Here is a 57,671-nt window from a genome sequence, read left to right on the forward strand (position 1 = left end):
CCATCTCATATTGTTTAAATTCATCCCTGCTGAAAATAATTACTTTCTTAGGCTTATATTTCTTGAATACTACCTCTGTGAACTTCTTCCCAAAAGAACCTGTCCCTCCGGTAATTAAAATTGTTTTGTCAGAAAAATTCATCATTCCTCCCGTGAAGATATAGATACTATATTAAATCTATACATCTCCCAATATTTTTTTACTTAACATTTTTTCAATTTATATTATATTCTTAAATTGCATCTAAGCTACTTTCTTAAAAGTTTTTGTCAATTCTTTTATACCTTATATTTTATCATTGTTTTTTACCTGCTAAATTATTTTATTTTCTATTTTAACATAATTATTATGTGTAATTAAGCTTCTTATTAAATCTAATTCAATACCCATTCTTTCTTCCCAACTTTTAAAATGTTTTTCCGCATAAAATCTAGCATTATCGCCTAATTTTTTTCTTAAGTTTTCATCCTTTAAAATATCTATAATTGTTTTAGATAAATCCGTAATAATACTTTTCTGATTCTTTACTGATATTAATTTTCCCGTCTCATTATCTCTTATCAATCTTTTCGTATCTCCGACATCTAAAGTAACAATACATTTCCCGCACACCATAGCTTCAAGCAAACCGTTACTAACATTCGAGACATCATTTACCGATACAAATATATCTGCTAAATTCATATAATTTGAAGTTTCTTTTATATTAACAGAACCAGTAAATTTAACATATTTTTCCATATCTAAAATTTGACTTATTTTTTCTAATTTTTTTCTCTCCGGACCATCGCCTACTATCAACAAGACAACATTTTTAAATTCCGATACAATATATGGCATAGCATTTATAATCCTTTCTAAATGTTTCCAGTTAACAAGACGACTAAGCGTTAAAATAATTCTAACAGAATTATCTAAACCCAGTTCTTTCTTAAATTCATCACTATTAAAAATTGGATTATATATTTGTTTATCCACACCATCATACCAGAACTTCAGTCTTTCATGAGGAACTCCCACCATCTTAGCAATCTTATCTCCCTGAGTTCCATCATTCAAAACAATTAAATATCTGCATGGCATCTTAAACGCTATTATTTCCTGCCATTTTGTTAACAATCGTAATTTGAAATCGCGAGGAGTAATATATGTCCCAAATAATCTGGTAATATTGGGAACAGAATAATGTCTACTTAATATATATGCCGGCAAGACATCATAAGCACTATATGCATAAATAAGAGAAGGGCCTTTCTTGCTGAAATTCAATATTCTTTTTACTACTGAAATAACATATAATAAAACAAATAAAAATTGTAAAATTTGATTTCCAATAAATCCAAAAATCTTTAAGCGCATACTTTTTATCTGTAACTGCCTGATTACTCTTTGTAATGGCACTCTAAACCGATGGATATATATGCCTTCACAAAGTTCATCGTTTTTGAAATCGCTATCGTTCAAACAAAATAAATGGGTCTCGTATCCGGCGTTCACAAAAGCTTTTAAAATATAATAATATCCTCTGTAGCCTTTTTTTTCACCCATACTCCACATAGTAGACCAGGGACTAATCCCCCAAATAACTTTTTTATTTTGTATTTTTAATACCATTTTATTCTTCTTTTTTTATAATTCCACGTTGCCAATCAATAGTTTTTAATAAACCTTCTCTTAGAGACATTTTGGGGGCAAACTTTAATAAATTTCCAGCTTTTGTTATATCAGGGGTACGTTTTTTAATGTCTTCATATTTTTTATTTGAAAAACTGGAATACGGAACAAATTTTATCTTAGGCATATCAACGCTTCCTGATAAATCTTTAATCAAATAAACAAGATCCAATATACTTATCTCTTCCTTAGTTCCAAGATTAAAAATTTCACCGGATAGTTTATCTTTTTCTATAATACTTATTATCCCATCAACCAAATCACTAATATAAATAAAACATCTTGTTTGTTTACCGTCATTATGAATTTCCACTTCCTTATTGCTTAGTATTGCAGAAATAAAAACAGGTATTGGACCACCCCACCATGAAAGGTGATAGCGTGGTCCATAACACTCAAAAATCCTTATTATATTTACCGGTATATTATACGCATCTTGATAAGCATAAGCTAAATGCTCTTCAAATAACTTTGATACAGCATAACTCCATCTTGGAATATAACTTGGTCCCATTATTAAATTCCCATCTTCCTGAAAAAATGATTCTTCGCTTTTCCCATACACATCTGATGTAGAAGCTAACACAACTTTACAATTAAATTCTTTTGCAACTTTAAAAACATTAACGCCGCCTTCTCCATTTACCAATAAAGTCTCTACTGCATTACCATATCTCGGAATTTTATAAGCCGCTAAATGAACTATTATATTTGCGTCTTTGCACACTTTTTTTAATGACTCAATATCTCTGATGTCAACTTTTTCAAAATGAAAATCAGGATTCGCTGAATTGTGTTTAATGTTTTCTATTTTCCCCATCGATAAATTATCCACTGCGACAACTTCGTATCCGCTACTAAGCAAAGCATCTCCTAAATGAGAGCCAATAAATCCGGCGCCACCGGTTATTACGATTTTATTTTTCATAGTTTTTTAATTAAAATTTTTACTATTCTATCTGCTGTTTTTCCATCCCATAATCTTGGAGACTTTACCCCTTTTTTATTAACATATTCTTTATTGACCATTTTCATCGCCTGTTTTATTAATTCTTTGCCATATTCCTTAACTAAAATATTCGTTCCCTCTTTATGAGTAACAACCCAAAGAGGTTTATCAAGAATGGTAAGACAAGGAATTCCTAAAATAGTTGCTTCTACTTGTATTCCCCCTGAATCCGTAATAATAAATTTTGCGTTCATTTCTAAATTTAAACAATCAATATAACTCAAAGGCTCTATAAGCTTTATACCAGTATTTTTCCCAAGCTTTCCCGCTTTAAACTCTGTGAAAAATTTATTTAGCCCAAAATTATTTATATTTTTTCTGGTTCTTGGATGAACAGGGCATATAATAGACATACTTTTTGATATTTCCGATAAAGCACGGATAATATTCTTAAATTTGTCTTTATCGTCTACATTTTCCACCCTATGAAGTGTACATAGAACATATTTTTTTCTTTCTAAAAGTAATTTTTCAGTAATCTGTCTTTTAATCGCTACCTCTTTGTATTTCAATAGACTGTCTATCATTATATTACCTACACAGAATATTTTATTTACAGATATCCCTTCTTTCCATAGGTTTTCATCTTCATATTTAGAAGTAGTAAAAAGATAATCGGAAATATGATCTGTAAGAAGGCGATTGGTTTCTTCCGGCATATTATTATAACTACGAACACCAGCTTCAATATGAGCAACTGGAATATTCAATTTAGAAGCCACAAGTGCACCAGCCAGAGTAGAATTTACATCTCCGAACACTACGACTAAATTAGGTTTTTCTTTTAAATAAATTTTTTCTAATCCAATCATTATCCTACCGGTTTGTTCAGCGTGTCCACAAGATCCAATTCCAAGATTTACATCCGGCGCAGGAATATTTAAATCCTCAAAAAACACTTTAGACATAGCGTAATCATAATGTTGACCAGTATGTATTAAAACAGATTTAATATCGGGACACTTTTTTAATTTTTCTAAAATAGGAGCTGCTTTCATAAAATTAGGTCTTGCTCCTACAATAAGAAAAATTTTCTTCATTATTTATTTTACTCCTAATTTTACAATCTTTTCAATCGTTTTTATCTTATTTCCGGACTGGTTAATAATATTTTGCAAAACACGTTGTTCCTCTTTATCAAGGAATTCCATACCTCCTTTTAATAGAAATTTAATTTTTTTCCTTAAATCGTTAAATTCCCTGTTTCCTTTTTCAGTTATCTCGTCTACAACCTCTCGAGCTGATAGCTGACTTCTATAACTTTTTACAAACCCCATAGACACCAGGTTTCTAATTCTTCTTGAAATTATTTTCTTCTCTACATTAAGTTCTTTCAAAAGCTCTTTTCTCACAAGCTTACCATCGGCCATTCTTAAAATATGCAGAATAGCAATTTCATCAGGATGATAATTTTCGAAAATCTGCCGAAACAGGGGATATACCTTCGCCCCCAAAATCATTATCTTATCTGAAATATCATCAACATTTCCCATGACTTTTCTCTCTATAGTCTACGTTTTGCGACAATCGCAGAAACAGGATAATATATAAAAGTGGATTGTCAAGAAAAATATCAAGTCATCTTTATTGAGTTGTTTTTTTTATTAATTAAAACTTGCATTTTTATTTAATAAATATTATGTTATGAATATGGTTAATATAGGGATTTTTGGAGGCGCTTTTGACCCGCCTCATATTGGACATCTTATCATTGCCGAGCAAGCAAGACAAAAATTCAAGCTAAATAAAATAGTATGGATACCACTAAATACCCCCGTTCATAAATCTCCTACTTATGCTTCCGCAGCACATAGATTTAATTTAGTTAGGCTTGCGATATCCGATAGTCCATATTTTGAAATCTCTGATATTGAAATAAAAAGAAAGGGATTATCTTTTATGATAGATACACTCATAGAATTCAGTAAAAAAAACTATCCTTCAAACATATTCTTAATCATAGGTATAGACGAGGCAAAAAACTTTCATAAATGGAAAGATTATAAAAAAATCTCTGAATTCGTTAATATTATAGCAGTTGGAAGACCTGGGATAAAGCATGAAGTTTCCAAAAATATGAAGTTTTTGCCATTAATGCTTGATGTTTCATCTACAAAAATAAGAAAAATGCTAAAACAAAAAATATCAATTAAACATCTTGTCCCTGATAATGTTGAAAAATACATAAAAGATAAAAAACTTTATATAAATTAAATGTTACTCGTCTATTTATTAAGTTTTATAATTAATGTCCCTCTTCAAACAAATAATCATAACGTAATTCCCCCATATAGAGAATACTTGAGAAAAGGAGAGCTTGAAAAAATAGATATTAATACAATTAAAGATACTTTTTTATTGGCAGAACTTATGTATTTTAATTATGATTTTGAAAATGCTTTAAAATTCTATAAAAATATTCCGTCATTTTCTCCCGATTGTAATGATGCTCTTTATAGAATAGAACTCTTAAACGGAAATACAAAAGAAGATTTAACAAATTTTGCTAACGCCGAACTTCTATATAGAAATGGAACATCTCGCCCCGGCGGTGAAGATAAATTTGACAAATCTATTGAAATCCTAAAAAAGCTTAAATTACGACACTCCTCGATTAATTTATTTTCCTATATCCTTTTGATAGATATCCTTGAATCCAAGAAAAACCAAAAAGAAGCGATTAATGAATGCAAAGAATTTTTAATCAAATTCGAAGATGCCCCTAAAACGCCTGAAATTCTGATGAAAGAGGGGACTCTGTATGAAAAAACAGGCAATAAAAAAGAAGCAGTAAAAATATATAATCAGATTCTTGTAAAGTACCCTAAATCTCCTGTTTCTGCCCTGGCAAGATTAGCATTAGAGGAATAATGAAAAAAATATCGTTATCCGTTTTCTTTTTTCTGATTTTATTTATATGTGAAAACACATTATTCTCACAAACAAAATGGACAAAATATGCAAATAATCCTGTTATGGTAAAAACAAATTTTATCTGGGAATTTTTTGCAATAGGACAACCCACCTGTATTATGGAAAATGATACTTTTAAAATGTGGTATTGTGCGGCAGGTATTGACCATAAAGGAAGAGTGTTTTACGCACATTCTACAGATGCTATTAATTGGGTAAAACACAATAATGGAACTCCCGTTCTGGATGTCGGGAAACAGGGGGAATGGGATATGCGCTGGCTTGACACACCTGAAATCGTAAGAGATTCTATGGGATATAAACTTTATTATTTTGGTGCACCCACAGACAGTTCCCCGCCAATACACTCTGCAATTGGTCTGGCAACTTCGTCCGATGGAATAAACTGGCAAAGAGATTCTAACAATCCGGTTCTGGAAAAAGGTGACTCTACTCAATGGGATGGTTTTTGGATTGAATCACCTGCAGTATTATATGACGAAAATATTTATAAAATGTGGTACACCGGAGTTGCAAAAGACTGGAAAATCAGAATCGGATATGCAACATCTCCGGATGGAAAAGTGTGGACAAAATACCCATTGAATCCTGTATTAGAAGTCGGGACTGCAGGCTCATGGGAAGATTTGTGGGCAGCGGTTCCGGCTGTAATAAAAACTGATACGCTTTATGAAATGTGGTATAGCGGGATTTCGGTTGCCGATAAAATGGATGCTGTGATAGATACCGTTCGTGCGGGGTATGCCACATCTACGGATGGAATAAATTGGAATAAATACTTTGACAATCCAATTTTATCCAGTTTTGACTTGCCTTATGATAGTGCCGGTCCTTGGGCACCAGATGTAGTACGGGATAAAAATGAATATAAAATGGTGTATGAAACCCAAAGTGGGTTCTGTCTTGCAACCTCACCAATACAAACAATCGAAGAAAATTCTAGTTCCACCCCTATCATCGAGTATCTACAATTAAGAATTTATCCTAACCCGGCTATTACAAACATTATCTTTTCTTTACAACTAAACAAATCTGCAAATAAGCTTAATGGGTTAACTATTAAAATCTACAATATAAGTGGAAAATTAGTTAAAACTTTTCCCACATTACAAAAAAATAAAATTCTATGGGATAGAAAAAACAACTCAAATCAAAAATTAACATCCGGAGTTTACTTTTGTAATTTAGAAACAGAAAATAAAATTATTCAAACTCGAAAACTATTACTGCTAAATTAATACACGATCTAGAGTTTTATTATCTTGCTAAATAATAAAGGTTTGTCTGATAATTGGATAAAATATGTTCCGCTAGGTAACTTCTCTCCATTATTATCGTCCCCATACCATACTTTGCTGTGATTTATAATTTTTACAACTTTGCCACTTTTATCCAATATTTTAATTCTATTCCCCATTCCCTTGAATACAACATACTCTAAAAAAGGGTTGGGAACAATTTCTACATAATTGGTTTTTGATAAAATACTTTCCTCTGTAAACATAAATTGAGGGATATACCCATAGATGTCTTCATTTGAAGTTCCTTGTCTCCAATCTTCCCAAACAATAAGAAAACAATTTGTAGAAGAAGCAATGCTTGTTTCTCTTTTTTCGAAATTATTATTATTCGTAATTTGAGTTTCCGAAGGATTGTCGGATGGGCTCACTTTTGCAATATATATATTAGCTTTATTTATTATCGGGACTCTATAATCATTCCATCCTACAATGAATTTTCCATCTTTCCCAGACCAACAAACAGAAGGAGCTCTTTGATCCCATGGGGCATCACAAATAACACTGTCCTTGTAAAGATAGTTCATATCATTATCAATAATGGAAGCATGAATGTCCCACCCGATAAAAAGACCATAATCTTCTTCCCAAACAATCATACTAATTGCGTCATTACTTGCAAGCTTAGCTCTTTGCTCCGAGACTGATTTTTGAGAAATAGGGAAGTTATTCCCTAGAAACGTCCCGTCATAAGCTATTCTTTGACCAAATATATCCCAATTACCATTTCTTTTATCTGACCATGCAACAAGATAGTTAGAATCTATGGAAGTTACTTCCGGGTATAACTGAGTATCTGGAGCATTCGAAATAAAAAAAGAGGATACCACAGTGGTACCGATTTTAGATACAATAGATCCACAAATATTCGCATTGGAAGAAATAGAATCATTAACCCAAACAATTAAATAATTCTTTCCATTGCTCCATAATGAAGCTTGTGATATCGGGCCATTTACAATTAAAAAATTAGTGTCAATAATGGTACCGTTTTTATCTATAAACTGCCCATATACTCCACCACCATCATTTATCCATATTACAAGATAATTATTACCATCATAAGCCGCTCTGGGTAAAAACTGATTTTGACTTGAGTTACATACAGGAAAACTGTCATTTTTAGTTCCGTTTTCCAGAACAATACGTCCCCATATATCCAGCCCTGTAGTTGAATAATTTACTTTGTCCTGCCACACAATAAGATAATTTTCTTTATTTGAAACAACATAAGGATATGTCTGACTAAAAGAAGACGTACAAATTGCAATATCATTCCCTATTAGTTTCCTTGGGAGGATAGACCCAAAAACAAAAATATAAAACAGCAAACTATATTTCTTCATAATAGCAATAACAATACCTATAATACCTAATCTAGTTAAGTGTTGCTTAAAATGTAATTTGTCAAGCGGAAAAAGAAAATTCTTTCAAACGATTTAGAGAGGGGAATATAGCTATATTTTTTTATTACAACTGCATTTTTGACTTTATAGTTGACATTTTATAAAATTAATAATAAAATCTCCAAGCTTTTTGATAGATTTTTTTAAAATGGAGAGGTGTCTGAGCGGCTTAAAGAGCATGACTGGAAATCATGTGCCTCAAGCGATTGGGGTCGCGGGTTCAAATCCCGCCCTCTCCGTTGCAATATGCTTCAACTAATTACAAATGAATAAGATTATTTGTTTTTTATATTTCCTCTCGCTAGTGATGCAAATATCCCACAAAAACAAATAACAGCAAAAATTATAAATGCTGTCTTCATACTGTTCAAAAAAAGCAAGTGACATTCAGGTGTAATTTGAATTTTCCCCATATTTACAGCAAACAATAACATTGCAACACCCATACTTAGCATCTGTCCTATAATCCGCATAGTCCCAAGTGTCGCAGAAGCTACCCCATAGCATTTTTTTTCAACAGAACTCATAACTGCATTGGTATTCGGAGACGAGAAAAAAGCAAAACCGAAACCAAGAATACTCAAACTAAATATAATAAACCCCAGCGATGTTTCTTTCCCCAAAAAAACAAACAATAAAAGTCCGAAACACGTTAATCCCATACCTATTGAAGAAAGAATTCTCGGCTCAATTCTATCTGATAACTTGCCGGTAAATGGAGAAAAGACAGTCATAATAATTGGCTGCGCAATTAAAACAAGACCGGTATTTTGGGGACCTATCCCTTTTACATATTGTAAATAAAGGCTTAATAAAAAGCCTGAAGCAGAAGTAGCACTGTAATTAATTAGAGCCGCTAAATTAGAAAAAGCAAAAACCGGGTTACCCTTAAAAAGCCTCATACTCAAAATAGGAACTTTATTCTTCATTTCCCATTGTATAAAACTCCATCCCCCCAGAACACTGCATAAAATTAATATTAAACCTATTTTTGATGGCAATTGTGAAAATCCATACATAAGCATAATAAGAGAAATAGCGTAAATTATAGAACCCGTAAAATCAAAACGTTCTCCTCTTGCCTCTGCCCATTCTCCCTTTAATTTCCAGATAATAAAAATAAATGCCACTACCCCCAGCAACACATTAACCCAAAAAAGACTTCGCCAGCCAAAGTGTTCCACTAAAAAGCCCCCAACAAACGGGCCGATAGATAACCCCAAGTAAACTGAAGCTGTGTTTATTCCTAGAACTTTACCTCGTTCTCCGACAGGGAACACAGATATCAAAATTGCTACCCCTGTCCCAAAAATCATTGCTCCGCCCACTCCCTGTAACACCCTGCAATAGATAAGCAAATACCCTGTTTTACAGATCGCAGAAAAAAAAGACGCTATGGAATAAATCAACACCCCATAACTAAAAATCCTTTTTCTACCATATATATCCGCAATTCTCCCAAACGGGACAAGAAATATAGCCGCAGATAAAAGATACGCAGTTGTAACCCAGCTTAACAATATTGCATCCATACCAAATTCTTTGCCAATAGAAGGTAGCGCAACGTTTACGGAGGACCCCATAAAAGGCGTAAGAAAAGAACACAATGTGGAAACAAATAAAGCAACACTTTTATTTAATTTATTTCCCATACATTTAAAAAATTACTGTTTATCTAACTATCCTGTTTTAACAATAGAGTCAATTAAAATTTTATATGCTATTGCATTCTTTTATAAAATATTTTTAATTTTCATACGATAATTTTAATCTTCTATTTGAAATTAATTCAATTTTTTAGTTGACTTTAACACTTATTTATATCATATATAAAATAAAGAAATAAGTATAATTATATTAATAGGGGGAAATAATGCATAATTTACTATTTATTATATTATTAGTTTTGAATAATAATTTCGGTTCGGGGGATCAATCTCAAACATTATGGAATAGAGGTTCTGATGCTCCAATAAATACTTCAAATATAGAATTTGTTGGTTCTATGTTCGAAACAAGTGTTTTTAAAGACATATTTTTAAAAAACAACCTTCTTTATTGTGCTACGGGAAGAGGTATTGAAATTATCGATTTTTCAGATTATAATAATCCCCTTTCTATTGGTTCTTGTCCCACACCAGGTCAAGCGGAGGCTATTAAAATTCTGGATAATTATGCTTATATAGCTGATGGAGAACGTGGATTAAGGATACTAGATATCTCTAACCCACATAATCCTGTTGAAACAGGAAATATTGATACAAAAGGATATGCTATAGACCTTACGAATAAAAATAATTATCTCTATGTAGCAGATTGTAAATCAGGTATGATAATAATAGATATATCTCATCCCGAATTTCCATTAAAAATTGCAGAATACTCTACACCAGGTTCAGTATATGACATAGCAATCTCCGGAAAATATGCATACCTTACTGATTATACTCAAGGTCTATTGATACTTGATATATCTAATCCCTATAAGCCACTAAAAATAGGGCATTGTCCTGTAGCAGGCGTATGTCTAAAAATTGCCCTTTATGATTCTTTTGCCATTATAGCATCTGGTACGGGGGGACTTAACATAATAAATGTCTCCAATCCATCTAACCCTACTCTTACCTCTTATTTTTCTGAATTAACCGCTACCTATGGACCTACAATAAATGTTGATATTTCCGGCAAGTATGCATACCTTACGAACCCTGATTTTGGAATAATCGTCACAGACTTAACAAATCCCGCGAAACCAATAATGGTTGGAAATATAAAAATCCCTTCCCATATATATTCTGTTTCCTTGAATCATTTTTTAGCTTTTGTAGGAAAATTACGCTATGGATTGGATATTCTTGACATCACAAACCCCTCTAATCCAGAATTAATTAGCAGGTATGAATCGCCGGGACAAACTTATGCACTAAACATAAAAAGCAATACTCTTTTCTCAACTAATTATAGAGATGGTGTAAAAATATTAGATATAACCAACATAGAGGAACCTACAACTATCGGTATTTATGATACTCCTGGTGCTGCATGGGCATTAGATGTAATACCAATCAATACCGTAGAATTTTATGTCTGCATTGCGGATGATGTAGCTGGGGTATGGGTTATAGACGTAAAAAAAGACTCCTCTTGTCCTCCTGATAGTAAAAAAATCACAAAATCTACCCTTCTCGGAGGCATTAAACCAGACGGATATTCAAGAGGCGTTAAAATTGTAGGAAATTACGCTTACATAGCTGCACACATTGGTGGACTTGCTATCGTTGATATTTCTAATCCCTCTAATCCCATAAAAATATCTCAATATGTCACCAATACACCCACCTGGGATGTATGTGTATCAGGAAACTACTGTTACCTTGCCACAGGTAAAGGAGGGATAAGAGTTATAAACATAACTAATCCAAATGCTCCAAGGGAAGTTGGGAGTTTTATCACTGACGGATATGCATGGGGACTCGATATTTTCGGTGATTATTGTTATGTAGCAGATGGAGAAAATGGCATAAGCGTATTAAATATATCTAACACTCCCAACATTACAAAGATAGGGAAATTATCTGTTTCAGGATGTATTATGAATGTATCCGTAGTTGAACCTTATTTATATATTGCCTGTGGAAATCAAGGAGTAAGGGTAGCAGATATAACAAAACCGGCTAATCCTATCGAAATAGGATGGTATGATACTCCGGGATATACAAGAGATATTGTTATCAAAAATAACTATATGTTATGCGCAGACAGCGAAGGTGGCTTAATTATACTTAAATTTCTACAGGAATTAACTGCCAAATACACCAAATAAAATGATTAATCGCTTTTTGTTAATGTTGTTACTCAGTTCACCTCATTTGATATACGCTAATGAATTTATTGTTTCGAACGCACAGAATAAACAATCTGTACCGGATATATCACAAGGAATCAACAATATTCTTATAGTTTGGGAAGATTATCGTAATTCTAATGCAGATATATGGGCTCAACTCGTAGATTTTTCAGGCAACCTTGTAGGTAGCAATTTCCCTATATATAATAACCCTAATGACCAACGTTCACCGGTAGTTCAATGGGGAGAAACATCATATCTTGTAGTATGGGAACAGGGCATAGGAGGTGGAAATTTTCATATTTATGGACAGTTAATAGATAGTAACGGGAACCTGACAGGCTCTGAAATACCTATATCCACAGTAAATAATAAAAGTCAACAACCAGCCATAAGCTTTGGAAACAACAAATGGTTTGTAGTATGGGCTGATTCCAGAAATAATAATGATCTTAACATTTATGGACAAATGATAGATTTGAATGGAGTGCTTATAGATAGCGCCATTCCAATAGCTGTAACTACAAAAGAACAGTTGGCGCCTGCTTTAGCATGGTCGGAAACTAAAAAAAAATTTTTGGTTATATGGGAAGATAAACGCTCCGACACTTCAGATATTTGGGGACAAATTGTAGATACATCAGGAATAGTTGTAAATAGTAATTTCCCAATTTGTCAGGCAACTAAAAATCAGCTTTACCCAGACATCGCTTCAAATGGAACAGAATGGTTAACGGTATGGTCCGACTATCGAAACGGTAGCTCTTACAACAGCATTTACGCTCAATTCTTGGATACATCAAACTCTATTAAGGGAACTAATTTTTTATTTGCAGAAACCTTAGGTTATAGTTTATATTCCCCAAAAGTAGTTTGGAACGGAAATAGATGGGTTATTGTATATGTAGAAAATAATAAAATAATTCATGACAATATCTCAATTTCTAATTCCTCACAAGATGCATTCTTCCCTGAACTGACCACAATAGGAAACAACTGTCTTGCTGTATGGCAAGACAACAGAAATAATAGCTGGGATGATTATGATATTTATGCAAACTTATTTACACCAGCAGGAATAGAAGAAAAGTGGAGCGAAACAACATCCCGCTATGGCGGAATCAACTTAACTGTTTCACCGAATCCATTCCATAATAAAACCATTATTCAATACTCAGGGATAGTTAATCGAAAAAACATATCGGATAACGAATATACGGATCAACAAATAGCAATTTACAATATAGGTGGTAAATTGGTTAAGTCCTTCCCTTTAATTGCTTTTGAATCGGAACGTAACCCGATAACTTGGGATGGCAAAGACAATTTGGGACAACCAGTGCCACCGGGGATATATTTTTGTAAATTTAACTTAAATTCTATAAAAAAACTTAATATCACTAAAAAAATAATTCGCATGGCTTTTGACAAGGCATACAAATAACATTAATATAATAACAGGAGGAATATGAAAAAATATTTAATCTCCGGAATAACAATTGTTTTTGTTTTATTTATTACTTTTCTAGCCAAAGCTATAATTTCAGAACAAATCACATTCTCACATCTTAATGTTGTTCCTCAGGAAAAGACTAGCCAGTTATCAAATATTAAGAATGATTTCCTCGTTAATAATGATACGAGTGGCGGTTGCAAACAAGCCAACCCAACAGTCGCAATGTCTTATTCCGGTAACATACTAGTAGCATGGGAAGATATGAGAAATGGGAATGACTATGACATCTATGCGTGTAAATATGCCTTAAATGGAATACCGCTAACTTCTATATTTCGAGTGAATAATGATTCCGGCGGTTCAGCACAAAATACTCCATCTATATCGGCAGACAGCATAGGTAATTTTGTAATCGTATGGAATGATACTAGAGATGGGGAACCCAATATCTATGGTCAATTATATAACAACCAGGCTATCCCCCAAGGGAATAATTTCATCGTAAACGATGATAACAGCGGGGAAACACAGGATGAGCCGGCCGTAGCATTCCTAGCAGACAATAAATTTGCAGTAGTATGGACAGACCAACGCAATAGAACTACAAGAGATAGAGATATTTATTGTCAGATATACAACTTAAATGGAACTAAAGTCGGGAATAACTTCTTCGTTAACAATGATGGTTCAAGGGTAGGACAAAGAACTCCTCATATATCTCCTGATGGACCAAATACTTTTTCCGTAGTATGGGGCGATTCCAGACAAAATGAATTAGATATATTTTGCCAAAGATATACATCATCAGGAACTCCAATTAATACTAATTTTAAAGTTAATGATGATACAACAAATAATTTTTTTGGATGGTATCCTTTTATAAATAGCAATCTTAATAACCAAAATGTAATAGTATGGAGAGATAACCGCATAAAACTTTCCGATCCAAGAATATGGGGACAAAAATATCAACCAAGTACGGGTTTAATAGGAACAAATTTTTGTGTTAATCTGACAGGTAAGTGTTGCTGGCATTCATTAACAAAACTTACCTCAGTAGGAGTAGATAGTGCAGGAAATTTCAACATAGTATGGACGGATAATAGACGAACACAAAACGCCACAGATACCTATATCCAAAAATATGACTCAAATGGAAATCCCATTGGCAATAATACACTAGTTAATAACTCCCCGTCAGATGACCCAAACACTGAATTATTATCTTCCGCCCCCATGATTGTTACTCAAAAACATAACACCCAAATTCAATCGACAGTTGTATGGCAAGATAAACCGGACAGCGAAGATATTAATATTATGTTACAAACTTATGATAACGCAAATAATCCGATTGGGAATAATATAAATATAGTCCCGGAAGCCGGTACGCGCCCGCAAACACAGCCTCAAATTGCAATAAATGAAAATGGTAATTTTGTGATTGTCTGGGAAGATAGACGGGAATGGTATCATTGTGATATATTTGCTCAAAGATATGATAAAACCGGAAACCCCATCGGCACTAATATAAAAGTAAATGATAGCACGCATTACGACAATAACGCAATGCCTGCAGTAGCAATAGATACAAATGGTGCATTTATAGTAGTATGGAGAGAATCGGATATGTTTATATCTGCTAGGAAATATGACACAAATGGAAATCCAACAAGTCTCCCGTTTCAGGTAATTTGTTTAACTGCAGGCTTTGCAATGGCATCCAGTGAACCTAAAATCGCAGTAGATGTAAAAGGTAATTTCGTAGTAGTGTGGGAAGACCTCCGGTTAGATAATAAATTTCCGGATATATTCGGGCAAAAATATTCTGCAGATTGTACACCCATAGACACTTTGTTTAAAGTTAATGAAGTAACCGGAAACCAAAGCATATTACCAAATATAAGTATGAAAAAAAATGGAGAATTCATAGTTGTATGGCAAGAAGAAGAATATTTACAGGATAAAGTCCATTTTGATGTAGAAGGACAAAGATTTGATTCGCTTGGACAAAAAATAGGAACAAATTTCATAATAAATGATGACGCAGCATTCGCCGTTCAACAATACAATCCAACTGTAGTTTTAAAAGAAAATGGTGAATTTATAGTTGTGTGGGAAGATTATAGAAACGGTAATGCAGATATTTATTGCCAGAGACTTGATTCAAGTGCCTTGCCAATAGGTTCTAATTTTAGAATAAACCAGGATTTCGATTCTTCTCTACAACGATTTCCTGCCGTAACGGTAATTCCGGAATCCGGAAATTTCATAGTTAGCTGGACAAGTTCAAAAAATGTAAACATGCAAATAATGGCACAAATACTGGATAGCACAAGTAACTTTATAGATAACAATTTCGTAGTCAATGAAACTCCTTTTCACGCTTCTAATCAACGTTGGGGGAAAAGCGGAAGAAATATTGCTGCTAATAATGAACTTATAGCATTCACATGGATGGATAACCGGAGACTTCAGGGCTGGGACATCTACGCAAAACTTATTGGGAAAAAATCAGCGATTGAAGACAATTCTCAAACTAAAATTATTATATCTCCTAATCCAGTGTATAAAAAACTTACCGTACGATATACCGTCCCCAAAACAGGAAATTATTCAATATCTTTATATGATATAGCAGGAAGACAAGTAATTAAACAATCTCAAGGAAAAAAGACAAAAGGAACTCATTCTGCAGAGTTTGATGTTTCAAAATATAGTTCTGGAATTTATTTTACTAAAGTTGACGGGAATTTAACGCCACAAAGCAATGTAAATAAAGTTGTCATTTTCAAAGATTCGAAATGAAAACAATAATGAAACATCCCGCCCCGACAGTGAAAATAATTAGCAAAATCTCTGAAATGCAAGAAATATCTAAAGAGATTCGCAAGAAAAATATCTCTATAGGATTCGTGCCTACTATGGGAGCCTTACATAAAGGTCATATTTCACTCATAGATATTGCTAAAAAACATAGTCGATTTGTAGTAGTAAGTATATTCGTTAATCCAACACAATTTGGGCCAAAAGAAGATTTTAATAAATATCCCAGAACTTTTAACAAAGATATCGAACTCTTATCTGAAAAAAAAATAGATATACTATTTGCACCAACAAACAACGAAGTGTATCCCGAAGGATACCGAACATACATTGATATCCCTAGTTTCTCAAACAAACTATGCGGAAAATCAAGGCCTACTCATTTTAAAGGCGTTTGCACAATCGTAGCTAAATTATTTAATATTGTTAATCCGGATATTGCGGTGTTTGGCGAAAAAGATGCACAACAAGTAATTATTCTAAAGAAAATGACAAAAGATCTTAATTTCCCAACAAAAATTATAACAGGAAAGATAATAAGGGAACCAAATGGGCTTGCTATGAGTTCCAGAAATAAGTATCTCACTAATAAGCAAAAACAAAATGCCTCAATTATCTATAAGACTCTTAGAGAAACAGCAAATAAAATTAATAAAGGAGAACGCAATATTCCAAAACTAAAAAAATTTATAAAAGATGGAATATTAACAAAAATGACATATTCCTCCCCGTCAGAGAATAGTTTAAAAATAGATTACATAGAAATTATAAACAAAAATAATCTACAACAACCCAAAACACTTAAAGGCGAATGTTTAATTGCAATAGCTGTATGGTACGGGAAAACAAGGCTTATAGATAACATAACCGTTAACTGTTGAAAAGATTTACAATCTATCCATATTCAAGATAGCTTTTAAATGTTTTTATAATTTTATTTTAGAAATTGACAAAAATCATTTGTAGGTTATAAGTATCACATTAATTTTAATTAGGAGGTAAAAAAATGGGTGCACCAAGACGGAGAGTCACTAAAACAAGAGGCAGAGACAGAAGAACAAACTGGAAAAGTAAACCAACTCAGCTTATAGCTTGCTCAAAATGTGGAACTCTAATATTACCACATAGAAGATGTCAGAAATGCGGTAATTATAAAGATAAAGAAGTTCTTATATAAACAACCTTTTTTCTTTATTGAAACCAAAAATTTAGATATCTGTTTTAGAATATATAAAAAGATAAGGTTAATGGCTGGTAAATCAATTAACGCTTTCAACAAAGAACGCAAAGAACTTAATACCACTGTAATGGAATACAGCGGGTTAAGTATGAAAAGATTTTTTAGCCTTGATTCTCAGGTATATCGTAAAGGTAAACTTTCCGAGAAAACTAAAGAACTTATTGGACTTGTATCTTCACTTGTATTGAGATGCGATGATTGTATTAAATATCATACAATTCAATGCTACGAAAAAGGTATCACCGATAATGAACTTGAAGAAGCCATTTCTATAGGACTAATAGTCGGCGGCTCAATCACTATCCCCCACATAAGAAAAATATTCAAACTCTGGAAAGAATTAAAAAGAAATGCAAAACTTTAGTCACCTTATTGATAAAATAACAGTAATTGTTGACAACAATTTAGAAAGAGACGGAAAACTCAAAGATATTTGTAAATTACTTAAAGATAATATTCCTCATTATAATTGGGTCGGATTTTATATTGCGGAAAACTCAAAACCGGAACTCATTCTTGGCCCTTATATAGGAACCCCAACCGAACATACAAAAATACCATTTGGAAAAGGTATATGCGGACAAGCAGCAGAAAGAAAAGAAACTTTTGTCGTTCAGGATGTCTCGAAAGAAACTAATTATCTCTCCTGTAACATAAACGTAAAGTCCGAAATAGTAGTTCCTATTTTCAAAGATAATAAAATAGTAGGCGAACTCGATATTGACTCACACGCCACTTCCCCCTTTACAAAGGAAGATAAAGATTTTCTAGAAAATATATGCAAAATAATCTCTAAAGTCTTTTAATCTCCCCCTTAATCCCTATAAAAATTTGACACAATGTTTGTATCACTTTTGATACAGAAGAACTAAAAAAACCTCTTTAGTTATATTTGTTTTCTCCTCAATTCCATTTATTCTCAGCCATTAACAGACACCCCTCAATTATTGACACAATGTTTGCTATATACCCTCTTTGAAAGGAGAAAATATAAAATGAAAAAGATTATAATGATTGTCGCAATAAACTTCTTTCTAACAAATCTCCTTTTGGGAGATAATCCTACATTAACAAATATACCGCTAAAACAGGAAGATTTGATTAAAATTGCAACAAATTCCACCGATAAGGAAGTCCACACATCTTCAAAAGAGCCTTTAACTGCAGGATTACTTTCTTTGAACTGCCCGGGACTCGGACAAATTTATTGCAGACAATATAAAAGAGGTATCCTTTATCTTTCTTCGGAAATAGGATGCCTTATGTTAGCAGTTTCACTGTCCGGGATAGAATTACAAAAATATAGCTGGATAATAAATAGTGAATTCAGTAGTAAAAAACTACAATTTATTCAAGATAAAGCATCAAACACATCCGTTATAAAAACAACAGGAACAATAGCTTTATTTGCAACCGCAATAGGCTTGCATATCTGGAATATGGCAGATGCGTATTCTATTGCGCAGGAAAACAATAAAAAACTATCCTGGATAAAGGATGTAGACATACAAATAGGTTTTAAAAATGATAACCCGTTTTTAAAATTTACCGCTCTTAAAAAATTCTAATTAAAACTATTTCCAACTCAAACATCCATACCATAAAAACATTTGACATTGAATTATTTGTAAAGTATGGTTACTATAATAAATAATCCATTAAAAAGGAATAAAGGAGGAACCTATGAACATTAAATTAAAATTTATGATTAATTCCTTTCTGCTTTTATCCTCAATCACTGCATTTTCTACGCCATTTTCCTTGGTCAAAGAACAATCCGGCTTAACTTTATACTTTCCACAACCCCTGCTGAAAGAACCAATTGGTTGTATCTACCTGAATAATGAATTTTTAACTGCTTTATCAGAAAAGAATATCTCTGATGGAAATATTCCCCTAAATCCTTCACTATCCGACAAAATAATCCAATCCGATAAATTTACGATTTCCATACTAATACAAGGCGCGTTCAATAAAAATATTATAGAAATAACGAACTCTGCCGTTTTTTCTTATAAAAACTCTAAAACGCAATACATAAGCGAAACAACTACCGATAATGAACTGAAACTTTTGGCATTTAAAAGATTTGATGAACTTAGAAACATTCGTAAAGCCATAATAGATAACAACGCTCACTGGACCGCAGGTTTAAACAAAATATTTATGCTCCCTGATGAAAAACGCAATAACCTATTTCAGGGAATGCACCAACCAACCGATTCTACAACCCAAAAATCTTTCGTCTCCCCTCTTGCGTTACCCGATTCCTTCGATTGGCACACTAAAGACGGGAAAGATTGGATGTCTCCTGTGAAAGACCAGGGGAGTGTTTGTGGAAGCTGCTGGGCTTTTGGAGCTGTCGGGGTAGCAGAAGCGGCTACAAATATAGGGGAAAACAATCCGGATATCGACCTTGACCTTGCGGAACAAACTCTTGTTACCGACTGTTGCACTAGCTGTGGAGATTGCGCCGGTGGTAATGATGAGACTTCTCTTCTTTTTATAAAATCCACCGGGATTCCTCTTGAATCCTGTGACCCATACACTGCCTGTAACGGTGTCTGCGACAGATGCACGGATTGGTTATCCCAAACAAGAAAAATTACAACATATGCTAAAGGACAGGCTGGAAGCGGAGCAAGTAATATAAACATATCTAAACTTCAAACTGCCCTCTCATCTGGTCCAATAAGTTCTTATATGAACATCTATGAAGATTTTCTTTCTTACGCATCAGGCGTTTATAAACACTTAACAGGTCTGGTTTTAGGAGCACACATTGTCGTCCTGACCGGATGGAACAACAAAGATTCCTGCTTTAATGTAAAAAACTCATGGAGCCCTACATGGGGTGAAAATGGGTATTTTAGAATAAAATACGGACAGTGCAGTCTTGGATATTTTTATTGCCAGGCTACTTATACCGCATTATCAGTAAATGCCGGAAAAGATACTTCAATATTGTCGGGAGATTCTATCACTCTTAGCCCAACAATTACAGGCGGCGCTCCCAATTACTCAAAAACGGCTCCTAATAATTATACATATAACTGGACGCCCTCGCTAGGTCTATCCAATCCAACAATAAAAACTCCAAAAGCATCCCCCGCAGTGATTACTAATTACATATTAACGGTAACCGACCTTAATGTATCAAAATCCGACACTGTTAAAATAACCGTATCCCCGGAAATGCCCACTTTAATAGCCCCGGATTCAGGGCATACAACAAATGACTCTACTCCGTCTTTTGTATGGCATAAATCAACGGGAGCAACAAAATACAGGATTAAAATAGATTCTGACAGCACAGAAATTTCTGATACAGCCTTTACTTCCACTGCTCTATCAAAAACTACTCATCTTTGGCGGGTAAAAGCAGGTAATAATACGGGAAGATGGTCACCCTACTCGACAATATGGCAAATTATTATAAATTCTGTAGAGATTCAGGACACTTCTATTGCTACACCAAAAACGTTTTTCATTTCCAATAATTACCCAAACCCTTTTACAAATTCAACGACAATAGAATACGGGCTACCTATTAATGCTAATGTAACTATCAATATCTACAACTCATCCGGCCAAAAAATAATAACCCTCCTGAATAAATCACAGAATGCAGGTTATTATACTCTTGTATGGGATGGAAAAGATAATTCAGGTAAAAAAGCAGCTGCAGGGATTTATTTCTATATATTAAAAACTATGGAATTTACATCTACAAAAAAAATAATGTACCTAATAAAATGAGTATCGTATACAATGAAATCATTCTCAGCGAATCGGCTTTTTTCCATATGGTCACTTCCGCTATGGAAGTATATAGAAAAGAAGTAATCGGAATATTGATAAGCACAAGTAGCGCGGAAGGAAATACTTGCCACGTAAAATATGCAATCCCCCAGCAAGAAGCCGTCCGTAAGTTTACATGGGCAATAATTACAAATACCGAACAGAAATTAAAAGATACTATAGAAAATATGAATGCTGCTCTTTCAACAAAAAATAAAATAGTAGGCTACTTCCATTCCCATACTGATTTTGCAGATGTAAGAGCAATTCCGGAACCAAGTAAATTAGACTTAAAATCCTTTTCTGAACCTAATATACATATAATTATTGCAATAAATCACGCCTCTAAAACCTATCAATGGTTAGAAAATACGGACGGAACACTCTCCGGCACAGTAGGAAAATACCACATAAAATTACAGGGATATCTGTTTTCTAATAAAAAATCAAAACACTTACCCATAAAATTATCTTGATTCAATGTATTTCTTAAAAAAACTCCAACTCTCCCTGTTTGGCATTTTTATCACCGCCACGGCGGGATGTTTCATTTTTACTTCTCCCCTGTTTGGCAGGACTAATTGGGAAACCATTAAAACCGGAAATTTCACAATCATATATAAAAATGGTTATAAAGACTACGCTTTCGAGATTCTAAAGACTCTTGAATTTTATCGTCCTAAAATACAACGTCTCACCGGGAATTATGGAACTAACACCCCAATAGTAATCGAAGATGTCGGGACATTAACAAACGGGATAACAAATCCCGTATTTATTAATATTCATTTATTTACTTATCCCCCATCCATCAGCTCTCTTGGATATACGGAAAACTGGTGGGCTGATGTCGGAGTTCACGAATACACTCATATGCTTCACCTTACTAACACCTCAGGAATTCCGAATTTCTTAACTTCTTTTTATGGAACTTTTTTGGCGCCAAATATTTTCTCCCCGGAATGGATAGATGAAGGAATTGCCGTATACAGCGAATCCCAATTTTCCGAACACAACGGACGCCTTAACGATGGTTTTTTTGATGCTTACATCGGGGCAACTATAAAAGATAATAACTTTCCCTCCATAATCAAAGCAACATACTCCCCCTCGGAATTTCCGGGCGGCGAAGCCCCTTACCTTTATGGAAGCGAATTTTTTAATTACTTATCAAAAACCTATGGAGAAGATAAATTTGCTAAATTCTTTAATTCCTACGGGTCTTCTTTGCTCTCTTATGCTTCCCCCATCTTACCGTCATTAGGGTTAGACTTGACATCTAAAAGAATATACGGGAAATCACTAACAACTTTATGGAATAATTGGTACGAGTATGAAAAAGAAAAGTCAAAAAACTTCTCAATGGAAGGGGAAAAACTAACCAACTTCGGGTGGTATATTAATTACCCTGTAATATATAATAATAAACTCTTTTATCAAAAAAAATATGCCACAAAAACTGCACCCTTTAACGAACACTGGTCAAATAAAATTATAGAAATAGATTTAAACACCGGCAAAGAAAAAACGATTATTTCCTCGGTTCCCCCCTTCTCAATGCCAATAAGAATTCATAACGGAAATTTGTTTTATGCGCTTAATGAAATCAAAAAAGGATACGCTAACTCAAGCTATTCAACTTATGGACTTTATTCCATCATTTATAAAAAAAATATTTCTACGGGAAAAACTACAACCATTATCGGCGATGAAATAAGAGCTTTTGATGTTCTTCCAGATAATAATATTCTATATTCCAAAGATATAAAAGGAAAATTCGGTTCAGAAATATACCTTTATAACACACGTACCAAAACCAAAAAACTACTTTTCAATACGGAATTTTTAGTTGATGAAATACTTGCGCCAAATAGACAAACCACCGACAGTAGTCGGATATTTGTATCCGCCCGTAAAGACTGGCAGAACTTTAATGTTTATAACCTGAACATAGAAACTCGGGAATTTACTCCTTTAATTCATACTCCTTATTGTCAGGGCTCGCTTTCCGCTTATGATAATAAACTCTTTTTTACCTCGAATTATGAAAAAATATATTCTATCTATTGTTATGACTTGTCTAATAAAAAAACATACAGGCTTACTCAAAATGGATTCGCTTCTTCTTCCGCATATAACGAAAAAGATAGTTCTCTTTTCTTTGTTGGGTTAAATTCTTATGGAAATGATATTTACCGCAAAAAAGTAGAACTTAAAGAATTTGCAATGTCGGACTCACAATTTACTACCCCACCCGTATTTACCTTGAATGATAATGAAATCTATAGAGGCAACTACTTCGACAATCTGAAAACTTTGTTTCCTAAAATACACATACCTCTGGTCTTTTCAGATACACAGACAACCGAATTAGGAATGATGTTATACGGAAATGATGCGGTTGGAGACTTTTCCTATTTTACAAACATATTTTATGACCTCGGGAAAGAAAAAACTACTTGCTATTTTAATTTTACAAATAATTTCTTTGCTCCGCTCGTTTCTTACATTAATTTTGATAATTTTAACGCCGCCAAATTGCAACTCGGAACGGAATACCCATTCGTTAATAAACTTTCTTCCAAATTATTATTCGGCTTAGCAGGTAATTTATACAACGATTTTTCCCGCAAAGAAATTGAGCCGTATATGACAACAACTTTAGAAACACCTAACATCCATCAACAACTACTAATTGATATTCCCATAGAAAGTAAAAAAATAAATTCTGAAATTAATAGGACGGGAATCTATGCAGGCTGGAAGTTAATACATTATTTATCAAATAACCAATATTCAGTTAATATTAAAGGTATTTATGACCCTGATAATCCTGCCACTGTATTACCAAAAATATATGGGTTTCAAGAACCGATACCTGCAAGAACAGGAGTAATACTAAAATTTGAATACTCGCAACCAATTTTTAAAATAAGAAAAGGCTTATGGAATCCTAATATTTTCTTTGAAGATATGTGGGGAGTAATATTCTTAAATCAAGCAATCGCTCCAAGAGAAGCCACGCAATTTTCTAAAGGACTGGAACTTCATCTTGAAACTAAAATATTCTTTACACTGCCCGTTGATATAGGAATCAGGGCATCATTTCTACAAGGAACAATTTACTTAGAACCGTTTATACGAAGCCCTTGAGTCCGTCTGGGGCGGACGATTAGTAAAAAAAATGTAGGCACAATTTCAAATTGTGCTCTCCGGTATGTTAGTAGTTTACGGTGTTTTTAGTGGGAACTGCAACTGCTACAATTTGAACTTCCACAACTACTGCAGGATGAAGCCTTTGAACTTCCGGAAGAAATATCTTTAACGCCGCACAAATAGAACCCGCCTAATATTTGCTCAAGCGCTTTCCCTTTACACTTTGGACAAACAGTCTTATCCTTATCGCTTATACTCGTAAAAACTTCAAATTTTTTATTACACTTCTTGCACCTAAATTCATAAGTCGGCATATTATTACTCTGTTATAGGACCAACTATTGTTCCCTTTTCTCTTTTCCATGCATCAAATCCACCCCATAAATTCAGCATGCTTCTATATCCTGCTTGGACAAGTTCATCTGCAGCTTTTCCACTCTCTTCAGTAGTTTTGGAATAAACCACTACTTTTTTACATTTACACCCAATATTTCCTGCTTTATTTTTTAAATCAATAAAGGGTATACTTATTGCCTTAACAATATGACCTTTATTATAATCTTCTGTCGGGCGAACATCTACAAGTACAAAACTTTCATTTTTATCAATCATTTCTTTTAATTGCTCTACGAGAATATCTTGATACTTCTGTCCTTCTATAATTTCCAGTTTTGCTTTGCCTGATACATTCGTAGATGGTGCAACAGAAGTTGAATCTGCACTTTTAGATTCTTTTAAAGATACAGAACGCGAAGCACAACCACAAAATAATAATCCGCCTACTATCAAAATAAAATAGAAGTTTTTCATAATAGTGCTCTTATATATCTAAACAAAATTTTGTCAAGAATAAGAATTTTTGGAGTTTATTCATCGCCCTAATTCCAAAATTTCAAACAGAATTATTGACAATAAGCTGATTTTTATTAAATATTAGGACTTATATGGATACAATTGCTGCAATATCTACTCCCTCAGGAGAAGGTGGAATTGGAATTATAAGAGTTTCCGGGACAAAAGCATTAAAAATTGCAGATAAAATCTTTAAAGGCAAGATTAAACCAAGTCTTGTTAAAACACATACTATTCATTATGGCAAAATAGTAGATGTTTCCGGCAAAAAAATAGATGAATGCTTACTGATGATAATGCTTAAACCAAACACATACACAACAGAAGATACGATTGAAATAAATGTCCACAGTGGAGTTGTTTCCTTAAGAAAAATACTCGAGACTGCACTCAAAAATGGCGCCAGATTAGCAGAACCCGGAGAATTCACAAAACGTGCTTTTATGGCAGGTAAAATAGACCTTATTCAGGCAGAAGCAGTCTTAGATATAATACAAGCAAAATCAGAAAAGGCATTAACAATGGCTATAAACCAACTTGAAGGGAAACTTTCCAACCATATTAAAAAATTAAAAGATACACTATTGAAAATAATAACTAACCTTGAAACAGATATAGAGTTCTCAGAAGAAGAAATAAAAATTCAAAATATTGCTCCTATGTTAAAAGAAGTCCATCAATCAATTAATAACCTTTTAATTTCAAGCAGACAAGGAAAATTCTTAAAAGAAGGCATAACTTTTACAATCATAGGAAAAGCAAATGTCGGAAAATCAAGCATATTTAACTCCTTATTAGGAAAAGAACAGGCAATCGTTACAAAATACCCCGGAACAACTAGAGATACAATAGAAGCATGGTTAGATGTTAAAGGATTACCCTTAAAACTTATTGATACCGCAGGTTTGATGACAACTAACAATCCTATGGATATAGCAGGTCAGCAAAGAACCCAAAAAGCAATAAGCGAATCTGATGGAGTTTTATTTGTTTTTGATGTAACAAAAGGAGTGACAAAAGAAGATATTAACCTTTTGAAACATATTAAAAACAAAAAAGTAATCGGTATCTTTAATAAATGCGATTTACCTCATCAAAAAATTGTAGCAAAAAATTTCGATTTTCCTGTTTTATCGGTTTCTGCTTTAAACGGGACCAATATAGATTTAATCTTAAAATCTATATCTAAATTAGTAATTTTAGACAATATTCCACCACTGGTATCAAAAATGAGACACATTGAAACACTGGAAAAAGCAAATTTATCTATTAAAAAAGCTATATCGGGAATGAGAAAATTAACTCCAGAATGTTTAGCTTATGAGATAAAAGAAGCATCAACCTGTTTATCTGAACTTACAGGTGAAATAACTAATGAAATTATTTTGAATCAAATTTTTTCAGAATTTTGTATCGGTAAATAAGAAAACATTTGACAAAAAAATATAGTTAAAATAGTCTTGTATGAATAAAGTTCGTTAAGTTTGTTTTTATAAATAAATCTTATGCAAGAGTCGGTTGTAGATATAATGCTTGAACTTGGGCTTTTAAGTCAGGAACAATTAAACAATGCAATTAATCATCAATGGGAAAATGGCGGGGAATTAGAAGAAAACCTTATAAAGTCAGGTTATTTTAATGAAAATATTTTGTTTACAATTCTTACGCGTAAATTTGAATATTACCCATTTGATTTATCTAGCTTTACCCCTGAACAAGAATTGTTGAAAATTATACCGTCCTGGATTGTAAAACATTTTTTAGTCATTCCTATTGTAAGTTCCGGCACAAGTTTAGCTGTAACAATGATGAATCCTCTTGACAGAGAAGCAATGGACAATCTAAAGAAAGCTACTTATCTCGACATTTTACCTTTTGTTGCACCTAAAAGTGAAATAGAACAATTTATCTTTAAATATTATGGCGTTGATATGCCTGAAAAAGAAATGGAAGAAGTAGTAGAAGAAAGTTCCGTTGATTTTACCCCGCTCAGAAAATATAATTTCGATAATTTTATAACAGGAAAATGTAACGATTTTGCATATTCTATGTCCCTTTCTGTAGCCCGTAGTTACTCCGAAGAATGCAATCCCTTATTTATATTTTCAGATTGCGGAATGGGAAAAACTCATTTGCTGGTAGCTATCTGGAATTATATAATTGAAAGACAAAGCCAGAGAAAAGCGCTTTATTACTCATCGGACAGATTTGCCACAGAACTTAAACAAGCAGTGGAAACAAGACAATTAGAAAATTTCAGAACAAGATTTAGCAAAATAGACGTTCTGCTTATCGATGATATAGGGCTTATTGCGGGAGATGAAGTCACGCAACAGCATTTTTTTAATATCTTTAACGATTTATTTTTAAGTTCCAAACAAATCGTTGTAACTTCTGACCGTCCACCAAAAGAATTACCAACTCTTTCCGCAAGACTCAAGTCAAGATTTGAAGGTGGTCTTATTGCAAGAATAGACCCCCCGGATCTTGAAACACGAATAAGTATCTTAAAATTCAAAGCAAGGGCTGCGAAAATCTCCGATTCTATCGTTACGGCAATAGCAGAAAAAGTAATGAGTAATGTGCGGGAACTCGAGGGTATTTTTAAAGAAATAGTAGCCTACTCAAAATATAAGAATGAAACGCCTTCAGATAAAATAGTAGAAGAAATATTGCTCAGGAGGGCAATGCTTAAACCTTATATACAATGAAAAATAATAAGATATTCCAATACCTAAAAAAATCTCTAACGGGAGAGCCTTACGCAATTGGTCTTGATATAGGGACCCGTTATATAAAAGTTGCTCAAATAAAGAAAAAATCGGGCAAATATATTCTTGAGAAATATGGAGTCATAAAATTACTTCCTGAAATAATCGTTGACCGCGAAATTATGGATAGAGAAGTACTAGTAGAAAGCTTCAAAAACCTAATAAAAGAAACCGGTCTGGATAAGAAAAATATCTCCATAATTGTATCTGGTAAAAACGTAATTATTAAAAAGGTAAGTATTAAATCTCCCAAACCTCGCGAACTCAATGACACTATTCAAAAATTGGCAATAGAAAATATTCCTTTTAACTTAAAAGAAGTCGTTATGGACTCCAAAAGGTTACAGGATAAACAAGGACAGTTCGAATTATTATTAACTGCCGTAAAAAATGAAAGCGTCTACCCATGGATAGATGTATTAAAAGAATCAGGACTTAACCCGGTAAATATTGATATCGCACCTATAGTTTTACACGCTATTTATAAGGCAAATGACTATGTGAAAAAGGAAGGTACTTATTTAATTATAAATGTAGGTTTTGAACATACATTAATCACAATCGTTAAAGATAATTTTTATCTTATGGATGATGAAATTCCCCTTGGAGTTCGATCTTTTGTCGAAGAGCTTCAAAGAGTATGTGGAATTAGAGCCGAAGAAGCCAGTAGAGTTATAAGGGGCGAAAAAATAGAAAATGTAAATGAAGAGCTTGCATCCAACACAATAAATAGCACAGCAAAAAGACTATTAAATAGAATAGAAAGAGTATTGCCGGAAATTTCCGAGTGGAATGGCATAATCATTGGGGGTGGAGGCACTACAATAAAGGAAATCAAGGAAGTATTTACTGAACATTTTAAAATAGAATGCGCAATTGGTAATCCATTAAAAACAATAGAATGCGCAATAACTCCCCCTGAAGTACCAACCGCTTTTGATATAGCTATTGGTCTTGCTATCTCAAGATTGGAAAAAGTAAATATTAACCTATTACCGCTGGAAGAAAGAGCAGTTGAGAAAAACAAATTAAGAGACTTTTTAAGAACAGGATTTTTAATTTATATTCCGCTTATTGCTGTTTTAATTCTTGGGCTTATAGGTCTTGGGCTGTCAAGGAAAGAAGCTCGTATAAAAAAAGAAATTGCCACTAAGGAAACAGAATTAAAAGAATTAGCTCCTAAAGTAGCAGAAGTACAAGCGCTAATACAAAAAGAAAAAGCAATAGCAGATAAGATTAATATTATAAAAAAATTGAGTAATCCAAAGTATGCAAGGATTAAATTTTTTGATGAAATCAATCGCTTGTTGCCCGAATATACGTGGCTCACCGCAATAGCTGAGGATAATGTAGATTCTCTGGGGTATATTGGTTTCTTAGTACACGGTGTAACTACCTCTAATTTTGCAGTTTCTAATTTTATGCAGAAATTGGAAAGCTCTCAATATTTTACTGATGTAAAACTTTCCTATACCCAAAGAAACGAAATTGCAGGAACTGAAACTACAGAATTTGAAATAAAAGTAAAATTTGTAGAAGATAAAACAAAATACCCACCTAAAGAAGATTCTACTAAAGGGAAAAATGAAAAAAAGAAAACCGATATTAAGGAGGACAAATGATTAAAAGTAAAAATTTAGTAATCGTTGGTTTAGTATGTTTTCTGGTTTCTATTTTTCTGGTATTTGGATGCAAGAAAAAATCTCTCGTTTCACTAACAAAAGATGTCTTTATAACTATTACTTCTGAAAAAGATAGCTTACTGGCAGATGGAACCAGCACAAGCACAATAACAGCGCTGATAAGACTGGAAGACGATAGCACTTGCGTTAACGGAACGGTAGTAAGTTTTAAAACATCGCTTGGGTCAATAACGGCATCCGATACAACAGATTCAGATGGCGTTGCAACAACTACTCTCACAAGTTTAGCAACCACAGGTTTAGCAAGAATAACCGTTACCGCAGAAGGGACATCAAAAGTAGCTCAACTCAAATTTTATTCTACAAGTGGGAATACCACCATCTATATAAGTTCCATAACTGCAAGTCCTCAAACAATCTCTGTCGGAGGCGAAAATAATTCTACAATAACCGCCTTCCTAAAATACACAAACAATATCTCGGCTATAAATATCCCTGTATTTTTCACGACTACTATGGGAACTATATCCCCGTTCTCCGATACCACAGATTCTTCAGGCAAAGTAACAACAAATTTAGTCAGCGGCGATAGCACAGGAATAGCTACTGTAAAGGTTACATATGGTTCCATAACTGACAGTACAAATGTATTATTTACGACGACACTAGGAGACACGACCCCGGCAGGTATAGTTTTATATGCACTAGATAATCTTTACCTTGGAGTTCAGGGGACCGGACAGAATGAAACGTCAATGTTAACTTTCCAGGTTAGAGATAAGGAAGGCAAACCCATTAGTGGGACAAAAAACGTAACATTTGAGATTACAGGTGGACCAAATGGAGGAGAGTATATATATCCAACCTCGGGAGTTACTTCAATGGATTTAGCTTTAGTTAGCACATACTTAAATAGCGGCACAAAACCCGGAACGATAAGAATAGACGCCCTTGTCCAGGGAACTTCACTTACAGCATCCATTGGTCAAATTGTCATTCGTAGCGGACCGCCCGATTCTTCCCATTTTTCAATAGCTGTGAAAACCGTTAATACTTATGCTTTATACATAGCAGGCGTAACAAACACAATAACGGCTTATGTGGGAGATAAGTATACCAATAATGTCGAAAATAACACGGGAGTCTGGTTTACTGCACAATGTGGTTTAGTTCAAACAGGTATGGGAAGCACAGTAACAGGTCTTACAAGTAATACACTTTTGACTTGTGCCCCATGGCCAAATACTACAAATGGATTCTTCTATGTGTTTGGAGAGACAAAAGATGGAAATGGTAATACATTAAGAGATTCAACAAGATTGTTATGGAGTGGCCCCACTAAATTAACGCTTACACCACTAACTTTCAACATATCAAATGGCGGGAGCCAAGCTTTTGCAATTAGCGTAAATGATTTCAATGGTAATCCTTTAACAAAAGGCACAAACATTTCTGTTTCTGCTAATGCAGGTGAGTTACGAGGGCAAACAAATATTACTCTTGATGACACTCAAGACCCATACTGGACAAGCTTTTCCTTTACGCTTATGGATGATAAGCCCGATACGGTAGAAGCACGAAACTGTAAATTATCCGTAACCGTAACAAGTCCAAATGGTAACGAATTAAAAAATGCTTATGGAGTTATTTATTAAAAAAATATAAAATAAGGAGGAATTATGAAAAGAGGATTTCTAATCTTAGTTTCAGTAATGTTCTTTTTTATAGGTTGCAAAAAAAATATGGACGATGATAAAAATGCAATCATCAAAGGGAAAGTATACAAATACGCAATTCCAATCGATTCTAGTCTCGATAATTCAGGGCACTATGTATATATCTGGGATTTTTTAGAGCCGGTTGAAGGCGTTCAAGTATGGGTAGAAAGTGATCCGGAATCTAAAGTTCCCTACAAGGGAGCCGATATACAAACCTATACGAACTCAAAAGGAGAATTTGCTGATACCATATTTCTTGGGCAAGAGGCTGACGCAAATAACATTACAGGATATAAATACACAGAATATGCAGATGTTAGACTCTTTATGCTATATAAAAATGCCGCAGGTTACACTATATTCGATGTCGGCGGAGGATTAACACTTGGAATGGGAAAAACACTTGAATTGCCACCTGTCGCTCTTACATGGTTTATAGCAGACACTTCCAGCTACTAACCTGCCGTAAGGAATTTTGCCTTATCTGCGTATGTAGTTTTTAATGCCTTTGCAATGGGTTCGTTTTGAGGATTCTTCAGTAAAGGGTCTTTCTCTATAATACTAAAAGCAATATCCTTAACCTCTGATATAAATCTTACATTCGTAAGATTCGCAAACTTAAATTCGGGAAAACCATGCTGCATCGTTCCTAAAAAATCTCCCGGTCCACGAAGCGCAAGGTCTTTCTCCGATAATTTGAACCCGTCGCTTTCCTGCTCAATTGTCGTCAACCTCTCTCTTGATAACTCGGATATGTTTTCCGGAGATACAAGGATACAATATGATTTCTTAGAACCACGATTAAGCCTGCCTCGCAACTGATGTAACTGCGCAAGTCCAAATCGCTCCGAATGCTCTATTACCATACAACTTGCATTCGGCACGTCAATCCCGACTTCAATTATAGTCGTTGCAACAAGAACCTGTATTGCGCCTTTTCTGAAATCTTCCATTACTCTTGCCTTCTCATCACTCTTCATCCGACCGTGAAGTAATCCTACTTTAAAATCCTTAAAAGCCGTTTCTTTTAACATTTCATACGCTTCCTGTGCCGCTTTCAAATCCAATTTCTCGGATTCTTCAATAATAGGATAAACAATATACGCCTGGTGCCCTATCAAAAGTTCCGAAATCACAAATTTCCACACTTCCTCGATTTCGTTCTCATACTTCCACTTTGTAGTAATCGGCTTAACTCCCGGCGGCAATTCATCAATAATTGAAATGTCAAGATTACCATAAAATATTAAAGACAACGAACGCGGAATCGGTGTAGCCGTCAACACAAGAGTATCCGGAAGCGTCCCCTTTTCCATAAGCTTTGACCGCTGGGCAACACCAAATTTATGTTGCTCGTCTATTACTATCAATCCGGGATTCTTGAACTCAACTTTCCCCTCAATCAATGCATGCGTCCCTATAATTATCTGGCTTTTCCCGCTCTTTATGTCTTCTAATATTTTATCCCTTGCCTTTTTAGGCGTCTTCCCCATCAATAAACTGCTCTCTACACCTATTTTCGATAAATATTGATTTAAACAAAAATAATGCTGCTCCGCAAGAATTTCTGTCGGAGCCATGAGAATTGCCTGATAACCGGATTCAATGGCTTTCAACATCGCAAGTATCGCAACAATAGTTTTCCCCGAACCAACGTCGCCTTGCAACAACCTGTTCATTTTCTTATCACTCTCCATATCCGTAAATATTTCCCAACAAACCCGTGTCTGTGCCTTAGTTAAGTTGAATCCGGGTTTTTCCAATGTCAACAGATTGAAAAACTTTCTCGCAAGAACACTTCCTTTCTGAAATTTAATCCCGTTGTTCTGTATCTCTCTCTTCCTCAAAGCAACCATAATTTCAAGCAAAAACAACTCTTCAAATTCCAACCTTTCGCGGACTGATTTTACGTATTCTATGTTTGGCGGGAAATGTAAATTACGAATGGCAGTTTCCCTGCTCAAAAGATGCCTCTCTTCTATTAAATACGCAGGAAGCGTTTCCGGGATTTCAATCTTCGTATCCAAAATTGCTCTTATTATTTTCCTGATACGCGAATGCGTTAACCAGCCCGTCAATGGGTAAACAGGTAAGTATTTATCTTTTTCATCGCTGACGGCTAAACTTATATCCGGGTTAATAAGCTGTAAATCCCAGCCCCAGTTGGATACCGTCCCTTCTGCCGAAACCGTTAAACCCCACTTAAACCTTTCTCTCATCTTGGGCGAATAATGAAAAAATACACAACTGATAACGCCCGTCCCGTCTGATATTTTAACGACAAATAATTTTCCTGAACCCGTATACTTCATACCCGTTTCTATAATCCTTCCGCTTATACGCACTTCCTTGCCCGATTGCAAGTCGGAAAGATTTTCGGGCTTTATATCCTGTATATCTTTTATATCCTGTATGTTTTGTATGTTCTGGATATCCTTTATAAATACTTTTTCTGCATACCTTCTGGGAGACAATGTAAGCAAATCTTCCACAACCTTTATGCCGAGATTTTTAAAAAGCTTCGCTACTTCAGGACCTACCCCTTTTACATATTGAATCTCGCTGCCGAGCGAAAGTCCCTTTTTGCCACCCTTATTAAATTCTACTTTTTCCATCTGTGACTAAAATCTCTTTAAATTACCACTTCCTTAATGGCAAACTCATAAAACTAAACTAATCTTCTGCCCCCTCTGACAGAAGCTCAAAATGCCAATCTACCTTTCTGTTGGGTAGATCCCCCTTCCAATTGTTTTTTATCCGTTTTTATCCGTGACAATTTTATCTGTTTTTCTTTTCTTGGGTTAATCGTGTATAATCTTGTAGTTACTTTTCTGTTTTTTTTGAATTTTGGATTTTGTCATTTGCCCTTACTCTTTTTCAAACATTTCTTCGTCTCTTTTATCAGTAACTCGTATATTTCCGCTACCGCCGGTGCCGATTCTTTTACAACATTTAATTCCTCTCCAACTATCCTTTTATCCTCTCTCGCTATCGGCCCCGTAAAAGAATTCTTAATGCCGAACTGCTTCGCATTCGCTAGAACAGACTCCGCAAGCGATAAAATTACCTTTTCTGACTCCTTAAACCCGCTTAATTCAAGTAATTCTTTTCCTATGCTCAAAAGTGTAACAAAATAAGCCGCACCAAAATTCAACCCTGAATGATATAACGCTTTCTTTAATTTCGGAGAAATCACAATCGGTATTCCACCTATTGAACAAACAAGTTTTTTCCCAATTTTTATATTTCCCTCTATTGAAAAATACGTACCGAGCAATAACTTTCCACCCACAAACGCCGATATCGGATGCATTGCTATTCCATTTTTTATTCCTAAAACACTCGCAGATAAACTGCCGGAAGTATGAACAAGAATGGTATCTGATTTTATTGCACTTCTTATATTCGACACTACTTTTTTTATCTCAGAATCCGGGACTGTAATCAAAACTAAATCTGCCTTTTTTACTAAGTCTCTCGGGTTATCCGACCAAGTCTTACATCCCGTCAACTTTATACACCTTTGAAGCTCTTTTAATTTTTTCTGTTCCCTTTCTGTTATTTTTATATTTTTACAAGCCCTTGGACGATAGTCCTTAGGGATCATTATCCCGCTCTGCGGGAGATTTTTAATGTTTGATTCCTTTTCTGATACTATTCCTACAATTTCATATCCTGCTTTTTGGAAGGCTTCTCCAAGCGCGGTTCCTACTTTCCCGGGTCCAATTATGCAGATTTTCATTTCTGTTTCTCAAGTTTTACAAAAAGAAACGCAACTGCACCCAAAAAACTGGCTATTACACCAATAAACCAGAATACTAATGATAACGTAATTGCCTGCTCCCCTGAAAGACCATTGAAATGAAAGAAAACTTTATATCCCCATTCCCTTAATCCCAATCCATTTATTGTAATCGGCAAAGCCGTAATTACACCTATTATTGCAGGATATACCATATAACACATAAAGGGTATTTTAAATCCAAGTGCTAATCCTATAAAAAAATTCATAACCCCAAGAAGCGATTGCATCCCAAAAGAAATTATAATAACTTTAATTATTGACCCTTTTTTTGTTTTATAAAAATACATCTCGTTATAAAGTTCTTTTAACTGTTCCCCTAAATTAAGTACTTTTATCTTTTCTACAATAACCCGGAACTTCCCCATAAACCTACGTTCAAAAAACAAGAATATAGCAATAGTTGCTCCGATAAAAATAACAAGTATGGATAAAATTATCTTTCGGTGCCCGCTTAACCACAATACAGCCATAACTATAGAATAAAGGATTAATGTCCACCCACCGATAATCGTTTCCACAAGCATAGACGAAAATGCTTGTTTTGTTTTATTATTTCTCTTTCCGGCATAGAATGCACGAACCAATCCACCACCAATTACTGTAGGAAGAAAATTGTTATAAAAAAATCCTATAAGATAATATAATAATGTGTGAATATAATTAACTTTTATATCGTGGTCTAAAAGAAGATAATGCCATCGCATAGCACATAAGAGAAACAACAAAATGTTACCCGAAAATACTGCCCACAAAAATCCCATATCCGCATTTTTGAGAATATGCAATATTTTGTCGAAATCTACCTTATGCAATACTAAAAAAAGTAGTAGCGCAGTTATTCCTATCCTCAATAATATCTTAAATACTGCTTTCATTTATTTCGGTGAACACCTACAATCTGCCTCATTCAAATTTTTACCGCATAGGGGACAAATCCCCTTGCAAGAAGCTCCGCAAAGTGGCTTAATCGGAATCGCAAGAAGAATTATGTCTCTGATTAGTTGTACTATGTTTATTGTCTTGCCTGTATAAAAATTGACATCTGGATCTTCCGTTTCTTCCTCTGTTTTTAAACCGGAAGGATTATTCGGAAGAAAAACACTGTTTATACTTTCGGCAAAATTAAGTACGTATTTCTCCAGACATCTTGCGCATTCCAACTCTAAATTAAAAATTATTTTTCCTCTAACGATAAGCCTTTTACCTATCTTTGTTACTTTTAGCTGAATTTCTATCCCTTTCTGCAGTTCACTTATCTCCAAATACAAACCATCCGTAGTATATTTGAACTCATTTCCCCCTTCACGCAAACCCTCAACATTAATAAAATACTCTTTCGGTATTTTTATTTCTTCCATAGTAATCCTCTTTTTTTATATTTCGCTAAAAATATACTTATATAATCACTTGTCAACTTTAATTAGATTTCCCCCCTCTTTACTCTCCCTGTATCTACCCTATTAAATTTCTCTGCGTCCTTTGCGTCTCTGCGGTGAATATCTCTTTTTTTCGTGTTCATTCGTGGTTTCATTTTTTATTCCACTCTTCTCCTTTTTTTCAATTTATATCTTGACATTCTCACAATAAAGTATAAATTGCAAAAACTATGGTTAAAATTAGATTATTTAGAACGGGAAAAACTAATAGCCCGTATTATAGAATCGTTGTTATGGACGCAAGAAGTCCAAGAAATGGTAAATATATAGATAATCTCGGTACGTATGACCCGCGCGGGGGGAAATTAGAACTGGACTCGATTAAAGCTCAGGAGTGGATTAAAAAAGGAGCCCAGCCTACTGTGATAGTATCTAAATTGCTTAAGCGCAAGGAGGCGAATTAAATGAAAAATCTAATAGAAGCAATGGCTAAAAGCCTTGTGGATGCACCAGATGAAGTAAAAGTTACGGAAATTGAAGGTGAACGCACAGTCGTTTATGAACTGAGGGTTGAAAAAACTGACCTCGGTAAGGTTATCGGCAAAGAAGGTAAAACCGCGAGAGCTATGAGGACAATATTGACTGCCGCATCTATGAAAAGTGGAAGACGCGCAGTATTGGAGATTCTTGAGTAATGCAGATTGATATTTTTACCATTTTTCCAAAAATGTTCGAAAGTCCCTTTGATTGGGGAACAATTAGAATTGCTAAGTCTAAAAAAATTGTCTCCATTAATGTCTGGGACTTGAGAAATTTCACTAATGATATTCATCGTAAAGTTGATGATTATCCTTATGGAGGTAGTTCTGGAATGGTTTTAAAAGCAGAACCCATTCTTAAAGCTGTTCGCTCAGTTATGACTCCCGATGCCAGAGTTGTTCTACTTACCCCCGCAGGTAAATTGTACAATCAATCATTGGCACAGGAACTTTCGGAAGAATCTCATTTGATATTTATTTGTGGCAGATACCAGGGCGTTGATGAAAGAGTCAAAGATATAATTAATATGGAATACCCCGATAAAACTTTGATGGAGCTCTCTGTAGGAAATTATGTCCTCTCTGGTGGCGAACTCGCCTGTATGTCTATCGTTGAATCTATAACCAGACTTATCCCGGGCGTTCTTAAAAACCCCGAGTCTATGTTCGCTGACTCTCTCGGTGAACTCGACCCACCTTTATACACAAAACCCGCTGAAGTTGAAGGCGTTAAAGTCCCGGAAATATTAACCTCAGGTCATCATACAAAAATTAATCAGTGGAACTCCACTAATAGGAAACAATGGACACATTAACTACTACTTTGCCTAAACTTAATATAGGCGATGTCGTTAGAGTACAAACAAAATTAATGGAAGGCGAACATATACGCAAACAAAAATTCGAAGGTATCGTAATAGCTCGCAACAATAGCGGTATAGCAAGCACTTTTACCGTACGAGCTATCATTGAAGGCTTCGGAGTTGAACGTATATACCCATTACATTCTCCCTCAATAGAAAAAATTTCTGTCCTCGGACACGAAAAGGTTCGTAGAGGTAAACTTTATTACCTGCGCAAGAAAAAGAGATGAAGACAGGTGCTGCCGGTGAAAACCTTGCAGTAAAGTACCTTGAAAATAGAGGCTATATAACACTTGAAAGGAATTATCGCTTCCATCATAAAGAAGTAGATATTATATGCGAGAAAAAAGGTGTTATAGTTTTCGTAGAAGTTAAATCCAATATAAACAATGATTTCGGTGAACCTATTGAAAAAGTTGACCGCAATAAGGCCAGTAATATCATTGATGTTGCCCAAGCTTATCTCCTTAAACGTAAATTATTCGGAAAATGTAACGTCAGATTTGATGTTATAGGGGTGAAAAATGAAAAAATTCAACATATTGAAGATGCTTTTAGGGAATAGAATTATTAAAAAAATCGCCGTTTTTACATTGCTCACGCTCGTTAACACCAACGCCATAGCTGAACCTATAGTTGGCTCTACGCCCACAACAATGCCATCTCTGGGACTTATGTTTAGAGAACATTTTATGTATATAAATTATACTTCCCAACGTTTAAACGATACAACTTATATAAAAATCGGTGCAGATTCCTCTTTTACAAGAATGGTTAATGTATTACAGATTGATTACGGGTTTGAAAAAAATTGGACACTCCGATTAACAATACCTGTGACTTTTGAAAATATGAAGCTTGATACTACTTATTCGAAATTTGCACCCGGGGGTATCACACTAGATACTAAATATAATCTTTTCAATCCAACGAAAGAAATGGGTTTTGTAGGTACTTATTATCTTGAATTCTCTCCATTTCTGGGTATAAGATTCCCTACAGGTGATAAATCAGCTTTCTTTTCCCCAACTAAAAGTTCTACGGATCTTGAATTAGGTATTCTGGGAAGATTTGGAGACAGCAAAGGCGCCGCTTACCTGACTTTTGGATATTGGTCTAATGGACTGCTCTCAAAAGATGAAAATATAACTGATGAGATATTTTATAATTTTACTATCGAATCCCCTTTCATATTCAATAAAGTTATGATACTATGCGAACTTGACGGGTTAGCTTCCACAGCAGGAGATACATATTATTATTCTTTACGATGTTATCCCGGACTTAAATACCGACTCATGCAAACGGTAAGCGAAGGCGGATCTCTTTACCAGAAAACTTTACACGAACTGCTTTTAGAAGCAACTTGCGCTATTCCTCTTGTTGAAATGGGTGACTTCAAATACGACTACGCTCCCTACATAGGCTTAAATTGGAAATTCTAACTATTGTGCTCTCTACTAATCAGCCTGTCGTTTGTCATTCCGCACTTGATGCGGAATCCATTCCTTTCCTCTTTGTCTGTCAGTGGTAGAATAGACATTTGGAACATCCCGCCTTGGCGGTGACTTGTCTGTCTATGTAGATTGTAGTGTTTTATGACTGTTAGAATAAAATCTCTTTCAATCCATGTTATAAAGAATTTATTATTTGACATTTTAATATTTGATTTTTAATATTTGGTTTATTGTTATGTCTCTCTCAAATAAAATAACTAACTGGCTTAAACTTCGAGTAAAAAAAGCCAACTCAAAAGGCCTGGTAATCGGATTATCAGGCGGTGTAGACTCCGCTGTAGTTTCGGTATTGGCACAAAAAGCCTTCAAAAACAACATTCTGTCCATTATAATCCCTTGCCACAGCTCTGAAAAAGACCTTAAAGACGCCAGGATCTTAGCTGAAAAATTTAACATAAAAACAAAAGAAGTAAAAATAGATTCTATCTATTACGAACTTACAAAGATTTTACCCGACGCAAACCGCCTTGCTTACGCTAACTTAAAGCCAAGACTACGAATGCTTATTCTTTATTACTTCGCCAACAAACTAAACTATCTTGTCGCCGGAACTGGAAATAAAAGCGAATTAACCATCGGATACTTCACAAAGCATGGAGACGGAGGAGTTGATTTGCTACCACTTGGCGGACTCTTAAAAACAGAAGTCTGGCAGCTCGCAAAAGAATTAAAAATTCCCGCTTCTATCATAAAAAAAGCACCTTCTGCAGGACTATGGAAAGGTCAAACGGATGAAAACGAAATGGGAATTACTTATAAAGAACTCGACAAAGCCATTACCGCAATAGAAACAGGCAATTATAAAGGAATAGAAAAATCCATTCTATCAAAAGTTAATAAATTTATTCAATGCTCTGCCCATAAAAAATCCCCCATCCCCATCTTTAAGCCCTAAAAAAACTATTAGCTTAAATGTTATGAAAATAAAATAATCTCTGACAAGGGTCCAAACTCTACGCCGCTTCCTTCTTACTTTTTGTTGCTTTCTTCAATCACAAAAGAATCATCTTTTTTGTAAGTTTAAAATTCTTACTCTCCAATCTGTAAAAATACACCCCTGCAGACAATTTATTTTTTGTACTCCATAGGATTTTATGAGCCCCCGGCAATTGTTCCTCGTCTACGATTGTCTCTACTACTCGACCACACAAGTCATATACCTTAAGCGAAACCCTTCCCTTTGATATTGACTGGTAACTAATCATAGTTTTTCCATGAAAAGGATTAGGCAAATTCTGGCATAATATAACCTTAGAAAGCGATGTTATTTCTTCAACAGAAATAATAGGCATATTATCATACTTGCTCTGGGCACTGTCAGCATTTTTCTTAATATCCGATAATGTGCCTCCCCCAATAACTGCAATTACAAATTTGAATAAACTATCGGGCTGAAGCGTAAAAGGTCCCGCAGAAGCAATAAGCGACCAATCACTATTTTGAGAGGTTGAAGGGACCCTGATACCCCCATCGAGAAAGCTGAATTTGTCGGAATCAAGTATGTATCCATCCGGAAACACATAATTTCCATTAATAAATGATAAATTTCTCGCACTTTTGGGCTCAAGTATTTTTACCCCTGAATATGGCAAGCCAGAACCCCACATATAAACAAGTCTGCGGGTAGAATCAATGTCTCCACTATTTCCTCCACTCCCAATGTCAAAATCCATAAATTGCCCGGCATATAGTCCGTTTATTCCACTATCCGACTTATTACGGATAATATATTCCATTATTATAAAATCCTTATAGGAACTGTCACTCCATGCCCAGGAATTTTGTTTAACTCTAATTCCTGTAGTAGTATCTTCATACATACCCCATATATCCTGATCAGAAATATGAGTACTGTCTATATGTATTCCACCATCAGGGTTGACCGTTGTTTCCCATTCTTTGTTGGGATCAGCGTCATAATCACGGTTCGCAACCCAATCCTCTGAATTCCCAACCCATAAACTTCCGACAGATAGACTGTTTTGTCCACCAACTTTGGGGTATATGAAACCCGAGCCTTCCCCGCCAAACTCTGTAAATCCACATATCCCCTTACAGGTTACAGTAAATATGCTATTTCCTGTGTCATGATTTGCCCATTCAAGTCCTACTTTTATATGGAAATTTGACGACCCACCAGAATCTTTGTTATCCTTGCACAACAAATTAAAGTTTATCCGATGACTATTGTAGCAATTGGAAGCTACCAAGAATTTATACTCTGCAAAGCTTGAATCCCCTTTTAGTACGTCTCCAAAGGATTTCATGGAATCTTGTGTGCTCACATAAGGGTCATTTGAAGTTAAGATTCCTGTTACACCGTAAACAGTAGTATCTCCGGAGTTTTTAACATATAATAAAAGATTTATTGATTCGCCCGGGTCTGCAATTCCATTGTTATTACCAAGAGAATCAATGATTGTATAGCTTCTATAGAGAACACCGGTATTTTTCCACACTGAATTTCTGGCAAATCTAAGCAGGTAAAGATTCATAGGTAAACACTCCTGTATATTTGTAGATATGGCAGCTTCATCCCAAAAACTATTGCCATTTACCTCTGGAGACAAAGTTAGTATCTTGGGCTTTGTTGATTGTTCACCATAAAACCAATCTAGTGATACACCGTTACAAGTATATAGAATATCTGGAACAGTCCCATAAATATAACCGTTCTGTGCAGTCATATCTCCACTCATTTGCCTGAGAAGTAAGTCATCATCAGTATAGTATTTCCTATAGCCCCATGGGAAAATCAAAATCCCTGCATATGAATGATAAGTTAATGCCGCCATAAATTTATGCTGGTTGCAAAAGTCCCTTATATGCTGAGTTTCAAGCTCTGAAAATGGAGCCGTACCGCGGTAAGCTTCACTTGTAGAATCAGGAGAAGACCCTATGTTATCACAGCCCCATTGATACCCATAATTTCTATTTATGTCAACCCCGAGACCGTGTCTGTTTTTTCTCCACATCCCGCCACCGGAAGGGTAATTCGCTTCATTATAAAGATACCCGTCCGGGTTTACCATAGGAACAACCCATATTTGCAAGTTGTTTACCAAATCCGTTATTTCTGAATCTACGGCATAGTTTTTGCATAGATATCTTACAAATTCAACCACTATGTTTACGCCAACAGGCTCCCTTGCATGATGAAGCGCATCAAAGTAAACCTCTTTCTCGTTTTCCTGTGAGTCAGGATTGTCCGAGATTTTCATTGCCCATATATCGTTGTTCCCCCATGTCTTGCCAATACTGATACGAGCAGTTGTTATATTTGGATACAAAGTGTGCAGGGAGTCAAGTATGTTATTGGCTTCCGAGTAAGTGTAAAAATTCCCAAAATTAGCTCCTTTTTTGCTCATTCGTGCCGAATAATATTTCTCCATATCTTCAATCAGGATATCAACCGTCACTCCTCTCGCCTTGATTTGAGATAATTGTGCGGGATGTATAACAAACTCCACCCGGTTATCTTTATGCACTTTTACCACATCTAAACCTAAGTCTTCTATCTTACCTATATCTACAATATCTACTTTTGCTAAGATATAAGGTTGTTGCTCCGCATAAACAAAAGAAAAAAATAAAATCCCTGCCGCTATAAATATAATTTTTTTCATTTTTCTCCTCTCTTTAGGAAATTGGAAAAAAGCATTCTTTATCTTATCTTTTATCCTTATACGCATTTATACGTATCTATATGTTTTCAATTGTTTGTTTTGTCAATCACTAATTTTAAGAATACGATTACTACAACAAACACCTTTCCTCCTCAGTTCTGTTACAACTATAGTCCCAAATCTTTTACTGGATGCCTTTTATCTGCTTGACAAAAAATTTCAATAAAGTAGGTTAAAGGTTAATAATTGTTTTTTTATAAACTCTTTAGAAACGAAACTGAAACTGCCAAAAATAGGAGGTTTGTAATGTTTGCAAAACACCTTAAATCCACCATTCTTTATTTAATGTTTATTATGAGCCCTGTCATCCTTGTTGCTCAAGATGATATCTCAGAATTTACTCTGGATAATGGAATGACGGTTCTGATTAAAGAAAATCATACGGCAAAAATAACCGCTTTACGCGCTTACGTTAAAGCAGGTAGTCTTTATGAAGGCAAACATCTCGGTTCCGGATTATCGCATTACTTTGAACATGTTCTGGCAGGGGGAACTACAAAAAATCATACGGAAGAGTATTTTAATCAATTAAGGCAGGAAATTGGAGCCGATTATAATGCATATACCTCCTTTGAGTGTACTTGTTATAAGATAACAGTGAATAGCAAATACTTTGACGAGGCTCTGGGAATGTTGGCTGACTGGTTGACAAATTGCGCTTTTGACTCTACCGCAATTGCAAGGGAAAAAGGTGTGATTCTCAAAGAAATATTAATGCGTGAAGTTCCCGAGCGAAAAGCTAATCAGATTTTTAATAATACCCTTTATAAAATTCATCCCGTTCAATACCCAATAATTGGTTATGCTGAACTTTTCAAAAAACTCACTCGTGATGATATCCTGGCGTATTATAAAAAATTTTATGTTCCTAATAATATGCTTTTTGTTGTAGTAGGAGACTTTAATAAAGACACGGTACTTCTGAAAATAAAAGAAGCATTCAAGAATTTCGAGAAAAAACCAATAGATTTACCAATATTACCTGTAGAAACTCAACAAGTAAATAAACGAGTTGTGGAAACTGAATTAGATGTTAGTGCTACGAATCTTACAATAGGTTATCATACCGTTGATATCTTTGACGAAGATATGTACCCTCTTGATATACTTGCAGATGTTTTAGGCGGAGACAAAAATTCCAGATTTAATAAGATTTTAAAAGAAGAAAAACAACTGGTTAATTATATTTACGCTTATTCTAATGTGCCTTCCTTTGTAAAAGGAGCCTTTATAATTGGTACGGAAATATCTGACCTCCAAAATATAGAAAAAACAAAACATATTATTTCTACGCAAATTAAAAATGTCCGCCAAAATGGAATTTCTGACTATGAACTTAAAAAAACTAAAAAAAGAATTATGGCTAGAAAATTTCTTTATTCACAAGATATAGAAACTCAAGCATCCAATATTGGTGAAAATTGGATTGCTACTTATGACCCAAGCTTTTATGATGATACCTATATCCAAAAAATCCAAAAAGTAACTAACGAAGATATAAAGAGAGTAGCTAATAAATATTTTTATGACGGAAATATGGTCGTTGTAGCAGTAAAACCAACCGGCTCGGAAAAACTTGCGACTAAAGACACCCTCTCTGAAAAACAAATAAAAGAAGAAATTCAAAAAATCAAACTGGATAATGGGATTACTTTATTATTAAAAAGAAATCCTAATTTTCCAACAGCTTCTATTGAAGTAGATTTTAAGGACGGCACCAGATATGAGACAGAAGAAAATAATGGGATTACTAATTTTACAGCAAAAATGTTGCTTAGAGGAACAAAAAAACGAACTGCTGAAGAAATAGCTGAAGAGTTTGAAAAAATAGGAAGTTCTATTAGTGTTGCAGCAAGTAAAGACATATCCTGTCTGACAACCGATATTTTAAAGAATGATATAGATCAGGTTATGGATGTCATAGCAGATGTTCTCGCTAACTCAACTTTCCCGGAAAAGGAAATTGAGAAACTACGAAAAGAAATTATAGCTGATATTAATAGACAGAAAGAAAACCCCGAGACTATGGCCGAACAATTTTTTTCCCAACAGTTATATACTAAACATCCTTATAGATTAACCTTAATGGGCACAGAAAAAAGTGTTTCAAAACTTACTAGAAATGATATAAAATCGTATTATGAAAAATTTGTGGTTCCAAACAATATGGTTATAGGTATTTTTGGTGATTTTGATAAAAAAGAGATTGTAACAACGGTTGAAAAAGCATTTAAGGAATTCAAATCCAAAGAAATATTTATACCTGAAATTCCTCCTGAACCTGAATTGTCTGAGTGCAAGGAAGTCTTTAACTATTATTCTCACCCACAAGTAATGATTTTATGGGGCTTTCCAACAGTAAAGGGTGCAGAGGAAGATATCTATGCTCTGAGTGTAATCGCTAACATTTTTGGAGGCAATTGTTCCAGATTATATAAAGCTTTACGGGGTGAAAAAGATCTAGTATATTATGCTTATGGCTATCAACCTATTAGCATAGACCGCTCTGCATTTGTAATCACTGCCCAAACTTCTCAGGAAAAATACAAAGAAGTGGTATCCATCTTAAAAAAAGAAGTTGAAAAGTTGAAAAATGAACCCCTGACTGATAAAGAAGTGGAAGATTTTAAAAAAGAACTGATAAACTTATACCCTATCTACAATCAAACTAACGCTCAACAAATATCAAAAGCAGTCTCGCGGGAAACACTTGGTTTTGGCTATCAATTTTTTGACAAGTTTTTAGATAATATTCATAAAGTTACAGCTAAAGATATTCAAAGAGTGGCAAATAAATATTTCGCCAAATCGGTCCTTACAGTATCTATGCCAAAAGAAAAATAAAAAAATTCTTTGTCCTTTTTTTATTCTCTGCGCCCTCTGCGTCTTTTCGTTCTGTGCCAATCTTGTGAAATCTCGCCTGACTACAGGTCTTTTAGGTAGGTAGTTTCAATCTGTATTTTTTATCCGTTTCAAGCGGTTTGCTATAATCAACCCCACACTGCTAATCTTTAAAACCGCTACCGCTACACAAGTCCCCGAAAGCCCCATTACCGGTAACATAATTATTCCCGTTATAAGCCCCGCAAACCACCCTCCCAATAAATCAAACCAGTAAAGCACCCCGACACTCTTCTCAATGCCCAAGAAATTCTCTAAATATATCTTGTTCGCAAGCGGAAACTCCGCACTAACCAATAACCCAATCACAAAACATAAAACCACAAAAATCAAACTCCACGGCACTATAATGAACCGGAACGCTAGCGCAAATAATACCAAACATAATTCAAAAAATATTAAACTCTTGTAATTCTTTTTCTCTTCTCGTAAAAACACCGTAGTAATTAACCCTCCAACCAGCCCTCCTCCCATAAAAGCCGCCGTTAATATCCCTATCTCCTTGAAAACATACCCGTACACCGACTGGAAAGCAAAGATTATCGCCAGGCTGAATACCATTCCCGTAAAACCTGTCGTGAAAATACAAAAAGGTATAATAACCTGACTGCCTTTATTCTTAAGCTTAATGTGAATAATTAAAAAACATAAACTAATTATCCCCACAAGCAAAACAAAAAACCACAAATTAAATCTTAAAAATAAATTAAATACTTTATCCATACCCGGGTTGAAAAGTGCGCCCCAGTAAGCAAGACTGTAAAATACACCGATAGGACGAAAATCCTTGTTTGTCCTTGTTCTCTCCTTTGAAATGGAACTCAAAAATTTCTTTTCTTTATAATTGTCTAACCTGTATTTTATATACCCCTCCGTAAAAACACTGGATTCAACCCCTCTTTCGGTTAAATGCTTTAGTATTGTATCAGGTATTACCGACATATCCGAGCTACTGCACAAAAACATATTAAAATCACCCGGGATTACTTTTACATACGGATAAACTTTTTTTATAGTTGTATAAATACATAAATTCAAATCCGCCAGCTCCTTTCCCATATACTCTAACGACCCCGGTAAAGTTATGGTTAATATACCCCCCTGTCTTAACCTGCGCCCGGCTAATTCAAAAAACTCCTCCGTGAAAAACCTGTTCGATTGAAGACTGACAGGCTCGGATACCCCGACAAAAATTAAGTCATACTTTCCCTGCTCCTTTTCCCTCAAAAATAACCTGCCATCCTCATATTTAATATGAACTCTTTCCGAACTAAGCTCATTAGAAGTCATCGGTGTCGGAAACCTTTTAATTGTAAATATCAACAACGGGTCAAGCTCAAGATAATCAATGGATTTAACGTTATACTTTAATATTTTGTCTATTACACCACCCGCTCCTCCTCCAATGATTAAGACCGATTCTGGCGCAGGATGCGACAATAATGGAAAATTTACGAAATCTTCAATAAACGAAACAGCCGGAACAGGCACGTTTATATTTGGAACTCCGTTATATAAAAAACTGTATTGTTCCTCGCTCTTGATGACTGCAACATTCCCGTATATGGAATTTTTATAGAATACTACATTTTTTGATGCGAATTGTCGGGAAATAGAAAATTGCCGTATTGTGTCCGTCTTGAAAATAAAGTAAATACCGCTTATAAACAAGATAATTGCTATGCCGTTCAAAACCCTTGAAAACAAGCTCTTATACCCCCATTGCAATAACATTACCATCAAAACATTCAAAACCATTACTCCCAAAACTATATAGAAAGAATCAAAATACCTTACAAGTAAAATCGAGAATAACAAACTCCCGATAATTGAACCTGCAGTCTCATATACATAAGCAATACCTATAGACTTACTGCTGGTTTTAGGAACCCCATTATCGTATAACTTACAGGAAAGTGTAAACAACGCTCCATGACAGATACTTGCAGGCAATAAAAAAAGAAACGATGAATAAAAAATAGGCAGCAATCCTAAAGTCTCTGCCGACATTATTCCAAAAATGGCTTTCAGGTTGCGGATTAACAAAACGGCAATCGGTAAATAAACAGAAAAAATAAGCTGCAACAGGACAAAAACAGAACTAACCGTATTTTTATTTTTAAAAATCTTTGTCCTGCTTATTAATAAAGCCCCCACCCCTTCCAAAAATAGCCAGTTAGCCAACACAATTCCGATAGAAAATTCATTTCCGTGAAAAACTATAAGCAGTTCCCTGATAAAAAGCAATTGCCCTATAATACCCGATAACCCGGTTATTATTATGGCAAAAATAATTCTATCCTTCACGATTAATGTATAAATGATTTCTTTAATCTGTCAATTATGTTTATTATTATATAAAGAGAGAAAATAACAAATAAGAGTTAGGGACAACTCCAGCAAAAATAATGCTTGACTTTTAATAGAATATCTCTAATTATAGGCTATTAAATATATAAAAGTATCAAACTATAAAACAATAGTTTTTTCTGGTTATTCAAGGAGGCAAAATGGTTGCATTTTTACTCATTTCAGGGCTTTTATCTGCTACGCCCAATGATAGCAATAAGGTAATTGCTAAAATAGGCAGCGAAGTTATTACTATGACTGAATTTAATAAAGTATATCAACCCGGCGCTGGCACTAATGTGGATTCTCTCAAAAACAAAGCTATGGAACAGTTGATTACAACTAAACTTATGCTCATAGATGCCAAAGAAAAAAGATTTGACACCCTTACAACTGCAGCTATGACAGACCTTACCAACAGACTAACAATAAACGCTCTTTATGAAACAGTCGTCCTAAATAAAGTAAAAACTCCACGCACATGGAAACTGGTAAAAGAATGGCATCGTATGACACCTACACTTAAAATATCTCAAATGACCATAAAAGATAAAGATACTGCAATTAAAGTATATAAAGAATTAAGAAAAGGAAAAAGTTTCTCAGACCTTGCAGTTAAATACTCCGAAGATTATTCGGCAAAATACGGCGGCGGGGCAACAGATATTACTAGAGGAAGCGGAGATAAAGAAGTAGAAAAAATTGCTTTCTCTTTACATACCGTTGGCGCTTTTTCACGCCCAATACCCTCTCCTATAATACCATGGCACCGTAAAATATTTGCAAAACCTTCTGCCTATCCCGTTCAGAACTATCGTATAATAAAACTCAATGAGAAAATAAATAAACCACTCCCCGATTTCTCAAAAGAAAAAGATAAAATAATAGAAAAACTAAAAGGAGAACAAACCAGAAAATTAAGCGATGGTTACCTGAAATACCTGAAAACTATGGCGCATATGCGTTATAATCGTAATCTTATGAAGAAGATTATAAAGAACGATATAAAAGAAACTGATAGACCTGCTGCTCTCGTTAAATGGGCAGGCGGCGTAATTACAGTAGACGATTTTAAGAAAAAAGCGGATATGGAAATGGCAAGAGGCAGAAAATTCGATAGCGAAAAAGCTATAAAAGATTATATGGAAGGATGGCTCATTTTTGAAAAATTCTTACCTGCCGCCGCTGCAAGATATAAGTTTGACCAAAGAGATGATATAAAAAAACAACTCGTGGAAAGACAGGAATACTTATTGGTTCAACAATATAGAGAAAAAGAAATTAACGCAAAATGCAGTCCTACAGATGAAGAATTAAAAACATATTACGATAAAAATAAGACTAAATACGAAAAGAAACCACTTGAACAGGTAAAAGCAAGAGTATCGTGGGATTTGGAACAAGAAAAGAGAACCGCAAGAGAAGCAGAATTACTTGCGGACTTACGCTCCAAAATACCCGTACAGTTGATAACAACATCTTTATAACCTATGAAACTCTATCATCTCATTATAAGCGTTTTGTTGATATCGGGATGCGTAAAACAGGAACCTGTCGTTCAACAATTATCTTCGCCAATAAAAAAAATAGAGGGACTGGTCTATGAAAGTGGCGCAAAAAACTCAATACCCGGTGTTCCCATAATAGCTTACGATAAATATGGATACTTGGTAAACGGCGCTACCACAAATATTAGAGGCGGATATGCCATCTCTGATATACTTCCGGGAATGTATATATTACGAATCCACTCCGGAGAATATTCAACTGGCGGAAAATATGTCGGCGAATATTATAAAAACGCATATAACTGGGAAGAAGCTAATGTTGTCATAGTAAAAGATAACAACGTTACCTCGGAAATTAATTTTCTGCTCGATAAAGGAGCAGTTATAAAAGGAAAACTCGTAGAAAAAAATTCCAAAACGCCAATCCCAAATACCCCGTTCTTCCTGAAGTTATACAAATCAAAAAATACTTATGTAGATTATGTAAGCCAAACGGATTCAATCGGTGAATACCTTGTAAGCGGAATTGAACCCGGGAAATATCACGTGTTTATAGAACCGGAAGGCTGGATAGGCACATCTCATAGCGACACCCTGATTCCGATTAATATTATACTTGACACCTTAAAAGGGGTCGATTTCGAAGTTAAAAAAGGCGGCACAGTTTGCGGAAAAGTTACCCCCGCTACACAAACATGGATACAGGTAATCGGAAATAACAAAGCTCTTGAGAAACAAGTAGATTCAGTAGGTAATTATATCATTTCAGGCTTACCTTCCGGTGATTATATAATAAAAGTAAAACCTGTACCTAAAGTAAGTCAATATGCATGGAAATATTGGAAAGATACAAACAATGTATTAAATGTTACATACGTAAGCTTAAAAGAAGAAGATACCCTTAAAAATATAGATTTTCAATTGCAACAAGAAGGAATAATTTCAGGAACGGTAAAAAATAGAAATAATATTCCTCTGGAAAATTATGATTTTGAAATCTATGATACCCGTTGGAACAGAATTGAAGGTTCAGAACTGTCACATGGCTCTAACGGATATTACGAAATTCATAACCTCCCTCAGGGAGAATATATCTTAAAGATTAATGCTTTTGTGCCTTACCTGAATAAAGCTTATTATAGCAAGTATTATAAAAATACATATAAATTTGAAAATGCTCAAAAAATCTCCGTAAAATCCGGCTCAATTACAGACAATATTAATTTTAAACTCGAACCTGCCGGAATAATCCAGGGGTTTGTATTCTGTAATACTAATCTGCTCTCCGGGGATAGCACAAGATTCTATATCGTAGCTTTTAACGTAAAAACAGGCGAAACTTTCTCCTCTAAAAATACGTTCACGGGAGGATATAAAATACTGGGTGTTCCAATAGGAGAATACAAAGTATGCGCTTTTGCACCCGGGACTGAATTTTCCGCTATATGGCTCGGAGGTGGGACTACTTTTAATGACCCTAAAACAGAAGTTGTTAAAATAACGGGTTTGACTCCCGTTGATTTCAACTTTAGTGTTGCTCCAAGAAAATCAAAGATCTCCGGTAAAGTTTATGATGAAAAAACTAAAAATCCAATCTACGGTGGAAAGGTTATAGCTTATGATTCATCCGGGCATATAGTCCAAATCGCAGAATGCAGCCCCGAAGGATATACTTTAACCGGATTTCCTTCAGGAAAATACTTTATAAAAACAACTGATTTCAAAAACTATACGAACAAGTGGTTTAAGAATAAAGAAATCTCCGCGTCCTCTAATAGTCCTACATTATGGGCAACAACTATCCCACAAAATACACCTTGTCTGGAAATACCCGCACTGTCTGGAGACAATAAAGATGATGCAACCCTAACCGGAATCGTGGATTTTGGACTCAATAAAGTCACTGATAAAAAATAACCCTTTATAGTTTTCTGGTAATCATAAAATCAGATAATTCCAATAAAAATTTAGTAGCTTTGGATTCAAATCTCGCTGATATTAAAAGATTCTTAGCCTTTGAGATATATCCTCTTGCTTTGCTTTTTGCATAATCCAGAGCACCGGTTTTAATAAATATTTCTCTTACGTCGTCAAAATCCTTTTCTGTAAGATTTTTGTTCCCTAAATTTCTTTCTAATACTCTCGCTTCGGAAGAAGAAGCATTATCCATCGCATATATGGATAAAAGTGTTTTTTTGCCCTGTCTGATGTCCGAATTTACGGGTTTGCCAAGTTTTTTCTCCTCCCCAAACGAACCAAGTATATCATCCGTAATTTGAAAAGCTGCCCCTAATAAAATCCCAAACTTACGAAAGACCTCAACTTTAGAGGAATTCGCCCCACCGAACATCGCACCGATAACCAAAGGAGCAACAGTAGTGTAGGAGGAAGTTTTCAAGCCTATCATTCTTAAAAGCTGCTCTTCGCTAACCCTGCTCTCATTTTCAAGAATTACATCATATAATTCCCCCTGGAAACAACTAAGCAAAGAGTCATTATATTCTTTTAATGCCCCTAATTTAAACTCTTCTTTAAACTTTGAAGATAAAATAACGCTTGCGCCAAGATTTGACAACATATCCCCTGCCATTATGCCTGCAGAAACACCAAAAGTACCACTTTTTCGCCAATTTCCTACAAGCTTATGAAAAGAAGGCCCTCCTCTTCTTATAGGATCATTATCTATTATGTCATCGTGTATCAGCAAAAAAGCCTCCATTAACTCCATACATATGGAAGTATGAATAATGTCCGTTTCTTTTTTACCGCCTACAGCCTCGTATCCTTTTATCAGCAGTATTGCCCTCAATCGTTTCCCGCCTCTCATACAAAATTCAATCACAAAGTCCATTATTTGTAACGATACCGGACTTATAGATGCTAACTTCTTCTTCTCTCCCTCTAAATAATTTTTAAGAAATTCCTCTATCCTAAACTTATACTCCTTAACCTCTAACTCAAAAGAAGTATTGGAATTTTTGATTTTTGATTTGGCGCAAAGCGACACCCCGCCTTGGCGGTGGTTGGATTTTGTCTTTTTCATGGATACACCCTATCTATAGTTCTTGGAAATGGTATTGTTTCACGAGCATGATGTAATCCGCATATCCAGGATAATACTCTCTCAAGCCCAAGCCCAAAGCCTGAATGCGGGACAGAACCATACTTTCTTAAATCAAGATACCATTCATGCGCTTCTCTTGATAATCCTTCTTTTTTTATTCTTTCTTCTAATACACTTATATCTTCCTGTCTCTGTGAACCACCTATTATTTCTCCATATCCTTCCGAAGCAAGCAAGTCAGTGCACAAAACAACCTCAGGGTTTTCAGGGTCAGGTTTCATATAAAATGCTTTACATTTTGTAGGATAACGATGCACAAAAACAGGTTTGTCAAACTGGGATGCTATATACGTTTCCTGTGGAGCGCCAAAATCATCTCCCCATTGAAGTTTGGGAACGTCTTCGCCTGCAGAATCAACTAAAGCAAGAGCATCTTTGTAACTAATACGATAAAAAGGCGCCTTTATTTTTTCAAGTATGGTAACATCCCTTTCTAATATTTTAAGTTCTTTCTGTCTATTTTCAAGAACTCTCTGGACTATATAACTTACCAATTGTTCCGCTAATTCCATAATGTCATCAAGCTTTGCATAAGCAACTTCGGGCTCTATTTGCCAGAACTCGGTAAGATGTCTGCGAGTCTTAGAAGCCTCTGCACGAAAAGTAGGTCCGAACGTATATACTTTATTAAATGCCATACAACCTGCTTCCGCATATAATTGCCCGGACTGAGATAAATAAACTTTCTGGTCAAAATATGGAACTTCAAAAAGAGTAGTCGTCCCTTCACAGGCAGAAGGTGTAAAAATAGGCGCATCAAGTCTTATGAAGTCTTTCGAGTGAAAAAAATCTATGATACTGCGAATTGCTTCATCCCTGATTCTGATAATTGCCCACGGCGCTTTTGATCTCAGCCATAAATGCCTGTTAGATAAGAGAAAATCAATACCGTGCTCTTTTTTTTGTAACGGGTAAACCTCTGCCTGCGCTATAACCTGAATGGATTTTAAATCTAATTCGTATCCTCCCGGCGCGCGAGGTTCTTCCCTGACTTTACCTACAACTTTAATTGAAGACTCCTGGGAAATTTTATCACAAAGCTCAAATATGCCTTCATCTACCTGTCCTTTTACCACAACTACCTGTATAAACCCGGTTCCGTCACGAACTTCAAGAAAATGTATCTTTCCGCTTGAACGCTTGTTATAGAGCCATCCGCTAATCTCGACTTCTTTATCCTTGTAATCCGCAATTTTTTCTATATATGCTTTCATATTAATCGCTCCTCTTTTTTATTTTTAATTTTTAATATTATTACTACCTACCCCTGGCGCGAGTCGAACGCGCGACAACCGATTTAGGAAACCGGTGCTCTATCCATCTGAGCTACAGGGGCATTTTTTAGCATCTTTTTTAATTCTTCTTTTTTTGACCCAGATTTTAATTTTTTCTCAAGTTTTCTTCCTTCTGCCCGATCTTTACATTTTTGAATATACATCAACTTCCATGGTCTAAACCCTTTTGTTGACTTTGTTTTTCCTGCATTATGTTCTATCAAACGATTCTTAGGGTCTTTTGACATTCCAACATATATTCTTTTCTTATTGTTTGTTATTACATAAACATACATATTTGTCAACTAATACCGTCTTAAACCGGTGTTCCCTGCCTGCCGGCAGGCAGGTATCCATCTGAGCTACAGGGGCATCATTTTTATTTTTCCCTTTATTCCGTATTTAATTTTACATATTAAAAAAATATTCTTAACTGTCAACTTAATTATTTATCAATAATTTTTAATATTTATTCCTTTAAAAACAAATAAAAGGCGTTGACAAGACAACTATTTCGCCACACATATATAATCATAAACTCGCTGTTTTTAAAAAGGAGGTCGAATGAATAAAATATTGTCGTGTTTTTTTATTATTTGCTTCTCTACACTCTTCTTATGTGGTATGAGCAAAAAACTACCCCAAGATAAAAAAGTCCCCGTAAATAATCGAGAAACTTTGATGCAGACATTAAAAAATGATTCCAAAGAAAAAATAAAAATTAAATTTAGTGGTGATAACGGCACTCCCACTTTTCTGAAAGGCACATTTTCAAACACATCTAAAGCAGATAAAATGACAAGTGCAATTGAGTTTATAGGGAAATATAAGGAACTTTTTAAACTAAGCGAACCCTCAAGCGAATTAAAATTACACTCTCTGAAAAAAGACAAGTTAGGAATGACTCATCTAAAATTAGACCTGTTCTATAAAGAAATTCCTGTATGGGCAAGCCAACTTATAGTGCACTTTGATAAAAATTCAAATATATATATGGTTAACGGTAGGTATGAGCCAACGCCTACTATTGATGTAATACCAACAATTTCAAAAGAAATAGCTATTGCAAAAGCTAAAGAAGACTTAAAACACGCCGGGGATTTCTTAGAAGCCCCTACTTGCAAACTTACTATTTATCATGACAATGGTCAATATTTTCTTGCATGGCAAGTAACCCTAAAAACAGACTTTCCACAAGGAGACTGGGAATATTTTATAGATGCAAAAAACTCCGGCGTTATATTCAAATATGATAATATTAAATACGATGGCGGAACAAACGGAACAGGTATTCTCGTTAATGGAGATACCGTAAATCTTAGTATATACGAAGCATCCGGCAATTATTACCTTGCTGATGTTTCAAAATTAATGTGGCAAGGAGTTCTCCCTAACAAGGATACGTTAAGGAAAAACTACACCAACGGGACAATAAGTACGTGGGATTGCCATAATAAGTGGCGAACCGATTCTGCTACTCTTATAGTAGATCCCAATGGGGATAAAAACTTTAACGATAATTCACGTCTGCCGGCAGGAGTAAGCGCACAATACAATATGGACAGTATTTACAACTATTATTACAATACCTTTGGAAGAAATAGCTGGAATGATTCAGGGGCTTCGTTAGTAAGCGTAGTCCACTACTTGAATAAATATAATAATGCTTCCTGGAATGGCAGATATATGGTTTTCGGAGATGGTGACGATTCTTTACTTTCTTGCCTTGCAGGAGCTCTTGACGTTGCGGCACATGAGATGACTCACGCCGTAACCCAGTCAACTGCAGACCTTATATATCTCGGGCAACACGGCGCACTTAATGAAGCATTTTCAGACCTATTCGGTTGCCTGATTGATAGAGAAGACTGGCTCACAGGAGAAGATTGTTATACACCCGGGATTCCGGGAGATGCATTAAGAGACATTACTAATCCTCATAATGGAGGCGCTGGAACTAGACCCCTACCTGCACATATGAGAGAATATATATATTACCCAAAAACTTCCAATACGGATAATGGAGGAGTCCATTATAATATGCTTATTCCAGCCCATGCGGGATACCTTATGAGTAACCTAATCACCAAAGATACAACTGAACAACTATGGTATAGGGCATTAACAACTTATCTCGTTCAGAGTTCATACTTTATTGATTTAAGGTATTCCCTGATTCAATCTGCTATTGACCTTTATCCATCGGTATCTTTAAATATCGAATCCGTAATAAATGCTGCTTTTGATTCTGTAGGAATAATTGAACCCGACACCCAATTATATCTTTTAGCCTATGATGACAGTTCTCCTAAATACCATTATTACCCGGGATATACGGGAAATTCTGACAGTATCTGGAGCTATGGCGTGAGATTTCAGCCTACAGAACTTTGCACACTGAGAAAAGCCCGCGTAATGCTTTATAAAGATAGCACATCAAATTCAACAGACTTTATAGTCTCGGTATATACAGATGATTATGAGGGGGCCCCGACTTCCCTTGTTTACCAAAAACAAATTACGGCATCTCATTTTTCTCCGGATTGGGAATATATTAATTTTGATTCCTCTATCGCAATGGATGAGGAATTTCACATAACTGTATCTTCCCCCCACCCCTCTCAATGGTTGAGCATTGCAATATGCACTGACTCAAGTCGCTCAAAAAATTTGACATATGAAAATGTTGTTAATTATTATAACTACACAACCGAAGACACAGGTTGGATGTTAGATTATGGAACTAATAAAAAATTACCGGGAGACTTGATGATAAACGCTTATGTCTATTATTCCTCAAAACATGGACCGGCTGTTGAAGAAAAAATAACGGATAAAGTTTTCACATTATATAAAAATTACCCCAACCCATTTTCTAAATCAACAACCATTAGCTATTATTTGCCAACCACAACCAATGTATCCTTGAAATTATATGATATCTCCGGGAGATGCATAAAAACATTGGTAAATGAAATAAAAAATTTAGGTTATTATACGTCAGAAATAAATTCGGAAAAACTGAAATCAGGTATCTATTTTGCTAAATTCCAAGCAGGTAATTATAGGGAAACACAAAAATTGGTTTTAATGAAAT

Annotated in this window: 48 protein-coding genes and 2 tRNA genes (1 of these 50 running past the window's edge); 31 read left to right on the forward strand and 19 right to left on the reverse strand. The window is 34.9% G+C overall.

Annotation, left to right across the window (positions count from 1 at the left end):
* From WC614_11680 to WC614_11700, 5 genes are all read right to left on the reverse strand, one after another.
* On the reverse strand, positions 1–142 hold a 142-nt coding region (locus WC614_11680), incomplete at its 3' end, for a polysaccharide biosynthesis protein (GenBank protein MFA5033664.1).
* A 171-nt stretch (positions 143–313) separates the two neighbouring features.
* On the reverse strand, positions 314–1,615 hold the full coding sequence (locus WC614_11685) for a glycosyltransferase family 4 protein (protein ID MFA5033665.1): 1,302 nt from the start codon (positions 1,613–1,615) through the stop codon (positions 314–316).
* A gap of 1 nt (position 1,616) precedes the next feature.
* Positions 1,617–2,603: a GDP-mannose 4,6-dehydratase gene (locus tag WC614_11690; protein MFA5033666.1), complete on the reverse strand. Its 987-nt coding sequence runs from the start codon at positions 2,601–2,603 to the stop codon at positions 1,617–1,619.
* Positions 2,600–3,724, reverse strand: a complete 1,125-nt coding sequence (wecB, locus tag WC614_11695) for a UDP-N-acetylglucosamine 2-epimerase (non-hydrolyzing) (GenBank protein MFA5033667.1) — start codon at positions 3,722–3,724, stop codon at positions 2,600–2,602. The genes WC614_11690 and wecB overlap by 4 nt, the downstream gene beginning before the upstream one ends.
* Before the next feature lie 3 nt (positions 3,725–3,727).
* Positions 3,728–4,177: a MarR family winged helix-turn-helix transcriptional regulator gene (locus WC614_11700; protein MFA5033668.1), complete on the reverse strand. Its 450-nt coding sequence runs from the start codon at positions 4,175–4,177 to the stop codon at positions 3,728–3,730.
* Between the two features lie 151 nt (positions 4,178–4,328).
* Here WC614_11700 and nadD point away from each other — a divergent pair, with 151 nt between their 5' ends.
* Genes nadD through WC614_11715 form a run of 3 tightly spaced genes read left to right on the forward strand, consistent with a single transcriptional unit; the run spans position 4,329 to position 6,856 of the window.
* Positions 4,329–4,898 (forward strand): nicotinate-nucleotide adenylyltransferase, encoded by a 570-nt coding sequence (gene nadD / locus WC614_11705; GenBank protein ID MFA5033669.1) that lies wholly within the window; start codon positions 4,329–4,331, stop codon positions 4,896–4,898.
* The gene (locus WC614_11710; GenBank protein ID MFA5033670.1) at positions 4,899–5,555 is read left to right on the forward strand and encodes a tetratricopeptide repeat protein; all 657 of its coding nucleotides are present in this window, start codon (positions 4,899–4,901) and stop codon (positions 5,553–5,555) included.
* Positions 5,555–6,856, forward strand: a complete 1,302-nt coding sequence (locus WC614_11715) for a T9SS type A sorting domain-containing protein (GenBank protein ID MFA5033671.1) — start codon at positions 5,555–5,557, stop codon at positions 6,854–6,856. Before WC614_11710 ends, WC614_11715 begins: the two co-directional genes overlap by 1 nt.
* Positions 6,857–6,864: 8 nt before the next feature.
* On the opposite strand, the gene WC614_11720 is transcribed toward WC614_11715, so the two are convergent.
* On the reverse strand, positions 6,865–8,262 hold the full coding sequence (locus WC614_11720; GenBank protein ID MFA5033672.1) for a hypothetical protein: 1,398 nt from the start codon (positions 8,260–8,262) through the stop codon (positions 6,865–6,867).
* Between the two features lie 210 nt (positions 8,263–8,472).
* Between WC614_11720 and WC614_11725 the strand changes: the two genes are divergently transcribed.
* Positions 8,473–8,561 (forward strand) — tRNA-Ser (locus WC614_11725).
* A 36-nt stretch (positions 8,562–8,597) separates the two neighbouring features.
* On the opposite strand, the gene WC614_11730 is transcribed toward WC614_11725, so the two are convergent.
* Positions 8,598–9,974, reverse strand: coding sequence for an MFS transporter (locus WC614_11730; protein ID MFA5033673.1), 1,377 nt, complete (start codon positions 9,972–9,974; stop codon positions 8,598–8,600).
* Positions 9,975–10,195: 221 nt separating this feature from the next.
* Here WC614_11730 and WC614_11735 point away from each other — a divergent pair, with 221 nt between their 5' ends.
* The 11 genes from WC614_11735 (at position 10,196) to WC614_11785 (ending at position 24,645) form a co-directional block, all read left to right on the forward strand.
* Positions 10,196–12,145 (forward strand): hypothetical protein, encoded by a 1,950-nt coding sequence (locus WC614_11735; GenBank protein ID MFA5033674.1) that lies wholly within the window; start codon positions 10,196–10,198, stop codon positions 12,143–12,145.
* 1 nt (position 12,146) lies between these two features.
* Entirely contained in the window at positions 12,147–13,613 is a 1,467-nt protein-coding gene (locus WC614_11740; protein ID MFA5033675.1) for a FlgD immunoglobulin-like domain containing protein, read from the forward strand.
* Positions 13,614–13,637: 24 nt separating this feature from the next.
* Positions 13,638–16,433 carry a T9SS type A sorting domain-containing protein gene (locus tag WC614_11745; GenBank protein MFA5033676.1) on the forward strand — a complete coding sequence of 932 codons (2,796 nt, stop codon included), beginning with the start codon at positions 13,638–13,640 and terminating at the stop codon, positions 16,431–16,433.
* Entirely contained in the window at positions 16,430–17,332 is a 903-nt protein-coding gene (gene panC / locus WC614_11750) for a pantoate--beta-alanine ligase (protein ID MFA5033677.1), read from the forward strand. The genes WC614_11745 and panC overlap by 4 nt, the downstream gene beginning before the upstream one ends.
* A gap of 125 nt (positions 17,333–17,457) precedes the next feature.
* Positions 17,458–17,628 (forward strand): 50S ribosomal protein L32, encoded by a 171-nt coding sequence (gene rpmF, locus WC614_11755; GenBank protein MFA5033678.1) that lies wholly within the window; start codon positions 17,458–17,460, stop codon positions 17,626–17,628.
* Positions 17,629–17,698: 70 nt separating this feature from the next.
* The gene (locus WC614_11760; protein ID MFA5033679.1) at positions 17,699–18,055 is read left to right on the forward strand and encodes a carboxymuconolactone decarboxylase family protein; all 357 of its coding nucleotides are present in this window, start codon (positions 17,699–17,701) and stop codon (positions 18,053–18,055) included.
* Positions 18,042–18,497 carry a GAF domain-containing protein gene (locus tag WC614_11765; protein MFA5033680.1) on the forward strand — a complete coding sequence of 152 codons (456 nt, stop codon included), beginning with the start codon at positions 18,042–18,044 and terminating at the stop codon, positions 18,495–18,497. The genes WC614_11760 and WC614_11765 overlap by 14 nt, the downstream gene beginning before the upstream one ends.
* Before the next feature lie 189 nt (positions 18,498–18,686).
* The gene (locus WC614_11770) at positions 18,687–19,259 is read left to right on the forward strand and encodes a hypothetical protein (protein ID MFA5033681.1); all 573 of its coding nucleotides are present in this window, start codon (positions 18,687–18,689) and stop codon (positions 19,257–19,259) included.
* Between the two features lie 115 nt (positions 19,260–19,374).
* Entirely contained in the window at positions 19,375–21,450 is a 2,076-nt protein-coding gene (locus WC614_11775; protein MFA5033682.1) for a C1 family peptidase, read from the forward strand.
* Positions 21,447–21,968: a Mov34/MPN/PAD-1 family protein gene (locus WC614_11780; protein ID MFA5033683.1), complete on the forward strand. Its 522-nt coding sequence runs from the start codon at positions 21,447–21,449 to the stop codon at positions 21,966–21,968. Before WC614_11775 ends, WC614_11780 begins: the two co-directional genes overlap by 4 nt.
* Before the next feature lie 4 nt (positions 21,969–21,972).
* The gene (locus tag WC614_11785; protein ID MFA5033684.1) at positions 21,973–24,645 is read left to right on the forward strand and encodes a hypothetical protein; all 2,673 of its coding nucleotides are present in this window, start codon (positions 21,973–21,975) and stop codon (positions 24,643–24,645) included.
* An 86-nt stretch (positions 24,646–24,731) separates the two neighbouring features.
* Here WC614_11785 and WC614_11790 read toward each other — a convergent pair whose 3' ends face one another.
* Positions 24,732–24,962 carry a zinc ribbon domain-containing protein gene (locus WC614_11790; GenBank protein ID MFA5033685.1) on the reverse strand — a complete coding sequence of 77 codons (231 nt, stop codon included), beginning with the start codon at positions 24,960–24,962 and terminating at the stop codon, positions 24,732–24,734.
* A gap of 4 nt (positions 24,963–24,966) precedes the next feature.
* Positions 24,967–25,458 (reverse strand): rhodanese-like domain-containing protein, encoded by a 492-nt coding sequence (locus WC614_11795; GenBank protein MFA5033686.1) that lies wholly within the window; start codon positions 25,456–25,458, stop codon positions 24,967–24,969.
* Positions 25,459–25,592: 134 nt separating this feature from the next.
* On the opposite strand from WC614_11795, the gene mnmE reads away from it, so the two are divergent.
* The 5 genes from mnmE (at position 25,593) to WC614_11820 (ending at position 32,091) form a co-directional block, all read left to right on the forward strand.
* Positions 25,593–26,924, forward strand: a complete 1,332-nt coding sequence (mnmE, locus tag WC614_11800; protein MFA5033687.1) for a tRNA uridine-5-carboxymethylaminomethyl(34) synthesis GTPase MnmE — start codon at positions 25,593–25,595, stop codon at positions 26,922–26,924.
* An 81-nt stretch (positions 26,925–27,005) separates the two neighbouring features.
* A complete protein-coding gene (locus tag WC614_11805) occupies positions 27,006–28,211 on the forward strand; it encodes a DnaA/Hda family protein (GenBank protein MFA5033688.1) in 1,206 nt (401 codons plus the stop codon).
* Positions 28,208–29,893, forward strand: a complete 1,686-nt coding sequence (gene pilM, locus WC614_11810; GenBank protein ID MFA5033689.1) for a type IV pilus assembly protein PilM — start codon at positions 28,208–28,210, stop codon at positions 29,891–29,893. The genes WC614_11805 and pilM overlap by 4 nt, the downstream gene beginning before the upstream one ends.
* Positions 29,890–31,569, forward strand: a complete 1,680-nt coding sequence (locus tag WC614_11815) for an invasin domain 3-containing protein (protein MFA5033690.1) — start codon at positions 29,890–29,892, stop codon at positions 31,567–31,569. Before pilM ends, WC614_11815 begins: the two co-directional genes overlap by 4 nt.
* Positions 31,570–31,593: 24 nt before the next feature.
* Positions 31,594–32,091 carry a hypothetical protein gene (locus tag WC614_11820; GenBank protein ID MFA5033691.1) on the forward strand — a complete coding sequence of 166 codons (498 nt, stop codon included), beginning with the start codon at positions 31,594–31,596 and terminating at the stop codon, positions 32,089–32,091.
* Here the strand turns inward: WC614_11820 and recG are convergent.
* The 4 genes from recG to WC614_11840 form a co-directional block, all read right to left on the reverse strand.
* A complete protein-coding gene (gene recG, locus WC614_11825; protein ID MFA5033692.1) occupies positions 32,088–34,247 on the reverse strand; it encodes an ATP-dependent DNA helicase RecG in 2,160 nt (719 codons plus the stop codon). The genes WC614_11820 and recG overlap by 4 nt on opposite strands.
* 242 nt (positions 34,248–34,489) lie before the next feature.
* Positions 34,490–35,374 (reverse strand): DUF2520 domain-containing protein, encoded by an 885-nt coding sequence (locus WC614_11830; protein ID MFA5033693.1) that lies wholly within the window; start codon positions 35,372–35,374, stop codon positions 34,490–34,492.
* Positions 35,371–36,312 (reverse strand): lysylphosphatidylglycerol synthase transmembrane domain-containing protein, encoded by a 942-nt coding sequence (locus WC614_11835; GenBank protein ID MFA5033694.1) that lies wholly within the window; start codon positions 36,310–36,312, stop codon positions 35,371–35,373. Before WC614_11835 ends, WC614_11830 begins: the two co-directional genes overlap by 4 nt.
* Entirely contained in the window at positions 36,313–36,795 is a 483-nt protein-coding gene (locus WC614_11840) for a DUF177 domain-containing protein (protein ID MFA5033695.1), read from the reverse strand. It lies immediately after the preceding gene.
* Positions 36,796–37,043: 248 nt separating this feature from the next.
* On the opposite strand from WC614_11840, the gene rpsP reads away from it, so the two are divergent.
* The 7 genes from rpsP to WC614_11875 all read left to right on the forward strand — a co-directional run bounded on the left by rpsP (position 37,044) and on the right by WC614_11875 (position 40,627).
* Positions 37,044–37,277, forward strand: a complete 234-nt coding sequence (gene rpsP / locus WC614_11845; GenBank protein ID MFA5033696.1) for a 30S ribosomal protein S16 — start codon at positions 37,044–37,046, stop codon at positions 37,275–37,277.
* Positions 37,278–37,508 carry a KH domain-containing protein gene (locus WC614_11850; GenBank protein ID MFA5033697.1) on the forward strand — a complete coding sequence of 77 codons (231 nt, stop codon included), beginning with the start codon at positions 37,278–37,280 and terminating at the stop codon, positions 37,506–37,508.
* A gap of 32 nt (positions 37,509–37,540) precedes the next feature.
* Positions 37,541–38,167, forward strand: coding sequence for a tRNA (guanosine(37)-N1)-methyltransferase TrmD (trmD, locus tag WC614_11855; GenBank protein MFA5033698.1), 627 nt, complete (start codon positions 37,541–37,543; stop codon positions 38,165–38,167).
* A complete protein-coding gene (rplS, locus tag WC614_11860) occupies positions 38,155–38,445 on the forward strand; it encodes a 50S ribosomal protein L19 (protein MFA5033699.1) in 291 nt (96 codons plus the stop codon). The genes trmD and rplS overlap by 13 nt, the downstream gene beginning before the upstream one ends.
* The gene (locus WC614_11865; protein MFA5033700.1) at positions 38,442–38,780 is read left to right on the forward strand and encodes a YraN family protein; all 339 of its coding nucleotides are present in this window, start codon (positions 38,442–38,444) and stop codon (positions 38,778–38,780) included. The genes rplS and WC614_11865 overlap by 4 nt, the downstream gene beginning before the upstream one ends.
* Positions 38,740–39,660: a hypothetical protein gene (locus WC614_11870; GenBank protein MFA5033701.1), complete on the forward strand. Its 921-nt coding sequence runs from the start codon at positions 38,740–38,742 to the stop codon at positions 39,658–39,660. Before WC614_11865 ends, WC614_11870 begins: the two co-directional genes overlap by 41 nt.
* Positions 39,661–39,907: 247 nt before the next feature.
* Complete coding sequence (locus WC614_11875) at positions 39,908–40,627, forward strand: NAD+ synthase (GenBank protein MFA5033702.1); 720 nt, start codon at positions 39,908–39,910, stop codon at positions 40,625–40,627.
* A gap of 97 nt (positions 40,628–40,724) precedes the next feature.
* Here WC614_11875 and WC614_11880 read toward each other — a convergent pair whose 3' ends face one another.
* Entirely contained in the window at positions 40,725–43,358 is a 2,634-nt protein-coding gene (locus tag WC614_11880) for a M14 family zinc carboxypeptidase (protein ID MFA5033703.1), read from the reverse strand.
* 306 nt (positions 43,359–43,664) lie between these two features.
* On the opposite strand from WC614_11880, the gene WC614_11885 reads away from it, so the two are divergent.
* Positions 43,665–46,262: a pitrilysin family protein gene (locus tag WC614_11885; GenBank protein ID MFA5033704.1), complete on the forward strand. Its 2,598-nt coding sequence runs from the start codon at positions 43,665–43,667 to the stop codon at positions 46,260–46,262.
* Positions 46,263–46,367: 105 nt separating this feature from the next.
* Here the strand turns inward: WC614_11885 and WC614_11890 are convergent, their stop codons facing one another.
* Positions 46,368–48,626 (reverse strand): fused MFS/spermidine synthase, encoded by a 2,259-nt coding sequence (locus WC614_11890; GenBank protein ID MFA5033705.1) that lies wholly within the window; start codon positions 48,624–48,626, stop codon positions 46,368–46,370.
* A gap of 203 nt (positions 48,627–48,829) precedes the next feature.
* Between WC614_11890 and WC614_11895 the strand changes: the two genes are divergently transcribed.
* Entirely contained in the window at positions 48,830–50,155 is a 1,326-nt protein-coding gene (locus tag WC614_11895) for a peptidylprolyl isomerase (GenBank protein MFA5033706.1), read from the forward strand.
* Positions 50,156–50,158: 3 nt separating this feature from the next.
* Positions 50,159–52,093, forward strand: coding sequence for a carboxypeptidase-like regulatory domain-containing protein (locus tag WC614_11900; GenBank protein ID MFA5033707.1), 1,935 nt, complete (start codon positions 50,159–50,161; stop codon positions 52,091–52,093).
* A 4-nt stretch (positions 52,094–52,097) separates the two neighbouring features.
* On the opposite strand, the gene WC614_11905 is transcribed toward WC614_11900, so the two are convergent.
* From WC614_11905 to WC614_11920, 4 genes are all read right to left on the reverse strand, one after another.
* Positions 52,098–53,219 (reverse strand): polyprenyl synthetase family protein, encoded by a 1,122-nt coding sequence (locus tag WC614_11905; protein MFA5033708.1) that lies wholly within the window; start codon positions 53,217–53,219, stop codon positions 52,098–52,100.
* Positions 53,216–54,514 carry an asparagine--tRNA ligase gene (asnS, locus tag WC614_11910; protein MFA5033709.1) on the reverse strand — a complete coding sequence of 433 codons (1,299 nt, stop codon included), beginning with the start codon at positions 54,512–54,514 and terminating at the stop codon, positions 53,216–53,218. Before asnS ends, WC614_11905 begins: the two co-directional genes overlap by 4 nt.
* 48 nt (positions 54,515–54,562) lie before the next feature.
* Positions 54,563–54,636, reverse strand: a tRNA-Arg gene (locus WC614_11915).
* Entirely contained in the window at positions 54,598–54,870 is a 273-nt protein-coding gene (locus WC614_11920) for a GIY-YIG nuclease family protein (protein MFA5033710.1), read from the reverse strand. The genes WC614_11915 and WC614_11920 overlap by 39 nt, the downstream gene beginning before the upstream one ends.
* A gap of 268 nt (positions 54,871–55,138) precedes the next feature.
* On the opposite strand from WC614_11920, the gene WC614_11925 reads away from it, so the two are divergent.
* Positions 55,139–57,671: the 5' portion of a M4 family metallopeptidase gene (locus WC614_11925; GenBank protein MFA5033711.1), read on the forward strand. It continues 2 nt past the right edge of the window; the window shows 2,533 of its 2,535 coding nt (coding positions 1–2,533); the start codon lies at positions 55,139–55,141; only part of the stop codon is in view: it crosses the right edge, with 1 base visible at position 57,671.

The sequence above is a fragment of the bacterium genome (assembly GCA_041649255.1).
Classification (GTDB): Bacteria; Hydrothermota; UBA3073; order JACQXS01; family JAQTXJ01; genus JAQTXJ01.

Coding starts and splice junctions, on each gene's coding strand:
- WC614_11685 (MFA5033665.1), bottom strand. CDS start 1,615: ATGGTATTAAAAATACAAAATAAAAAAGTTATTTGGGGGATTAGTCCC.
- WC614_11690 (MFA5033666.1), bottom strand. CDS start 2,603: ATGAAAAATAAAATCGTAATAACCGGTGGCGCCGGATTTATTGGCTCT.
- wecB (MFA5033667.1), bottom strand. CDS start 3,724: ATGAAGAAAATTTTTCTTATTGTAGGAGCAAGACCTAATTTTATGAAA.
- WC614_11700 (MFA5033668.1), bottom strand. CDS start 4,177: ATGGGAAATGTTGATGATATTTCAGATAAGATAATGATTTTGGGGGCG.
- nadD (MFA5033669.1), top strand. CDS start 4,329: ATGAATATGGTTAATATAGGGATTTTTGGAGGCGCTTTTGACCCGCCT.
- WC614_11710 (MFA5033670.1), top strand. CDS start 4,899: ATGTTACTCGTCTATTTATTAAGTTTTATAATTAATGTCCCTCTTCAA.
- WC614_11715 (MFA5033671.1), top strand. CDS start 5,555: ATGAAAAAAATATCGTTATCCGTTTTCTTTTTTCTGATTTTATTTATA.
- WC614_11720 (MFA5033672.1), bottom strand. CDS start 8,262: ATGAAGAAATATAGTTTGCTGTTTTATATTTTTGTTTTTGGGTCTATC.
- WC614_11730 (MFA5033673.1), bottom strand. CDS start 9,974: ATGGGAAATAAATTAAATAAAAGTGTTGCTTTATTTGTTTCCACATTG.
- WC614_11735 (MFA5033674.1), top strand. CDS start 10,196: ATGCATAATTTACTATTTATTATATTATTAGTTTTGAATAATAATTTC.
- WC614_11740 (MFA5033675.1), top strand. CDS start 12,147: ATGATTAATCGCTTTTTGTTAATGTTGTTACTCAGTTCACCTCATTTG.
- WC614_11745 (MFA5033676.1), top strand. CDS start 13,638: ATGAAAAAATATTTAATCTCCGGAATAACAATTGTTTTTGTTTTATTT.
- panC (MFA5033677.1), top strand. CDS start 16,430: ATGAAAACAATAATGAAACATCCCGCCCCGACAGTGAAAATAATTAGC.
- rpmF (MFA5033678.1), top strand. CDS start 17,458: ATGGGTGCACCAAGACGGAGAGTCACTAAAACAAGAGGCAGAGACAGA.
- WC614_11760 (MFA5033679.1), top strand. CDS start 17,699: ATGGCTGGTAAATCAATTAACGCTTTCAACAAAGAACGCAAAGAACTT.
- WC614_11765 (MFA5033680.1), top strand. CDS start 18,042: ATGCAAAACTTTAGTCACCTTATTGATAAAATAACAGTAATTGTTGAC.
- WC614_11770 (MFA5033681.1), top strand. CDS start 18,687: ATGAAAAAGATTATAATGATTGTCGCAATAAACTTCTTTCTAACAAAT.
- WC614_11775 (MFA5033682.1), top strand. CDS start 19,375: ATGAACATTAAATTAAAATTTATGATTAATTCCTTTCTGCTTTTATCC.
- WC614_11780 (MFA5033683.1), top strand. CDS start 21,447: ATGAGTATCGTATACAATGAAATCATTCTCAGCGAATCGGCTTTTTTC.
- WC614_11785 (MFA5033684.1), top strand. CDS start 21,973: ATGTATTTCTTAAAAAAACTCCAACTCTCCCTGTTTGGCATTTTTATC.
- WC614_11790 (MFA5033685.1), bottom strand. CDS start 24,962: ATGCCGACTTATGAATTTAGGTGCAAGAAGTGTAATAAAAAATTTGAA.
- WC614_11795 (MFA5033686.1), bottom strand. CDS start 25,458: ATGAAAAACTTCTATTTTATTTTGATAGTAGGCGGATTATTATTTTGT.
- mnmE (MFA5033687.1), top strand. CDS start 25,593: ATGGATACAATTGCTGCAATATCTACTCCCTCAGGAGAAGGTGGAATT.
- WC614_11805 (MFA5033688.1), top strand. CDS start 27,006: ATGCAAGAGTCGGTTGTAGATATAATGCTTGAACTTGGGCTTTTAAGT.
- pilM (MFA5033689.1), top strand. CDS start 28,208: ATGAAAAATAATAAGATATTCCAATACCTAAAAAAATCTCTAACGGGA.
- WC614_11815 (MFA5033690.1), top strand. CDS start 29,890: ATGATTAAAAGTAAAAATTTAGTAATCGTTGGTTTAGTATGTTTTCTG.
- WC614_11820 (MFA5033691.1), top strand. CDS start 31,594: ATGAAAAGAGGATTTCTAATCTTAGTTTCAGTAATGTTCTTTTTTATA.
- recG (MFA5033692.1), bottom strand. CDS start 34,247: ATGGAAAAAGTAGAATTTAATAAGGGTGGCAAAAAGGGACTTTCGCTC.
- WC614_11830 (MFA5033693.1), bottom strand. CDS start 35,374: ATGAAAATCTGCATAATTGGACCCGGGAAAGTAGGAACCGCGCTTGGA.
- WC614_11835 (MFA5033694.1), bottom strand. CDS start 36,312: ATGAAAGCAGTATTTAAGATATTATTGAGGATAGGAATAACTGCGCTA.
- WC614_11840 (MFA5033695.1), bottom strand. CDS start 36,795: ATGGAAGAAATAAAAATACCGAAAGAGTATTTTATTAATGTTGAGGGT.
- rpsP (MFA5033696.1), top strand. CDS start 37,044: ATGGTTAAAATTAGATTATTTAGAACGGGAAAAACTAATAGCCCGTAT.
- WC614_11850 (MFA5033697.1), top strand. CDS start 37,278: ATGAAAAATCTAATAGAAGCAATGGCTAAAAGCCTTGTGGATGCACCA.
- trmD (MFA5033698.1), top strand. CDS start 37,541: ATGTTCGAAAGTCCCTTTGATTGGGGAACAATTAGAATTGCTAAGTCT.
- rplS (MFA5033699.1), top strand. CDS start 38,155: ATGGACACATTAACTACTACTTTGCCTAAACTTAATATAGGCGATGTC.
- WC614_11865 (MFA5033700.1), top strand. CDS start 38,442: ATGAAGACAGGTGCTGCCGGTGAAAACCTTGCAGTAAAGTACCTTGAA.
- WC614_11870 (MFA5033701.1), top strand. CDS start 38,740: ATGAAAAAATTCAACATATTGAAGATGCTTTTAGGGAATAGAATTATT.
- WC614_11875 (MFA5033702.1), top strand. CDS start 39,908: ATGTCTCTCTCAAATAAAATAACTAACTGGCTTAAACTTCGAGTAAAA.
- WC614_11880 (MFA5033703.1), bottom strand. CDS start 43,358: ATGAAAAAAATTATATTTATAGCGGCAGGGATTTTATTTTTTTCTTTT.
- WC614_11885 (MFA5033704.1), top strand. CDS start 43,665: ATGTTTGCAAAACACCTTAAATCCACCATTCTTTATTTAATGTTTATT.
- WC614_11895 (MFA5033706.1), top strand. CDS start 48,830: ATGGTTGCATTTTTACTCATTTCAGGGCTTTTATCTGCTACGCCCAAT.
- WC614_11900 (MFA5033707.1), top strand. CDS start 50,159: ATGAAACTCTATCATCTCATTATAAGCGTTTTGTTGATATCGGGATGC.
- WC614_11905 (MFA5033708.1), bottom strand. CDS start 53,219: ATGAAAAAGACAAAATCCAACCACCGCCAAGGCGGGGTGTCGCTTTGC.
- asnS (MFA5033709.1), bottom strand. CDS start 54,514: ATGAAAGCATATATAGAAAAAATTGCGGATTACAAGGATAAAGAAGTC.
- WC614_11920 (MFA5033710.1), bottom strand. CDS start 54,870: ATGTATGTTTATGTAATAACAAACAATAAGAAAAGAATATATGTTGGA.